The sequence below is a fragment of the Bacteroides ihuae genome, from assembly GCF_900104585.1.
GTDB lineage: Bacteria > Bacteroidota > Bacteroidia > Bacteroidales > Bacteroidaceae > Bacteroides > Bacteroides ihuae.
Map to the genome: position 1 here is coordinate 1,206,399 of NZ_FNVX01000005.1, position 57,671 is coordinate 1,264,069.

At 38.8% G+C, this 57,671-nt stretch carries 47 protein-coding genes, 1 CRISPR repeat array and 1 riboswitch (2 of these 49 cut by a window edge); of the genes, 24 read left to right on the top strand and 23 right to left on the bottom strand.

Annotated elements, in window-relative coordinates; translation table 11 throughout:
* A protein-coding gene (locus BQ5338_RS10600) for a winged helix-turn-helix domain-containing protein (protein WP_071146744.1) crosses the window boundary here: on the bottom strand, positions 1-199 show its 5' portion. 158 nt of this gene lie to the left of the window's left edge; the window shows 199 of its 357 coding nt (coding positions 1-199); its start codon is at positions 197-199; its stop codon lies off the left edge, out of view.
* 303 nt (positions 200-502) lie between these two features.
* Here BQ5338_RS10600 and BQ5338_RS10605 point away from each other — a divergent pair, with 303 nt between their 5' ends.
* From BQ5338_RS10605 to BQ5338_RS10615, 3 genes are read left to right on the top strand one after another with little or no spacing between them, the layout of a single operon-like run.
* Positions 503-2,077 (top strand): sigma-54 interaction domain-containing protein, encoded by a 1,575-nt coding sequence (locus tag BQ5338_RS10605; RefSeq protein ID WP_235816406.1) that lies wholly within the window; start codon positions 503-505, stop codon positions 2,075-2,077.
* On the top strand, positions 2,061-2,543 hold the full coding sequence (locus BQ5338_RS10610) for a GNAT family N-acetyltransferase (RefSeq protein ID WP_071146745.1): 483 nt from the start codon (positions 2,061-2,063) through the stop codon (positions 2,541-2,543). The genes BQ5338_RS10605 and BQ5338_RS10610 overlap by 17 nt, the downstream gene beginning before the upstream one ends.
* 12 nt (positions 2,544-2,555) lie before the next feature.
* Complete coding sequence (locus tag BQ5338_RS10615) at positions 2,556-2,972, top strand: hypothetical protein (RefSeq protein ID WP_071146746.1); 417 nt, start codon at positions 2,556-2,558, stop codon at positions 2,970-2,972.
* Positions 2,973-3,170: 198 nt separating this feature from the next.
* Here the strand turns inward: BQ5338_RS10615 and BQ5338_RS10620 are convergent, their stop codons facing one another.
* From BQ5338_RS10620 to BQ5338_RS10645, 6 genes are all read right to left on the bottom strand, one after another.
* On the bottom strand, positions 3,171-3,377 hold the full coding sequence (locus BQ5338_RS10620; protein WP_071146896.1) for a TOBE domain-containing protein: 207 nt from the start codon (positions 3,375-3,377) through the stop codon (positions 3,171-3,173).
* A 168-nt stretch (positions 3,378-3,545) separates the two neighbouring features.
* Positions 3,546-4,520 (bottom strand): adenosylcobinamide-phosphate synthase CbiB, encoded by a 975-nt coding sequence (cbiB, locus tag BQ5338_RS10625; RefSeq protein ID WP_071146747.1) that lies wholly within the window; start codon positions 4,518-4,520, stop codon positions 3,546-3,548.
* Positions 4,521-4,608: 88 nt separating this feature from the next.
* Complete coding sequence (locus tag BQ5338_RS10630) at positions 4,609-5,628, bottom strand: threonine-phosphate decarboxylase (protein ID WP_071146748.1); 1,020 nt, start codon at positions 5,626-5,628, stop codon at positions 4,609-4,611.
* The gene (locus tag BQ5338_RS10635; protein ID WP_071146749.1) at positions 5,621-7,114 is read right to left on the bottom strand and encodes a cobyric acid synthase; all 1,494 of its coding nucleotides are present in this window, start codon (positions 7,112-7,114) and stop codon (positions 5,621-5,623) included. Before BQ5338_RS10635 ends, BQ5338_RS10630 begins: the two co-directional genes overlap by 8 nt.
* A 119-nt stretch (positions 7,115-7,233) precedes the next feature.
* Positions 7,234-8,031, bottom strand: a complete 798-nt coding sequence (locus BQ5338_RS10640) for an alpha/beta hydrolase (protein ID WP_071146750.1) — start codon at positions 8,029-8,031, stop codon at positions 7,234-7,236.
* Complete coding sequence (locus BQ5338_RS10645; protein WP_071146751.1) at positions 8,028-8,750, bottom strand: GNAT family N-acetyltransferase; 723 nt, start codon at positions 8,748-8,750, stop codon at positions 8,028-8,030. The genes BQ5338_RS10640 and BQ5338_RS10645 overlap by 4 nt, the downstream gene beginning before the upstream one ends.
* A gap of 169 nt (positions 8,751-8,919) precedes the next feature.
* On the opposite strand from BQ5338_RS10645, the gene BQ5338_RS10650 reads away from it, so the two are divergent.
* The gene (locus BQ5338_RS10650; RefSeq protein WP_071146752.1) at positions 8,920-9,504 is read left to right on the top strand and encodes a Crp/Fnr family transcriptional regulator; all 585 of its coding nucleotides are present in this window, start codon (positions 8,920-8,922) and stop codon (positions 9,502-9,504) included.
* Between the two features lie 63 nt (positions 9,505-9,567).
* A complete protein-coding gene (locus tag BQ5338_RS10655; RefSeq protein WP_071146753.1) occupies positions 9,568-10,428 on the top strand; it encodes an SDR family oxidoreductase in 861 nt (286 codons plus the stop codon).
* 28 nt (positions 10,429-10,456) lie between these two features.
* Here the strand turns inward: BQ5338_RS10655 and BQ5338_RS10660 are convergent, their stop codons facing one another.
* The gene (locus tag BQ5338_RS10660) at positions 10,457-11,059 is read right to left on the bottom strand and encodes a Crp/Fnr family transcriptional regulator (protein ID WP_071146754.1); all 603 of its coding nucleotides are present in this window, start codon (positions 11,057-11,059) and stop codon (positions 10,457-10,459) included.
* 146 nt (positions 11,060-11,205) lie between these two features.
* Between BQ5338_RS10660 and BQ5338_RS10665 the strand changes: the two genes are divergently transcribed.
* The 11 genes from BQ5338_RS10665 (at position 11,206) to cas2 (ending at position 21,204) form a co-directional block, all read left to right on the top strand.
* Complete coding sequence (locus BQ5338_RS10665; RefSeq protein ID WP_071146897.1) at positions 11,206-11,895, top strand: HAD family hydrolase; 690 nt, start codon at positions 11,206-11,208, stop codon at positions 11,893-11,895.
* Positions 11,892-12,518, top strand: a complete 627-nt coding sequence (locus BQ5338_RS10670) for a chloramphenicol acetyltransferase (RefSeq protein ID WP_071146755.1) — start codon at positions 11,892-11,894, stop codon at positions 12,516-12,518. Before BQ5338_RS10665 ends, BQ5338_RS10670 begins: the two co-directional genes overlap by 4 nt.
* 339 nt (positions 12,519-12,857) lie before the next feature.
* A complete protein-coding gene (gene cas6, locus BQ5338_RS10675; protein WP_071146756.1) occupies positions 12,858-13,646 on the top strand; it encodes a CRISPR-associated endoribonuclease Cas6 in 789 nt (262 codons plus the stop codon).
* A gap of 21 nt (positions 13,647-13,667) precedes the next feature.
* Positions 13,668-14,327: a CRISPR-associated endoribonuclease Cas6 gene (gene cas6, locus BQ5338_RS10680; protein WP_071146757.1), complete on the top strand. Its 660-nt coding sequence runs from the start codon at positions 13,668-13,670 to the stop codon at positions 14,325-14,327.
* Positions 14,328-14,335: 8 nt separating this feature from the next.
* Positions 14,336-14,884 (top strand): hypothetical protein, encoded by a 549-nt coding sequence (locus BQ5338_RS10685; RefSeq protein ID WP_071146898.1) that lies wholly within the window; start codon positions 14,336-14,338, stop codon positions 14,882-14,884.
* Positions 14,884-17,025 carry a CRISPR-associated helicase/endonuclease Cas3 gene (locus tag BQ5338_RS10690; RefSeq protein ID WP_071146758.1) on the top strand — a complete coding sequence of 714 codons (2,142 nt, stop codon included), beginning with the start codon at positions 14,884-14,886 and terminating at the stop codon, positions 17,023-17,025. Before BQ5338_RS10685 ends, BQ5338_RS10690 begins: the two co-directional genes overlap by 1 nt.
* A 12-nt stretch (positions 17,026-17,037) precedes the next feature.
* On the top strand, positions 17,038-18,336 hold the full coding sequence (locus tag BQ5338_RS10695; protein ID WP_071146759.1) for a hypothetical protein: 1,299 nt from the start codon (positions 17,038-17,040) through the stop codon (positions 18,334-18,336).
* Between the two features lie 11 nt (positions 18,337-18,347).
* Entirely contained in the window at positions 18,348-19,400 is a 1,053-nt protein-coding gene (locus BQ5338_RS10700; protein ID WP_071146760.1) for a CRISPR-associated protein Cas7, read from the top strand.
* A 10-nt stretch (positions 19,401-19,410) separates the two neighbouring features.
* Positions 19,411-19,923: a CRISPR-associated protein Cas4 gene (gene cas4, locus BQ5338_RS10705; RefSeq protein WP_071146761.1), complete on the top strand. Its 513-nt coding sequence runs from the start codon at positions 19,411-19,413 to the stop codon at positions 19,921-19,923.
* A complete protein-coding gene (gene cas1b, locus BQ5338_RS10710; protein WP_071146762.1) occupies positions 19,920-20,936 on the top strand; it encodes a type I-B CRISPR-associated endonuclease Cas1b in 1,017 nt (338 codons plus the stop codon). The genes cas4 and cas1b overlap by 4 nt, the downstream gene beginning before the upstream one ends.
* Before the next feature lie 4 nt (positions 20,937-20,940).
* Complete coding sequence (gene cas2, locus BQ5338_RS10715; protein ID WP_071146763.1) at positions 20,941-21,204, top strand: CRISPR-associated endonuclease Cas2; 264 nt, start codon at positions 20,941-20,943, stop codon at positions 21,202-21,204.
* A 212-nt stretch (positions 21,205-21,416) separates the two neighbouring features.
* A CRISPR array of direct repeats spans positions 21,417-24,958; the repeat unit is 29 nt; unit sequence CCTTTAATTGTACCTTATGGAATTGAAAC.
* Positions 24,959-25,098: 140 nt separating this feature from the next.
* Here cas2 and BQ5338_RS10720 read toward each other — a convergent pair.
* Together BQ5338_RS10720 and BQ5338_RS10725 are read right to left on the bottom strand one after the other, a co-directional pair.
* The gene (locus tag BQ5338_RS10720; protein ID WP_071146764.1) at positions 25,099-26,076 is read right to left on the bottom strand and encodes a uroporphyrinogen decarboxylase/cobalamine-independent methonine synthase family protein; all 978 of its coding nucleotides are present in this window, start codon (positions 26,074-26,076) and stop codon (positions 25,099-25,101) included.
* A 54-nt stretch (positions 26,077-26,130) separates the two neighbouring features.
* A riboswitch (cobalamin riboswitch) is annotated at positions 26,131-26,334 on the bottom strand.
* 83 nt (positions 26,335-26,417) lie between these two features.
* Positions 26,418-27,347: a cation diffusion facilitator family transporter gene (locus BQ5338_RS10725; protein WP_071146765.1), complete on the bottom strand. Its 930-nt coding sequence runs from the start codon at positions 27,345-27,347 to the stop codon at positions 26,418-26,420.
* 129 nt (positions 27,348-27,476) lie between these two features.
* On the opposite strand from BQ5338_RS10725, the gene BQ5338_RS10730 reads away from it, so the two are divergent.
* A complete protein-coding gene (locus BQ5338_RS10730) occupies positions 27,477-28,250 on the top strand; it encodes a threonine/serine exporter family protein (RefSeq protein ID WP_071146766.1) in 774 nt (257 codons plus the stop codon).
* On the top strand, positions 28,247-28,768 hold the full coding sequence (locus tag BQ5338_RS10735) for a threonine/serine exporter family protein (RefSeq protein ID WP_071146767.1): 522 nt from the start codon (positions 28,247-28,249) through the stop codon (positions 28,766-28,768). The genes BQ5338_RS10730 and BQ5338_RS10735 overlap by 4 nt, the downstream gene beginning before the upstream one ends.
* 189 nt (positions 28,769-28,957) lie before the next feature.
* On the opposite strand, the gene BQ5338_RS10740 is transcribed toward BQ5338_RS10735, so the two are convergent.
* Both BQ5338_RS10740 and BQ5338_RS10745 read right to left on the bottom strand, forming a co-directional pair.
* Entirely contained in the window at positions 28,958-29,629 is a 672-nt protein-coding gene (locus BQ5338_RS10740; protein WP_071146768.1) for a bifunctional 4-hydroxy-2-oxoglutarate aldolase/2-dehydro-3-deoxy-phosphogluconate aldolase, read from the bottom strand.
* Positions 29,630-29,663: 34 nt separating this feature from the next.
* Positions 29,664-30,707: a sugar kinase gene (locus tag BQ5338_RS10745; protein ID WP_071146769.1), complete on the bottom strand. Its 1,044-nt coding sequence runs from the start codon at positions 30,705-30,707 to the stop codon at positions 29,664-29,666.
* A 250-nt stretch (positions 30,708-30,957) separates the two neighbouring features.
* Here BQ5338_RS10745 and BQ5338_RS10750 point away from each other — a divergent pair, with 250 nt between their 5' ends.
* From BQ5338_RS10750 to BQ5338_RS10775, 6 genes are all read left to right on the top strand, one after another.
* The gene (locus tag BQ5338_RS10750; protein ID WP_071146770.1) at positions 30,958-32,025 is read left to right on the top strand and encodes a LacI family DNA-binding transcriptional regulator; all 1,068 of its coding nucleotides are present in this window, start codon (positions 30,958-30,960) and stop codon (positions 32,023-32,025) included.
* A 29-nt stretch (positions 32,026-32,054) separates the two neighbouring features.
* Positions 32,055-33,545 carry a UxaA family hydrolase gene (locus BQ5338_RS10755; protein ID WP_071146771.1) on the top strand — a complete coding sequence of 497 codons (1,491 nt, stop codon included), beginning with the start codon at positions 32,055-32,057 and terminating at the stop codon, positions 33,543-33,545.
* A gap of 94 nt (positions 33,546-33,639) precedes the next feature.
* On the top strand, positions 33,640-34,938 hold the full coding sequence (locus BQ5338_RS10760; protein WP_071146772.1) for a Na+/H+ antiporter NhaC family protein: 1,299 nt from the start codon (positions 33,640-33,642) through the stop codon (positions 34,936-34,938).
* Positions 34,939-35,058: 120 nt separating this feature from the next.
* Positions 35,059-35,682, top strand: coding sequence for a 30S ribosomal protein S16 (locus BQ5338_RS10765; protein ID WP_071146773.1), 624 nt, complete (start codon positions 35,059-35,061; stop codon positions 35,680-35,682).
* Positions 35,683-35,851: 169 nt separating this feature from the next.
* Positions 35,852-36,439 carry a Crp/Fnr family transcriptional regulator gene (locus BQ5338_RS10770; RefSeq protein WP_071146774.1) on the top strand — a complete coding sequence of 196 codons (588 nt, stop codon included), beginning with the start codon at positions 35,852-35,854 and terminating at the stop codon, positions 36,437-36,439.
* A 77-nt stretch (positions 36,440-36,516) separates the two neighbouring features.
* Positions 36,517-37,104, top strand: a complete 588-nt coding sequence (locus tag BQ5338_RS10775; protein ID WP_071146775.1) for a hypothetical protein — start codon at positions 36,517-36,519, stop codon at positions 37,102-37,104.
* 167 nt (positions 37,105-37,271) lie between these two features.
* Here BQ5338_RS10775 and BQ5338_RS10780 read toward each other — a convergent pair whose 3' ends face one another.
* From BQ5338_RS10780 to BQ5338_RS10830, 11 genes are all read right to left on the bottom strand, one after another.
* Positions 37,272-38,090: a penicillin-binding transpeptidase domain-containing protein gene (locus BQ5338_RS10780; RefSeq protein WP_071146776.1), complete on the bottom strand. Its 819-nt coding sequence runs from the start codon at positions 38,088-38,090 to the stop codon at positions 37,272-37,274.
* 703 nt (positions 38,091-38,793) lie between these two features.
* Complete coding sequence (galB, locus tag BQ5338_RS10785; RefSeq protein ID WP_071146777.1) at positions 38,794-41,259, bottom strand: beta-galactosidase GalB; 2,466 nt, start codon at positions 41,257-41,259, stop codon at positions 38,794-38,796.
* 27 nt (positions 41,260-41,286) lie between these two features.
* On the bottom strand, positions 41,287-42,321 hold the full coding sequence (locus tag BQ5338_RS10790) for a glycoside hydrolase family 53 protein (protein ID WP_071146778.1): 1,035 nt from the start codon (positions 42,319-42,321) through the stop codon (positions 41,287-41,289).
* 18 nt (positions 42,322-42,339) lie between these two features.
* Positions 42,340-43,392, bottom strand: a complete 1,053-nt coding sequence (locus BQ5338_RS10795) for a DUF5111 domain-containing protein (RefSeq protein ID WP_071146779.1) — start codon at positions 43,390-43,392, stop codon at positions 42,340-42,342.
* 24 nt (positions 43,393-43,416) lie between these two features.
* Positions 43,417-45,003 carry a RagB/SusD family nutrient uptake outer membrane protein gene (locus tag BQ5338_RS10800; protein ID WP_071146780.1) on the bottom strand — a complete coding sequence of 529 codons (1,587 nt, stop codon included), beginning with the start codon at positions 45,001-45,003 and terminating at the stop codon, positions 43,417-43,419.
* Between the two features lie 23 nt (positions 45,004-45,026).
* Positions 45,027-47,999: a SusC/RagA family TonB-linked outer membrane protein gene (locus BQ5338_RS10805; protein WP_071146781.1), complete on the bottom strand. Its 2,973-nt coding sequence runs from the start codon at positions 47,997-47,999 to the stop codon at positions 45,027-45,029.
* Between the two features lie 58 nt (positions 48,000-48,057).
* A complete protein-coding gene (locus tag BQ5338_RS10810; protein ID WP_071146782.1) occupies positions 48,058-50,616 on the bottom strand; it encodes a cellulase family glycosylhydrolase in 2,559 nt (852 codons plus the stop codon).
* Positions 50,617-50,780: 164 nt separating this feature from the next.
* Entirely contained in the window at positions 50,781-54,701 is a 3,921-nt protein-coding gene (locus BQ5338_RS10815; RefSeq protein WP_071146783.1) for a hybrid sensor histidine kinase/response regulator transcription factor, read from the bottom strand.
* 127 nt (positions 54,702-54,828) lie between these two features.
* Positions 54,829-56,154, bottom strand: coding sequence for an ABC transporter substrate-binding protein (locus BQ5338_RS10820; RefSeq protein ID WP_071146784.1), 1,326 nt, complete (start codon positions 56,152-56,154; stop codon positions 54,829-54,831).
* 72 nt (positions 56,155-56,226) lie between these two features.
* Positions 56,227-57,021, bottom strand: coding sequence for an ABC transporter permease (locus tag BQ5338_RS10825; RefSeq protein WP_071146785.1), 795 nt, complete (start codon positions 57,019-57,021; stop codon positions 56,227-56,229).
* A protein-coding gene (locus tag BQ5338_RS10830) for an ABC transporter permease (protein WP_071146786.1) crosses the window boundary here: on the bottom strand, positions 57,015-57,671 show its 3' portion. Its footprint extends 144 nt past the window's final position; only the last 657 of its 801 coding nucleotides appear in the window; its start codon lies beyond the right edge, outside the window — the gene reads right to left on this strand; the stop codon is at positions 57,015-57,017. Before BQ5338_RS10830 ends, BQ5338_RS10825 begins: the two co-directional genes overlap by 7 nt.

A 57,671-nucleotide genomic window follows, 5' to 3' on the forward strand; every position in this document is an offset into this window, starting at 1 on the left:
TAGGCGACAAACGATTCATCGTGTCAGCCACCGTCCATGCTTGTTGATAAGATATTTTACACCTTTTTGCAGCTGCATTGATGGAACCCTCTGTAATTAAAGCTTTTAGCAACAGATATTGCGTGTGTCCAAAAAACAACTCATCGTCTTTATAAATTGCAAATGCTCCTTTTATGTCGAATGTTTGTTTATCCCTCATAAGCTGTCTCTGAATATTTTTACCACAAGCTGACGCTACAGACTATCAATGAGTGTGCCAGAAACATAAAGCATTGATTTATAGATATTTGAATATGTTCTGACAATATTGAATCTTACAATTATGTATTTTCAATACGTTTTCATTACTTTTATGTTACGTAGCTGTACACACAATGATCACCATAAAGCATTATTTTAATCAAAAAAGTTATTATACTAACATTATAGTATCTATTTAATGCAATAATAAAAAATAAACGTTATATTTGCGCAGTTACTGTAATGTAAAAAACTTAATGTTATGGCTATGCTTCGAACATGCCCGATGTGCGAACAAGATTGCGAAGCTAAACAGGAGTTGGATTTCCTTATGCAAATAGGAAATGAACTATCAAAAGGCAGTATAGATCTTAACAGTACGATCAGGCTTCTCAAAAGACAATTAAATGCAACCTGCGTTATCCTTACTCTAATTAATCATAATACAAACAAATTGTTTGTAGAAGAATCTTATGGACCTCTCGATCAAGACTTCAGTAAATTGACGTATGAACTTGGCGAAGGGATTATCGGACGCGTTGTGCAGAGTGGCGAACCGAAAGTGATCCGCAGTATAGCTGAATCGAAAGAATTCCTCAATAAACTTCATTTTCCGCTGAAGGCTAATGATAAAGATATCTCTTTTATCTGCATTCCGGTTAAAGAGAAAGGAAAAGTCATTGGTGCTCTGAGTGTACACAAAGTCTATTTTGGTGCACCCGACTTTAAAAACAATGTCCAATTGCTTACTATCATTAGTTCAATGATAGCGCGCACAGCACGCAGAAGATATGAATCGCGTGAAGAAATAGACTCTCTTAAAAAGGAAAACAGCCAATTGAGAAAAGCGATCAGCGAGCAATCTTACCCTAACATCGAAGGAAACTCGAGTAAACTGAAAGAGGTCTTCTCGCTCATTCAGAGTGTTTCACCGACTAACACCACAGTGTTAATTCGTGGAGAAAGTGGTGTAGGTAAAGAACTGATTGCCGACGCTATACATTATAATAGTACGCGCAAAGGCAAAGCGTATATCAAAGTAAACTGTGCCGCTTTGCCCGAAGGTCTTATTGAAAGTGAACTTTTCGGTCATGAGAGAGGAGCCTTTACCGGTGCCGACTCTCAACGGATAGGTCGTTTTGAGGCTGCTCATGGCGGCACTATCTTCCTTGATGAGTTTGGTGATATACCGGCCAATGTACAAGTGAAGTTACTCAGAGTTATTCAGCAACGGGAAATAGAGCGACTGGGAAGTACCAGGCCGATTAAGATTGACGTGAGAATAATTTGTGCTACTAATAAAAATCTCGAAAAACTAATTGAGGATGCGAAGTTCCGCGAAGACCTATACTATCGCATCAATGTATTCCCCGTTTATATACCGCCACTACGCGAACGCTTACACGACATACCAGCTTTGGCCGATCATTTCATCGCCAAGTTCAATGAGAAAAACGGGCGAAACGTAAAACGACTCACTGCATCGGCCATCGATTGCCTCATGGTTTATCACTGGCCGGGAAACATTCGTGAGCTAGAGAATTGCATAGAGCGAGCTTGCATCTTGAGTACGGACGATGTGGTTCACACCAACAATCTACCGCCTAGCCTGCAAAATGCCATATCAAGCCAAACAAAGTCGCACGGCACGCTGGATACTATTCTTGATAAAATAGAGAAACAAGTAATACAAGATACATTACTCTCTACGAACGGGAATCTAGTGAAAGCTGCCACGCAACTAGGCATAACTGAAAGAATAATGGGACTTAGAATACGCAAGTATGACATTGATCCTAAACGATTTAAATATAATAATAATGCAAGTCAAGATTGAACAACCTGATTTAGAAATATGCGATTTCACTGACCCGAAGCATTGTGCTGCTTTGTGCGATCTTATCAATGAATATATAGCCGATCCTATGGGTGGTGGCACTCCGATCACAGAGAAGCAAAAGCTTTATTTGCTAGATGGCTTGGAATCACATCCTACTGCCATAGTGCTGTTTGTATTAAGCGAAGGTTGCATTGCCGGAGTGATAAATGCCTTTATGAACTTTTCTACTTTCAAGTGCAAACCGATGATTAATATTCATGATGTTTTCGTAAGCAAAGATCATAGAGGGAAAGGTTTGGGGAGAAAATTAATACAAGGTATAGCCGAAATAGCTCGTAACAATGGTTGTGGAAAGATGACTCTCGAAGTGCGCAAAGATAATGATGCAGCTCAGAGCCTTTACCATTCCGAAGGTTTCGAGGAAGGAGACACACCGATGTTTTTTTGGACAAAACAACTTTAAATAAGTAAACGTATGAATGATTCTTATTGGGAAGACCACGCCAGAGGTATTTTTGCTGAAGCAAAAGGGTTTATGAAACCCTTAAAAGGGCATTTAATAAAAAAGAGCCGGTTTGATAATGTCCTACTCTTTAATCTCTCTGTTTTAAGTTTCGAGAAGATGTTTGTAGCCTTATTGGCTTATTATGAAATTGAAGCATTGAATCATACTCCGTTGGCATTGTTTAAAGAAGCTCGCGATATAGATAATGGGCTTACAGATGAGATGAAACTGACAGCCAGACTCATTGCATCACACGAATCCATTTGTTCGTTAGATGACAAAGGGTACATCACTCCTACCGACGAAGAACTATGTGAAATAATTAAAGGACTTGTGTTGATGTCTGATTTCATCGCCGGAAGAATTGAAGCGAAGGAAACAGTATAACGATATTTACTTTGAATCTATTGAATAATCTCTAAAAAAACGTGAATTAAATGACCATAAGCTATCTAGCATGCCATGTGACTAATTAAGCAAAAACACAATAGCTTATCGTAGAAAAAGAAAGAGGACTACCAAAATAGATGTAACATCTATAAGGTAAGTCCTCTTTTTAACTATAAAAGGGTGAAAGAATGATCTTTAAATAGCAATCATAACTTCGGTAGATTTTATGACAGCAAATGCATCATCACCTACCTTCAAATCCAATTCTTTAATACTGTCCATAGTAATCACAGAAACGATCTCATTTCCTCCTCCAATATCCAACCGAACTTTTGCAGTAACAATACCGGAAGTTATATCCACTATTTTACCTTTCAAACAGTTTCTTGCACTAATTTTCATATTTCCTCCTACTTTTAAGTATTTAACAACGCTCATTGTAATACAAAAGACATGCCAATAACATTGCAAGCTGATTATCAATTAGTTGTCAATTTACCATAGAGTAAATCATTCATTTATGTAAGCACAGATGAGTAAATAAACAAATATATAGGATTTATTCAGGGCTTATCGAAAGGTATAAAGAATAAGGATTTGTACAATGAGAACCATTAACAATTCAGATAAATGATTGATGAGCACGGCTTTCTTCATATCAACTGTAGTAAGAGGGCGATCATTAGTACCTATATGAGGTTTGTACACTAACTTTCCGAAATAGTAATGCGAACCACCAAAACGACAATCGAGTATGCCTGCCAGAGCAGCTTCCGGATAGCCTGAGTTTGGACTGGCATGACTTGCTCCGTGTTGCTTTACAAATGCCAATAACGGTAATATCGGAAAATGTCCACTCATCAAAATCATCAGGAAAGCTGTGATGCGAGCGGGAATGTAATTGGCTACATCGTCCATACGCGCAGCTATCCGACCAAACTGTAGATATCGTTCATCCTTGTATCCAATCATCGAATCGAGCGTATTTATCATTTTATAGGCAAACATGCCTGGTACTCCCAACAATAAATACCAAAAGAGTGGAGCTATCACGCCGTCACTCAGATTTTCAGCCAGAGTTTCGAGCGCAGCGGTACGCACTTCCTGTTCAGTCAGCTCCTCTGTATTGCGCCCTACAATACGGGCAACTTGCTTTCTGCCTTCATCCAATGAATGATCTAATGCCACGAACACCATTCTGACCTCTTTAATAAGCGTAGTACCTGCCAAACAATAGAATACTGATACGGCAGCTACGCCCCATGCCAAATATGCATTAATGCTCATCGCCACCTTCATGAGTAGATAAGCAAGGAAATAAGTAAGAAGAAGCAATGTTATAGCTAACACAGCCCCTTTTAATATCCGACGACGACCTTTGTTGAAGTTTCTTTCTCCCCAAGCTATCAGTTTGCCAAAAGCCACTACCGGATGAGGTAAAAAGCCAGGGTCGCCCAGTAACTTATCGAGAATCCACCCTGTGGAAACGGCAAACAAGCTTCCCCATGAGGCATATAAGAAAAGATAAAATGCAGAAGGTTCCATTTCTTTTATTTTTTTGTGTTGTTCAATCTAAGAGTTTACTTAAAGGTACTACCTTTTCTAGAAATACACAGATATTTTATGCCATTTATCAAACGATCACCGCAAACCATTGTTCAATAGCTCTGACCAATGCATCATTCTCCTCCGGTGTTTGCGCGGCAATACGGAAAAAGCCATCATTCAATCCTTCAAAGTTTGAAGCATCACGTATCAATATTCCATGCTCGTTGGCCAGATAATCTTTCAGTGCAGCAGCTTTGCCTATGCGAAGCCGAACCAACATATAATGCGTATGGGTAGGCCATACATCGAGACAGCCCAGTGAACTGAGTGCTGTAGCAAGCCGTGCTGTCTCGGTCAGATAAGCAGAAATATCCATTGCATGCTCAGTATCGTGTTGCAACAGATAACTACCCGCCTCTATTGCCAAAGCATTCACAGACCAAGGCATACGTTGTGCTTTGATATTGGCCAGAAAATCGGCCGAAGCAGTGATATACCCCAATCTCAGTCCGGGTATGGAGAAACGTTTGGTCATGGAGTGCAGCAAAATCACATTTGGAAAAGCCACAGCTTCGGCAGCAGTGAAGAGTGGTTGAAGAGTAAAATCCTCATACGATTGATCTATGACGAAACAAACCTGAGGATGTTGCAGAATCAACTTCGATAGCTTCTCTTTGTTGTGCACCTCTCCTGTAGGATTGTTAGGATTACACAACCATATCAATTGCAAAGTGTCATCCCATTGCTCCAACTCATAAAGAGAGGAAATGCGGTGGCTGTGCATTCTACATGCGTCGGCATATTCGCTAAATGTAGGCATCCGTATTCCCGATCGGCAACCGGAAAAAGCTTGTGCGATGAGATAGATGGCCTCCGTAGCACCGTTAGTAACACAAACTTCATCAGCTTGCAAATCGTAAATCTTTGCCAACAAAGCTTCCAAAGAGCGTGGCTCCGGCTCCGGATACGAAGAAATAACCCCCAACCGATGGAATAAGTAAGTCTTTAGGCCCGATAAATCGATCCCATAATAAGTGTTCGAACTGAAATTGCTCACAATCTCCCGTTCATAGCTGAACGAATCATCGCCGTGCCCGTTAATCATTTCCTTGCATTATTTGATAAATAAGCGGCAGGTTGACATACTTGCGTACGTGGTCGGCCAACTTATCATATTGTTCTTCTTTAAATGCCTGATAATCAAAAGCCGATTTTTCCATTTTAGAAGCAAAAGGTTGCAATAAGAAATCGATGAAAGCACCATTATCGAGTATACCATGAATGTAAGTGCCCATGCATGTCGAATTCATATAATAGCCATCCGTCCTTCCATCCGAAAGAAAGTTCAGAGGTGATATTTGTTCACCCTTCACTACAGAAGTAAAACCCATATGAATCTCATATCCCCGGCAAATGTCGCTCCCGTCCTTGAAAGTAAACTCTACCTGTTTCGTCACCTTCTCTCCATGCATACTGGTAGAAACAGGCAACAGTCCCAAACCCGGAAGTCGTTCTATGTCACCTTCCACATGTTCCGGATCGCACACCTCCTGTCCCATTATCTGATACCCTCCGCAGATACCCATCACCGTAGCACCTTCGCGGTGTGCCCTTACGATAGCCTGAGCTGCCCCATTGCGGCGCAACTCATACAAGTCGGCCAACGTGCTTTTACTACCGGGAATCAGAATGATATCAGCTTTCATAATCTCATCCGTGTTATTGGTATAAAACAGATGCACCCGAAGATCCCGTTCCAACACATTGAAATCGGTAAAGTTAGACAGATGGCGTAGTAACACCACCGCCACATTCACCTTACCTTGCTCAGCCTGCATGCTCTTTGTCTGCAATGCAACAGAGTCTTCCTCTTCAATGTGAATATCTTTATAATAAGGTACTACCCCAACTACAGGAATATTACACAACTCTTCGAGCATCTTTATTCCCGGTTCAAACAATCGAATATCTCCCCTGAACTTATTGATAAGAATTCCTTTGATATGTTTTTTTTCTTCCTCACGTTGTAGCATGATAGAACCATACACACTAGCAAAGACTCCCCCACGGTCAATGTCCGCTACCAAAATCACATCTGCTCCGGCATGTATCGCCATAGGGAGATTGACCAGATCACTATCACGCAAATTTATTTCCGAGATGCTCCCTGCCCCCTCCATTACGATGGGATTATAGTCTTGAGACAGTCGGTCGAAAGCTCCGCAAACCTCCTTTCGTAGTTCTTCCCGTCCCTCTTTCCGAAAATACTCATAAGCGCTCTGGTTACCAATCGGTTTACCATGCAACACCACCTGAGAAGTATGATCTGATGACGGTTTTAATAATAACGGATTCATATCTGTCCGGCACTCAATCCCCGCTGCTTCAGCCTGTACCGCCTGTGCCCGCCCTATCTCCAATCCTTCCGGAGTAGCATACGAGTTTAAAGCCATATTCTGCGCCTTGAACGGAGCCGGATGATAACCATCCTGACGAAAAATACGGCAGAAGGCAGCAGCAATAATGCTTTTGCCCACATCGCTACCTGTTCCGGCAAACATGACGGGGTGTAATCTTCTATTTGGGATCATTCGCTTCTAGATTGATTTGAAGCAACAAAATTAGCAAAAAAAACAAAGCAGCTTATATATTAATGATTAGTCTCGCATAATTTGTTGCTACTGTCCCAACAGATAAAAGGTTCTTTAGATTATTCGTTATGCGAAAAGAATTGATTTAAATGAAACAATTGAGTAATTGCTACTTTAGACCAATATGCAGCATTATGTTCACCCGGTCTCTCTTCATAAATATGCGGTATGTTTAATGCTATTAGCTGTCGATGCAATTCTCTGTTTTGCTCAATAAATAGATCATCGACTCCGCAGCTAATAAGAATTCTCTGTTTTGATATCTTTAGTTTTCCTATTTGAGACATAGCCGTGTAATGACTCCAATCCTCACTATTCGTTCCAAGTAATTTGGGCACGCCATAATTTTTCCCGTAAGAGGTAAAGTCTACAGCAGCACATATACTTCCAATAGCTTTAAAAATGTCTTGATGTCTGGCTCCAATATATAAGGCACCATGTCCACCCATACTCCAGCCCATAATTGCAGTCTTTAATTGGTCAGAAGCATAATTCTGTTGAATGTACTTAACTAACTCATCAGCAATAAATGTTTCATATTTTGAATTTTCAATTTCACTGTCAATATACCAACTATCATAATTCCCATCAGGCAAAACAAAGAGCATATTCATTTCTTCACTAAGTGATAATAAAGCAGGAATATCTTGAATCAATGTTCTTTCCGGATAGCCACTGTAACCATGTAAAACATAAACTGTCGATAATCTTTTTTCTGTCTTCAATGATGGGTGAACCACCAATGTCTTGACACATTTGTGCATTGAAGGACTATATATATTTAATGTATCAACCTGTTGAGCTAAGCTTTGAAAGCCTATGCATAAAACAGATAAAGTAATTAGCAGTATTCTCATTTTGTTTTAATTTTATAGGTTTCCAGTTTTCCATATCCAACGAATCCCAGTTTGTTATAGATTGGCTCCCCCATAGCAGAAGCCATAAGAACAGCAAGTTCTTTCTTACTATTAACCGCTTCCGACAAAAGTTTTTTAGTCATCCGTGTTCCTATTCCAAGACCTCTGCCATTTGGAACTGTCCCAATCATGTGCAGACCTGCATTACCAAGAGAATCAAAATAAATCAAGCCACAGCCCAAGTATTCCTCATTCTTCCTATAATTAAACATACGTACTTTTGAAGCATCCTGACTTATTTGGAAAACGATCTCAGCATCGACTTTATATCCGAATGATATTGTTGCCGTATTAGCAAAATTCAAAGCATCGGCTTTTGATCTAACCTGAGAGATATTCTCATCTAAATCAAAAGTACCATCTACGGTTTTCAAATCAATCGCCATATTCTTCTGCGATAAAGAGATTTCCAAATTTGGATTACCCTTTAACTCATTCGGACTGAGAATTGTAATCCTGTCCGGCAGAACTCCAATGCCACTCAATTTTATAATCTCAGCAATCAAACCGGCTTTGTCCGCAATAGCAAATACTCGCTTGGGCCAATCCGAGTTTAAAACAGATACAGCCTTGTAGTCTTCTGTATCAATTAACAATCCCATTGTTTCACCTATATAAGTCCAAAACTCATATAAATTATTTACGATTTTTTTATCCATGCTGCAAATGTATGCAATAGAAATTATACCCACATTTACATATGTTGATTTAGGAGATAATTAAAAACAGACTAGAGCAATAAATATTAGGAGAAAATCTATAAACTGTTTGGATACCAAGTTCAAAAAGGATACATTCGCTTAAAGAATATTCTAACGAAAAAGGAGAATGGTAGAAAATTTAGTAGAATATATAGCACACTATACCTCTTTGAATGACAGCGAAGTGGCTGCCCTTGAACGTTTCGTCAAAAAGCAACACTTCGAAAAGAATGAAATCATTTTCACAGAAGGTAAAGTTTCAAATGAAATCTATTTTGTAACAAAAGGTTGTGTACGCTTGTTTTACAATGTGGAAGGGAGAGATCGAACTGCCTTCTTCTATACCGAAGGACAGTTCATCTGTGCCGGAGAGAGCTTCACCTTCCATGTTCCCGCTAAAGAGAGTTACCAGGCAATAGAAGGAACTGAGCTCTATGTATTTAGTAAACCGAGTATTGATAAATTATTAGAGATTTCTTCTACGTTTGAACTAATTGCCCGTATTGCAGTGGAGAATGAACTGATCGTTTGCCAGAACATAATCGCTTCCTTTGTTACAAAGTCGGCCGAAGAAAGATATGTTGAACTATTGGAAACAAACGGCGAATTGTTTCAACGGGTACCGCAACAATATATTGCCTCTTTTTTAGGCGTCTCGCCCGAAACTTTGAGCAGAATAAAGAAAAGGGTCTTTACCAAAAAGGATTCTTGACGATCGTCAAGAGTAATAAGATTCAATAGATTTATCTTTGTACAAAAACAAAAAGAATTAATTATGAGTAAGCAAAAGGTTTTAGTGGCAGGGGCAACCGGCTATCTTGGAGGATATATCACGCAAGAATTAGCATCCTTGGAAGATTTCAATACAAAAATCATTGTCCGCAACAGATACAAGGTAAAATCGAACGATCCGAACATTGAAGTCGTTGAAGCAGAAGTGACGAAGGCAGAGACTCTCACGCATCTGTTCGACGGGGTTGATGTGGTTATCAGCAGCGTGGGCATTACCCGTCAAAAAGATGGGCTGACTTATATGGATGTTGATTATCAGGCAAACGTAAATTTAATCAATGAGGCTAAGGCAAGCGGGGTAAAGAAGTTTATCTACGTCTCGGTTTTGAATGGCGACAAGTTGCGTGGGTTGAAAATCTGCGAAGCAAAGGAAAAATTGGTTGACTATCTCAAAGCATCGGGACTCGACTATTGTATCATTCGCCCTAATGGGTTCTTTTCGGACATGGGTGATTTCCTCAAAATGGCTAAGAGCGGTACTGTTTACCTCTTTGGCGATGGCAAGCTAATCCTAAACCCTATCCATGGAGAAGATTTAGCACAAGTATGTATTGATGCTATTAATTCGGATAAGAAGGAAATAAATGTAGGCGGCCCTGATTTGTTATCTCAGAATGCGATTGCAGAACTGGCCTTTAAAGCTTATTCGAAGCCAGCAAAGATTATACATTTGTCAGATTGGATTAGAAAATCCGTACTTTGGATGGCTAGAACATTTACCAGCTCGAAGACTTATGGTCCCATTGAATTCTTTATGACAACCATGGTTATGGACATGCAAGCGCCTCAATATGGGACACACAAACTGGAAGACTTTTTTAATGGCCAGACAAAGAAACACTAATATCTTAGCCACATTTACATCTATTGGTTTAGGTATTATCTTTTAAACTTTTTCTGATTCTACTTAACTGAGTGGGAGTAATTCCCAAGTGAGAAGCAATGTGTTGTTGAGATATTCTTTTGTCAATATTAGGATGAGCTAAACGGAGCTTTAAATATCTCTCAGTTGCATTCTCTATTACTAGAGAAACCTCAATTGGCTCCTTTTCAATTACCCAGTTTTTTTCAAGGTATGCAATATAGAAGTCTTTTATATCCATACATTGATTAGCTAGTTGACGAAATTTCTTATAATTAAATGAAATTAAAACCGTATATTCTAAAGCCTCAAGCGTAAACTCGGACGGCCTCTCAAGAATGGAAGATACTACAGATCCTGCAAGATCATTTTCAAGAAAAAGATTTTTAGTGTACACATTCCCGGTACTATCTGTGAAATAGGCCCTAAGTGCTCCTTCGCAAACAAAATGCAGGCTTTTAGAATAATCCCCATTTCTAACTAAAAATTCGTTTCTCTCTAAAGTCTGAAATCTTAATATTGATTCTAATAGCATCCATGATTCTTGGCTGATCGGTGAATACGATTCAAGTTTCTTTCTTAATGCAATAATATATTTTTCCTGATCTATCATGCTTGTTTAATTTCCTTTATATTGCCCGATCTACTTAATTGATAAACGTTGGCAAGTTATATAAAAAGGATAAAACCACTACAAATAATTCACTATATTTGCATCTTAAGTATGAAGCAAAAGCTTTTAAAGATAAATTTATAATCATGCTAGATGGAATTAAAGTCATTGCATTCGATGCTGACGACACACTGTGGGTGAATGAGCCCTTCTTTCAAGAAATAGAAAAAAACTTTTGCGAACTGCTGCAAGAGTACAACACACACAAGGAAATATCTAAAGAGCTGTTTCGTACAGAAATGCAGAACCTTGAAATCTATGGATATGGTGCCAAAGGTTTTACACTTTCATTGCTAGAGACAGCTTTAAGAATAAGCAAGAACACCATACCTACTGATAAAATTGCTCAAATCATTGAAATGGGTAAATCATTACTGACTATCCCTATCCAGTTGCTCGATGGTGTAGAGCCACTCCTTAAATCCTTGAATGGTAAGTTTGAAGTGATTATGGCCACAAAAGGAGATCTACTCGATCAGCAGAGTAAGTTAAAGCGATCGGGCTTGGAAGAGTATTTCAGCCATGTAGAAATTATGAGTGATAAGACAGAAGATGACTACATGAAACTGCTCTCAAAACTAGAGGTTATGCCCAATGAGTTTTTAATGATTGGCAATTCTCTGAAATCAGATATACAACCGGTGCTTAATATCGGTGGATATGGTGCCTACATCCCTTTTCATACCGTCTGGCAGCATGAAAAGATTGAAGAGATTGCTCACACAAGAATGATAAAACCATCTTCCTTTGAAGAATTAAAAGAGATCTTGAAATGAAACAGATAATAGACGTAGAGCATTGGAATAGAAAAGAGCATTTTGAGTTCTTTAGTAAGTTTGATGATCCCTTCTTTGGCATAACAGTCAATGTAGATTGCACAGCAACCAATCAACAGTCAAAAGAAGAAGGTGTTTCATTCTTCTTGTTATTGTTGCACAAGGTGATGAATGCAGTCAATGCCACCGAACCGTTTCGTTACAGAATAGAAGAGGACGCTGTGGTGTGTTATGATGTGATCCATGTATCTTCTACCGTAGGACGAAGTGATGGCACTTTTGGTTTTAGTTTTTTCCCGTATGATCCTTCTTTAGACACCTTTGTAGCAAGTGCCACCACAGAAATAGCTTTTCTTAAAGAAACCAGCGGGCTAAATTTTAATGACGCAGCTCGGAGAACAGATGTGATTCATTTCTCGTCTGTGCCATGGATAAGTTTCACTGATCTGAAGCATGCCACTAGTTTTGGTATCAATGATTGTGTGCCTAAGATTTCCGTCGGCAAATACTACACAGCCGAAGGGCGTATGCTACTTCCCCTATCCGTTACCGTTCATCATGCATTGATGGATGGTTATCACGTTGGACAATTTATTGAGAGATTACAGCAATCAATTCTTTGATCAGATAGAGCGATTTTTGCAGCTTAAATGTAAATATTACAGATCACCCTCTACAGACCTTCTGAGAGGGGTTTGGTTAACTAACTAGTTCACCGTGGTGAATTAACTAGTTCACCGCGGTTAAGTAGTTAATTCACCACGGTGAACTTATATGATATCTAAAGATAAGTTCGTTTGTAAATTATAATAAATTCCAAAGAACCTTGACATAGGTTGAATTAGATGAAAGCATATAAAGTTGGTTAGAATATATATTTAACACATATTTCCTGTCACTATTTGATGATAAATCAAATCTTATTTTATAATTTTAGCGAAATTATAAAAGACAAATAACCTGTGAGATTTAAAATTATACTAAACATCGAAAAATACGCCTTAGGCAATGCCCTACCGCTAAATCATCAATATGAGCAATCGGCAGTTATATATAAAATCTTGTCTTATGCAAATACCGACTATGCAACATGGCTACACGACAATGGTTTTACAGCTGACTCTAAACAATTCAAACTTTTCACCTACTCCAGGCTATTTATCCCCCAATATACCATCGACAAGCAACATGCCCTTCTCCTTATAAATAGTGATACGGTAGAATGGTATGTTTCTTTCCTTCCCGAAGAGTCAACCGAGAAGTTTATTCAAGGCGTTTTCATGAATCAAACCTTTCAGTTGGGTAATCAAAGAAACAGAGTACAATTTCGTGTACAGAGCATTGAAGTGCTTCCTTCACCACACTTTGAAGAAGAGATGACGTTTGAAACACTCTCTCCTATCTGCATCGCATTACGTAATTCAGATGGCCGTACAGATTATCTATCGCCTGAAGACGAACGTTCTAAAGAGTCACTCCTTTTCAGCTTATTAAATAGGTATGAAGCATTCTACGGTAAACCCTACGCAGGCACAGTCGACTTTAACTTTGAAGTGCTGAATGCTCCCAAGCCTGTACTGATAACTTTTAAAGCCGGCACTCCTGAAGAATCAAGAGTAAAAGGCTATATGTGTCGGTTCAAGATTAAAGTAAATGGAGAATTGATGAAGATCATGTATGAAAGTGGCATCGGGATGAAGGGGTCGCTGGGATGGGGAATGGTCAAGATTTGTAAGAAAATAAAAGATTAATATAGCATTAAAATACGTTTTATGAGAATCTATTTAAGTACTACGCCAAACACAGAGAGCGTCCCGTTTAATTATCAACAAAAAATGATCGGGGTTCTGCATAAATGGTTAGGAGCAAATGAACTCCATGATTTGATATCTTTATACTCTTTCTCTTGGTTAATGAATGGGAAAATGAGAAATTCCGGTTTTTCATTTGAGAAAGGTGCAAGATGGTTTATTAGCTTTTACGATGACAAATATGTAAAAGAAATAATTAAGACGATATTGAATGATCCGGAAATGTTCTCTGGCTTAGTTGTTACTGATATCAATATTCAAGAAACAGCCAATCTGGAAGGAGTAGATCACTTTAGATTAGCAAGCCCAATTTTTATTAAAAGAAAAGTTGGGAACAATATTAAGTTTTACACTTTTGACGATGTGGAAGCCAATAATCTTTTAGTAGAAACAGTAAAACACAAAATGGAATTGGCTGGTTTACCAGCTGATGAAACCTTGAAGCTTTCTTTTGATTTAGCCTACTTAAATAGGAAAATAAAAAAAGTCAAGATTCATAACATTGATAATAAATGTAGTATGTGCCCTGTGATAATAGAAGGAAAAGAGTCTACGAAGAATTTTATTTGGAGTGTGGGCTTAGGAAATTCTACAGGATCAGGTTTTGGAGCAATATTTTAAAAATAAAGATTATGTATTATGTAATAAGATATTCAGGTCCTTTTGGGTTTATTAAGCCGTGGACAGCCGTAAGAGATAGTAAAACGTTCAGCCAACAGTTTCTAACCCCATCTATTGTTGAAGGCATCAGACAAAAATTGGAAGTGAGCTCTATTCTTAGGCATAAATTAAAATACTCTTCAATAAGCATTCAACAAGAACAGACGCAACCCCGTGGATGGGAAAAGAAAACGAAATCAAAAGAAATGATTCGTAGCCTTTCAATATTAGAAAGAGGTGTAATGATTGAGCCTCAACTTTATTTAGCCTTTGAGACGGAAGAGGATGCTGAAAAAGCTAGTAAACAACATATCTGTTTATGCAGAAATGAAGATGTTCTACTACCTGACACCGAATTATTGAGAATGGAAGAATCTGATTTTAATGATCTAAACGGATTTGAATTACACTTTGAAGAGAATGAGAAATCTTTTTTAGTAGGATTCAATCGGTTTGATAATGCAAAGCCTATGTATGGCTGGCTTGAAGTAACAGGTAAGCCTGTGCTAGGTTTATAATGATGAATGACAATCACATATTAGCAAAAAGTGCAAAGAATGGAGGAACGCCCCTCATTCAGCATTTATTTGAAGTAGCGCAATTAGCCGAGATTGTTGCTCGCAATTTAGGATTGAATGTTAGCATTGCTCGTAAAGGAGCAATATTACATGATATAGGAAAAGTAAGCCCCCATTTTCAAGAGACTTTAAATGCAAAATATCAACGCCCGCCAGGATTTGTTTTCAGGCATGAAATAGCCTCCTTATTCTTTATATCCTTATTACCGGAGAACGAAAGAAAACCCATCATAGAAATGATTGTTGCGCATCATAAATCAGTTTACCAAGATGCGGGTGGCAAAGGACTTTTAGATTTATTGGAGAATGATGAGGATTGTCTGACTACACATATGCAGGACTTTGATTCTTGGAGCGTAGATGCGTTGGGAATCTTAGAGATTATGGGTTTTAAAACAGAGGCTATCACGAGCGAACAGGCAGAAAAGAACTTCTATGAAGCCGTAGATTATTGCGAATCAAAAAAATACGGATATTCACAGTGGAAAGGAGTTTTAATAGCAGCAGACCACTTAGCCTCAGCACTTGAAGGACAGTTGGATACATTTTCAAACAGATTATATATTCAACCGGATTTAAGTTATTATCACGCCAGAAAAAGCGAACTATATCCCCTATCTCTGATCTCAACAAACGATAGTAGACTGCATACATTAGTGACTGCACCTACTGGAGCAGGAAAAACAGATTTTCTCATTCGTCGTTGCAAAGGAAGAGTATTTTACACACTACCATTTCAAGCTTCCATCAATGCTATGTATGAGCGAATAAAAGATGATTTGAAAAACACAAACGCTGATGTACGACTACTCCATGCCTCCTCTAGCATTAAAATAGAAAGTGGTAATATTGAAGAGAAGATATTGCAGCGACACATTGGTGCCTCCGTTAAAGTCTTGACTCCACACCAGATGGCCTCACTTGTATTCGGTACTAAAGGATATGAAGCCATGATCGTAGATCTGAAAGGATGTGATGTAATATTGGACGAAATACATACCTATTCAGGCACAATGCAAGCCATTGTGCTAAAGATAGTTGAAATATTATGTGATTTAGGTTGCCGCATACACATTGGTACAGCTACGATGCCAACCGTTTTATATAATCGTATAGTGGAAGCTTTAGGAGGTAAGGAAAATATTTATGAAGTCCAATTACCCAATGATATTTTGGACACATTCGACAGGCATACAGTCTATAAGTCAGATTCATTGGATTCTTTGACAGAAATAATAGATCAGGCAATAGAGAGTAAACAGAAGATTCTACTCGTATGCAATCAAGTGAAAAGATCTCAAGACTTATTCGAACGATTATCAATAGACTATCCGGAAGTAAAGAAGATGTTGGTGCATAGCCGATTTAAAAGAGGCCAACGTAGCCAACTTGAAGGTCAATTACGAAATATATACAATGTAAGCACGGAAGCCTGTATTGTCGTTTCAACTCAAGTAGTAGAAGTCAGCCTTGACATTAGCTTTGACATCATGATAACAGAGTGTGCACCTATCGATGCTCTGATACAAAGATTCGGCAGAATTAATCGTAAAAGAACAAAAGAGACGATAGGGCACTTTAAGCCTATTTATGTTTTGCAACCTCCTACAAAAAAAGGAGAAGCGCTACCTTACGACTTAGAGGTATTGCAAAGTACATTTGATATATTACCTAATGGGGAATTGATTAGAGAAAGAAACATGCAAATATTGATCGACTCAGTTTATCCAACGGCTCAATTCATAGATATTGACTGGAATTCCGTCTTCTATGATGGAGCGTGGAAAATAAGAGAATTGTGGCATCGTCCCAAATCAGCCCTTTTAGAAACTCTTGACATCGATTCTGTAACGTGCATAGAGGAAACTGATCAAGAGCTTTATGAAGCAAGCAACTTTGAAGACAGAACGAAAATGGAAATTCCTGTTTCTTATCGTTCTGTGGGTTATAACAAATTGGATAAGTCAAAAATCGGCTCACATCCATTTATTATTCCAAGTAAAGCCTACGATAATGATTTGGGACTTTTAATTAATTATGCGAAGCCTGAATTTAGTGACCCAACATTACGTTTTTTATAAAACTTATAAATTATGATAGCAGCAAATATTGGAAAAGTATTTCTAGAAGCTTACAACGAAAAGCATAAAAGTAACTATTCTGCTAAAGAGTTTTTTGTAGAAAAGTATTTCCATCTATTTTTTGATGAAGAAAAGTATATGCAATGGGTAACAAATTCTCCTTTTGTACAAGGAATAAAGAAAGGAGTTGCTCCTACCCCAACTGAGCGTAAATTAAAATTAGAAGTATTAATAGATAAAATAGCAAATAATGAGGCAGATGCCAGTATTGCTATTGGTTTCCCTTCACTTGATATTACCGCAACAACATCCGGACAAATCACGAACATGGCACTTCCTTTAAGGGAAGAAGAAGTCTACTTATCATGGATTGGTAGTGGTTTTGGTATTGGTGTGCAGAGTGGTTTGTCTATGTTTTTTGACAACAAACAAATTTTGCTAGATCTATATGATGGATGGACTTTCTATAGAGGTTTTTTGAACAAAATACCTCTATTAAGAGGCAACCAAATAAATACTTGGAATGGTCAATGGTTGGCACACAGGTACAATAAGGTTACTTATGATGAATTGAACCCAACAGCGTCCTTTGATCCATTCGCAACGATGAAAAATGAAGGAATGGAAATTACGACACAGTCATGGATAGAAGTCTTAATTGGAATAGCTTACAATTACCCGAACTCGACCATGACCGCCTATGTGTATAGTCTGGGGCAAACAAATATAACAATAGGCTTTATACCTTTTGAATTGCCAAAAATAAGGTCACCTTTTGAATTATTTAGAAAGTACTTCAGTTCAACGAAAAACGATATTGTTAGGACTCTATTTGGTACAGCAATAGGATTTACAAAAGCCTGCCAGATGGGTGCCATTGGAGTAAATGCATTGGAGCCTAAGGGTTTTAGAGAGTGTTTAGAAAGAGGTACTTTGCCGAAGTACAACAACACGGATGAAGAGAAAAAAATAAGTTTTAATACATATCAAATTTGGTTATTATCTATGTTAAACAATGAACAATTATGGGATGAGTCTCTAAAAATAGCGGCTACCCTCAGTATGTACTCTGCAAGTGACAAGAATGCAAAGAAGACAAAAAGTCAAGAAGTAACAAACTTGTTAGTATCTGTAAATAAGAAACAATTTATTGAGGGGCTAACTTCAATAGTCAAGAGCATTCAAGATCCAGCTTCATTACTTTTATTTTCAAACATAGCATCATTATTACATACTATGCCAATTGATAATGTTCCTTACTTTCTTACATTAATCAGATTTCAATACGCAGTAGTAAATAAACAATCTTAAAATATACAGATATGAATCCTTACATTTATCTTAGAGTACTTAAACATGCTGAACACACAGTGTTCTGTGTACAAGACGGTCAGAAATCTTATTATGACCCACTTTTCAATAAATCCGTAGCTTACTCCAGTGGACAACAAGTTAAACGTTCTATTCTTGATGCCTTGACATCAAATTTGAATGTGCAAATGGCCCCTATTACATTTAACTATAATGTAACAGCGAAAAAAGAATTAGAAAATAAAGAACCTTGGTCTCCCTGCGATCCTAGTTATATTGACCAATTGCTTGGTGGATGGATGCGTGCCGGAGATGGAGTAACAGTTAAAAGAAGAAGTCCATTGTCTATTTCGGCTATGCGTCCACTACACCCGTTGCTGGCAAGTACCGACAAAGAGAATCTAACTTTTGACCGCAGTGATAAACCAGATCGTAACCCCGTAAATGTAAGGTATGGCGAAAAATTACTAGATGAAGAAGAAATTGAAGAATTTCTAGCTACTAACAATAGAACGCTTCCTCGTCGAAATTGGATTCCTGATAATGTAAGAACAAGTGGTTTATTCGTTTATGATATAGCATTAGATCTTAGAACCTTATTTTCTGTATCCACCAATCAACACGAGCCTGAGTTATCTAAAGAAAAAATAGAAGAGCTCAAAGCCAAAGGATGGATTGAAAGTGAAAATATTTTCGGTAAATGTATCGTATTGCCTAAAGAAGAACAGAAAAAGATTATTCCCGCTCTAGCAAATGCTTTATTAAATTGGAGGATCACTTCCAATCAAGCACGTACATTTAGCTTAATGGAAACTTTAGCTATTGCTATCAGCGACAATGCTAATACACTTGCAGGGTCTATTCGCGCAAAGTTAATTGACGATGGAGAAAGACCTAAAGCAAAGCCTATTATAGACGAAACAGCTGGAGCAGATATATTTGTAACCCTTCCCTGCTCAAATTATATTGTTACTGTAAATGAGAGCGCAGACGCCATAGAGAAAGCTCAACAAAAACTGATAGAATTAATGGAAGCTTTTGATTATGTAAATCAAGAAGGATAATTAAACCGCCATGCAAACAACAGGCACTCATTTCAATTATTATCAAGTATGCAAACGAAAGCTTTGGCTATTTGCTAACGGGATAAGTATGGAGCATACCTCCGATCTTGTTTATGAGGGAAATTTGATTCACGAGGAATCTTATCCACAACGCTCTTCGAAATATGAAGAAGTGGAATTGGATGGAATCAAGGTGGACTTCTATGACGCAAGGAAGAAGGTGATTCATGAAATAAAGAAATCAGATAAGATGGAGAGGGCGCATGAATGGCAATTGAAATATTACCTGTATGTCTTCGAAAAGAATGGTATTGTAGGCGTCACAGGCATATTGGAGTATCCGGTTTTGAGGAAAACGGATGCAATAGTACTATCTGATATTGATAGAGAAACGATTAGGACAATGGAAACGGAGATACAAGCCATCATTGAAAATGAGGAGTGCCCTCTCCTAGAGAAGAAACGCATCTGTAAGAATTGTAGTTATTATGATTTTTGTTATAGCACGGAGGAAGAAGAATGAAGAAGACGTACTATTTATTTAACCCCGGTTCGCTGGAGAGACGAGACAATACTTTGAAGTTTACTCCCATATCCGATTCGGAAGCGGAGCACCCGGTTCAGGGAAGTCCACGTTATCTACCGGTAGAAGATATCAATGAATTTTATGTTTTTGGCTCACTAACAGCCAATAGCGCACTGTTTAACTTCCTTGGTCAGAAGGACATCGCAGTGCACTTCTTTGACTATTATGAAAATTACACTGGATCGTTTATGCCTCGAGACGGCCTTTTATCGGGTAGAATGCTCTTGGCTCAAACAGCTGCTTATCAGGACAAAAAGAAACGGATCATTATTGCCCAGAAGTTTATTGAAGGTGCTGTATTCAACATGTTGAAGAATCTGCAATATTACAATCGCAGGGGAAAAGATATGGAAGATATTATGGAGATCATGAAGTTACTTGCTTTGAAGATTCCTGAATCGAAAACGGTAGAAGAGTTGATGGGTGTAGAAGGAATGATTCGCCAGACTTACTATGATGCTTTCAACTTAATATTGAATGATTTCGAAATGGGCAACCGTTCTAAACAACCTCCTCGCAATGAAGTGAATGCCCTGATCTCCTTTGGCAACATGATTTGTTACACTCTTTGTTTGCGCGCTATCAATCAGACGCAACTCAACCCAACGATTAGCTTTCTGCATACTCCTGGTGAAAGACGATATTCGTTGGCACTGGACGTGGCAGAAATTTTTAAACCGATAATCGTGGACCGTGTGATCTTTAAAGTGCTGAATAAAAAAGAGATTCAAGAAAAGCATTTCGACAAGAAAATGAACAAATGCTTGTTAAACTCAGAAGGAAAAAAGATCTTTGTAAAGGCATTGGAAGATCGACTTCAAGAAACCATTCAGCATCGTAGTTTGAAACGCAATGTCAGTTATCGGCATTTAATAAAACTAGAATGCTATAAACTGACAAAACATTTGCTAAAGATAGAAGAATATAAACCATTTAAAATGTATTGGTAACTCTATGTATGTGATTCTAGTTTACGATTTCGGAGAGAAGCGTGTGGCGAAAATGTTGAAACTTTGCCGCAAGTATTTGAATTGGATTCAAAACTCCGTCTTTGAAGGTGAGATTTCGGAAGTTCGCTTGCATGAGTTACTCATTTCTGCCAAAAAATTTATGAAAGAAGAGAGTGATAGCATTATCATTTTCAAAGGTAGAGACGTCAGGTGGACTGAAAAGCAAATCGTAGGAAAAGAGCGTAGTAGTATAGATATTTTCTTATAGCAAGTTGTCAATGTATCTATAATGCTCTTACATTACGCACAAAATAAGCAATGCTCGCTCTTTGACTTATTGAAAATCAGCTATTTGCAATAGATGTCGATCATCAGGTGTTTTTATATAACTGGTGATCGACATTTTTTAGAAAGAAAATAACTATCTTTGTTTCCGCTAACCAATTGATATACAGGGATTCCCTGTTTTGATTTTGGAGGCCTTTAATTGTACCTTATGGAATTGAAACAACTCCTAATAAGTTTTTTTACAATTTCCGTAACTCCTTTAATTGTACCTTATGGAATTGAAACTCGTAATAGATGTAGCGTTCGATGTATTACCGTCAACCTTTAATTGTACCTTATGGAATTGAAACATACATCAAGAAACTCAGAATAAAATTCAGTAAATCCTTTAATTGTACCTTATGGAATTGAAACCTTAAAAATGCTCTGGGCGAAATAAAGAAGGTGTAAGCCTTTAATTGTACCTTATGGAATTGAAACATAAATAAACATACCCTCTCAATATAGCTTTTCCGGGCCTTTAATTGTACCTTATGGAATTGAAACGAGATGGTTGGATTCTTGGTTCTTGGAGGGATAATAACCTTTAATTGTACCTTATGGAATTGAAACAAATCTTCGTTAGCCTTTATTCGTTGCGCCATTGACCCTTTAATTGTACCTTATGGAATTGAAACGAACTCCCAATAAGTTTTTTTACAATTTCCGTTACCGCCTTTAATTGTACCTTATGGAATTGAAACTAACATTTTGGGCACTTTTAAATAATAATAGGCCGCCCTTTAATTGTACCTTATGGAATTGAAACAACTACAACGGCATTTGAAAAGATTTGCAATCTGACCCTTTAATTGTACCTTATGGAATTGAAACGTTAGTTTTGATTTATATTGATAACTTCGGCTCTATTCCTTTAATTGTACCTTATGGAATTGAAACGCCAGTCTTCGTTAGTGAGGCTGTTTGCATCGGCTTTCCTTTAATTGTACCTTATGGAATTGAAACGTCCTTCTCTCGTATCGTATTGCGTATAAAGCGGTTCCTTTAATTGTACCTTATGGAATTGAAACTAAATATATACGCTTCTTGTGAGTTGCACGCCTTTCCTTTAATTGTACCTTATGGAATTGAAACACAATACGGAGAGCGATCTTAATATTGCATGCCCTTCCTTTAATTGTACCTTATGGAATTGAAACTACGAATACTGGGAAGCTGAAAACGTAGAAACTGGGCCTTTAATTGTACCTTATGGAATTGAAACCAAAAGACTTATTCGATAAGTTTTGCGAAGACAATCCCTTTAATTGTACCTTATGGAATTGAAACAAAAATCGGGGGCTAACATAGATTTGATAAATCAAACCTTTAATTGTACCTTATGGAATTGAAACGATTGCGAACTCGGTATTTGATTCTGTAATGGTGGACCTTTAATTGTACCTTATGGAATTGAAACTACCCACAACGAAAGAGGAGCCACGCCCGGCAAACACCTTTAATTGTACCTTATGGAATTGAAACCAACAATCATAGCGTCAACGAGCGCAATCACATTAGCCCTTTAATTGTACCTTATGGAATTGAAACGTCTATTTGTTCAGGATTAGCATTTTTATCACACCACCTTTAATTGTACCTTATGGAATTGAAACCCGAAATGGGGCACTTAAAGACTTTATTTCTATTTTCCTTTAATTGTACCTTATGGAATTGAAACACGGATTAGATATTCCTTTCCGTAGTGCGGCTTCTCCTTTAATTGTACCTTATGGAATTGAAACTTAGGAGTTTTTATTCTCTTAAAAGCTCTCACTGAACCTTTAATTGTACCTTATGGAATTGAAACATATTTTATTTATTCTGTCATATTCGTTATTTGAATCCTTTAATTGTACCTTATGGAATTGAAACAAAGTTATTGAGATATGTCGATTTGAGAATAACCATGCCTTTAATTGTACCTTATGGAATTGAAACTGATTTTGTTTCTATTTCTACGATTCGAGAATTGAATCCTTTAATTGTACCTTATGGAATTGAAACTCTGTGGTATTGTCTATGGATCTACTTTGCAAATACCTTTAATTGTACCTTATGGAATTGAAACTCCTTGCGGATGTGAAGCTTTTGCCGGGATGACTTCCTTTAATTGTACCTTATGGAATTGAAACCTTAAAAACAGAATTATGAAAGCAATTATCATTATCCCTTTAATTGTACCTTATGGAATTGAAACGAGAAGTTAATGCACGTAATAAGAAAGAAGCAATATCCTTTAATTGTACCTTATGGAATTGAAACTCGAATACATTTCATACGAAAGAGGGTTTATCTCTCCTTTAATTGTACCTTATGGAATTGAAACAAGCCTTTGTATTCTGGTACGTGCTTATAGGCCGTACCTTTAATTGTACCTTATGGAATTGAAACTAGTTCAATATTTAAAGCAGTAGGATAAACCTCTACCTTTAATTGTACCTTATGGAATTGAAACTCAACTGGCAAAGTTTTAGCAGTGTACACTGAAATAACCTTTAATTGTACCTTATGGAATTGAAACTTGTTAATCAAATACAAAAATTCAGGAGCTCGATCTCCCTTTAATTGTACCTTATGGAATTGAAACTGCAACTGGCAAAGTTTTAGCAGTGTACACTGAAATACCTTTAATTGTACCTTATGGAATTGAAACATCTTTTTGGATTCCCAAACAAGTAGTTCTTTTCAAACCTTTAATTGTACCTTATGGAATTGAAACTCAACATCGATAAGTCTTTGTTTTGGAAATGAAACCCTTTAATTGTACCTTATGGAATTGAAACCATTCTTTTATAACTTCAAAACATCTTCCCTTGCTGTCCTTTAATTGTACCTTATGGAATTGAAACATAAAAGAAGAGGACGTAGACAATATTCGCTTTAAACCTTTAATTGTACCTTATGGAATTGAAACGAACTTCCGGCGTGGGTTATAATCCATTATTGTAAATCCTTTAATTGTACCTTATGGAATTGAAACATGTACACGCCTTTTGCTATTACAATACCGTCCGATACCTTTAATTGTACCTTATGGAATTGAAACATTACCCTTGTTAGTTAGCACTAAAGCCGTCTTAACCTTTAATTGTACCTTATGGAATTGAAACAAGAAAGGTGGTATGAACCCGTATGCGGGGCTATATCCTTTAATTGTACCTTATGGAATTGAAACTAATTAGACAATGTTTGTTCTTCATCTTTCAACAAAGCCTTTAATTGTACCTTATGGAATTGAAACGTGCTACATTGTCAACCGTCCGGCTCCGCCACTCCCTTTAATTGTACCTTATGGAATTGAAACAGAGGTGTACATTTGAATACAAGGACTTGTAAATATCCTTTAATTGTACCTTATGGAATTGAAACCTTCAAGTAAATACCAGAACATTTTTTTACTTTATCCTTTAATTGTACCTTATGGAATTGAAACCTACTATTCCGTGCTCAATTCCTAAATACACAAATCCTTTAATTGTACCTTATGGAATTGAAACCTCGAATCAGGATACACAACAATAACACGGCTAAACCCTTTAATTGTACCTTATGGAATTGAAACACAAATAACGAGGGCCGCTGTTTTATTCCTTCATCCTCCTTTAATTGTACCTTATGGAATTGAAACAGGAACATCAAGATTACTTCTAAAGAAGCTATATTCCTTTAATTGTATCTCATAGAATTTAAATGTAAAAATTGTTTTCTAAAATTCACAGAGAAGATTCTGTCCCTGACAACAATAAATAAAACCCGGTCGAATCACTTCGCCCGGGCCTCCATAAATAAACTTGGCAGAGTTTATTTTGAAAATATACTAGTTATAAAGAAATCATTTATTATCAGACCAAAGAGCCTTTGCCGCTATCATAGCCATATCCAAAGTGCTCCACTGTTTCATTAAAGCTGTATCATAGTCTTCATTGGGCAATACTTGCGCATTAGGAACACAAAGACTAAGACGTTCCAACGAAATATAAGGCGTCACCTCATCTATAGCTTCGTATATTTCATCTAGTTCACTTGGCAATGGATAGTGAGACGGAATGAAACCAAACGTAGCTTTCTGTTCGCGAATAAACCACAAAAGAGAGCTTTTGCCACAACTTTCATCATCATAATCAAGTAAAAAGGAATTAACTCCTTCAACAGAGTAAAGCATTTCTGCAGATGCATGAAAAGCGATAAAAAGATCTTCAGGATGCCCCTCTAACGACAGGTTATTTACTTGAATAGCATTCGAAGTTAGCACTCGGGTAACATCATCAAACTGTAGATACCGACAACCGGATTCATACAACTCTTGAATCAACTTTTGATAGGTTAAGGCTATATCTGTTAGCAATTCTTCTTCGTCAGGATAAATAGTTGATAACTGATCACTGTTACCATCTTTCAATAATTCACTCAGTAGCAGAGACGGTGCCGGCAATACTTGCTTGGCAATCACATCACCTCCCGTCACTCCGGTTAGGTACATGAAATCATCTAAGACAGGATGATGATGAAAATCTACTCTTCCTATAAGTTCAATGCCGCTCTTATGATCACCTCGAGACTGTATGCCTTCTAAGTTACACATAAAATCTAATGGCCAGGAAATATTACGAAAACCTCCATCGGTTACTACTCTTAATCCTACTGCTTTCAGCCGATCTACTAAATTACGAATTTCCGTATCTTCTATGGCACGCAAAGCTACCCTACTAATCTGTTCATTACGATATTGAGCTTGTGCATCTCTTAATTCTTGAGGAAGAAGAAAGGCACCAGCGACATCTATCCTAAACGGAGGTCCGACATATTCCATACGCTACTAATTTAGATGATTTTATCTTGTACATTATTCCCAATCCACGAGGAATAAAGACGTAAAAAGATGGCAGGTCTTCTGACTTAGCTTCCATTTCGAATACCTTCCCGGCCAAGGCCAGTGGTTAAAGGAGTATTTCATCGAAATGTTTGTGTTAGAGCTTTACAGCAGCGGGACTGTCCGGGATTTACACCCGATTCCCTTTTAATTATCACACCTGAAGAGTTGTGATAAACCATTCTTGAATGCAAATATAATAAAAGGTGTGAATAATCAAATAAATCCAAGGCGAATTAACACTCTTTTTTTGAAACAGGGCACTTCTTTATATCTAAAACCTAATCTACGTTACCAAAGTTCTGGCAACCAACATCACCGCAACAATCACTATTATGCTCAAATTCGAGTGTAGCATGCTGAACTCCGGCCTCTAGTAGGACATGTTTCACCTCTCGTTTTACATTCTCGAGTTGAGATAGATCATTGATGACGAGATGTGCTGTCAAAGCTGTTTCAGTAGTGCTTATTGCCCAGATGTGAAGATGATGACAATTTATAACTTTAGGTACGGAGAGGATAATCTCTTCTATTTGCTTACTATCGGTTCCTGTAGGCACACCATCAAGCGAAAGGCGAATGCTATCGTGCAAAAGTCCCCATGTAGAATAGATAATTACACAAGCTATAAGCAAACCTAGAATAGGATCTATCACCGACCAGCCGGTATAAGAGATAACAATACCCGAAATGACCACACCTACAGACACCAATGCATCGGCAGCCATATGCAAATAAGCTCCTTTAACATTCAAATCTTTCTCCTTATCCTTCATAAACAACCAAGCCGTAAGCCCATTAACAAAAACCCCTACCCCAGCTGTCCAAGCTATAGCGTCCCCTTCCACAGGAGAGGGATGAAATAATTTGTCTATACTTTCAGCAAAGATAACACCCACAGCTATCAGCAAAATGATAGAATTAAGCAGAGAAACTAATATTGTACTCTTTTTATAGCCATACGTATACTTAGAAGTGGCAGACACTCGAGCCAAACGAAAAGCTAGCATAGCCAATATTAGACTAGCTACATCACCCAAATTGTGCCCGGCATCTGAGATTAACCCCAATGAATTATAATAGAAACCAATTCCAAATTCTGTAACAACAAATATTATATTCAACCCGATACCAATAATAAATGATCTATTCAACCCCGTAATTTGAGGTGCATGATGATGATCGTGGTGGTGGTGTTTTGAAACTTCCATTCTATCCATATTTTGTTGAACACACAAAGATAAGTCTATATTTGCAGTAATCAAATAGATACAACAATGTTCTTTTTACTATTTTTTTTTATACCTTTGCGCTAAAAATAGAGATTTTAAGCTAACCTTATGGATATTCATCAAGAACTCAAAGAATTATCTAAATTCCTGTCCGATTATTCTACCAGTTTAATGGCTGTAGGTGTGCAAACATCCCGTATCGTACGTAACACATCTCGCATTGCCGAATCTTATGGTTTCTATCTGGACATGACCATCTTCCAAAAGACGATCATTATGACGTTGAGAGATTCCGACAACTCTCATTCGTATAGTACTGTAAACAAAATTAAGCCACAAGGTTTAAACTTTGCCATTAATTCTAAACTAAGTACGCTCAGTTGGGAAGCTTATGACGAGCATATCCCTTTGGAGGAATTAAAAGCAAGATACAACGAGATTGTCAGTAAGCCTCGAGAAAGCAAGTGGCTAGTATTATTTCTGGTAGCATGCGCCAATGCTGCTTTCTGTCGATTATTTCAAGGAGACCTTGCATCAATGGGTATTGTATTTGTAGCCACTCTTGGAGGCTTCTTTGTCCGTCAGTATCTCATGGAAAGGCATTGGAATCACTTGGCTATATTTATCATATCCTCTTTTGTGGCATCACTCATAGGAAGCACGGGCTATCTGTTTCATTGGGGAAACACGCCTGACATGGCACTAGGTACCAGCGTTCTATACCTCATTCCGGGAGTACCTCTTATTAATTCCATTATGGATATTATTGACGGACATGTATTAGCCGGGACCTCTCGTTTGATCAATGCGTGTCTACTTATTATATGTATAGCAATGGGACTTTCGATAACGCTTTTAATAACAGGAATTAGTACGCTATGATAAACTACGAATTTGTTCAAGCGATCATTTATGATGGATTATTTGCTGCTGTAGCAGCGATAGGATTTGCGATCATTTCAAATCCTCCTCGAAAGGCACTTGCTATTGCGGCATTCTTAGCTGCCGTAGGGCACGGATTTCGCTATTATCTTTTGCACACAGAATTATTCACTCTAGATATTGCCACAGCTTCTTTTTTTGCTGCTATATCTATAGGTTTGCTGTCTGTGCCTTTTGCCAAGTACGTTCATTGTCCGGCAGAGGTTTTTTCTTTTCCGGCTTTGCTGCCTATGATCCCGGGGATGTTTGCCTATAAAAGCATTCTATTTCTTACGAAATTCATGCAAAGTAAAGACCAAACGGCCTCTTTCCAGTACATTGAACAGTTCTTTAGGAATGGAATCACAAGCATTTTTGTGCTATTTGCGCTAGTAGTAGGCGTTGCCATACCAATATTTCTTTTTCATCGACAATCATTTAGCTCTACCCGTCTATTGAAGAAGATTATAAATAAATAAAAACAAGCCACCGAAATGATCCACTAACAAAAATCATTCCGATGGCTGTCCCTTAAAACACCTTTAAACAAAATGAGAGAATATGCCTCGTATTTAAACTAACTAACCCTTTTTAGAGACATATCCTATTGACTAGGCGACTATTGACATTGAATAATTCAATAAAAATGAGTCGCCTAATTAATATCTTTATTTTCTAGCTTCTGAAATATATCCGAAAGCTTCTTTACACTTAGCAACAATCCAAGCCCAATCCTGAGCGGCAACTACGTCACTTGGGAAAAGATTAGAACCCATTCCTACACAAGTAACGCCAGCTTTTATCCATGCAGTAAGGTTTTCCTTAGTTGGCTCTACGCCTCCTGTTACCATTAACATAGACCAAGGCATCGGAGCTTTTACGTTCTTCACAAATGAAGGTCCACCTACGTTTCCGGCAGGGAACACTTTGCAAAGATCACATCCTACTTCTTGAGCAAAACCAATTTCAGAAACTGATCCACAACCTGGAGTATAAGGAATCAAGCGACGATTGCAAATCTTAGCAATCTCGGGGTTAAACAATGGACCAACAATGAAGTTAGCACCCAATTGGATGTACATAGCTGCAGTGGCCGGATCAACAATTGAACCGATACCCATAATCATTTCAGGGCATTCTTTAGCAGCCCATTTCACCAATTCAGCAAATACATCCTGAGCAAAATCACCACGGTTGGTAAATTCAAATGCGCGAACACCACCATCATAGCATGCTTTCACTACATTCTTAGCAACCTCTACATCTTTGTTATAGAAAACGGGAACCATCCCTGTGCTTGCCATAGCATTGAGCACTTGTATCTTATTAAATTTTGCCATTTCTTTTTTCAATTAATATAATAACGAAACCTACTTATCTGCTTACACGGCCCGAACCGTCACCTTTCATCAAGTTCTCTACCTCAGCAACAGTAACCAAGTTAAAGTCACCATAGATAGTGTGTTTCAGGCATGAAGCAGCAACAGCAAACTCAAGTGCCTTCTGGTCATCAGACGGATAGCTGATTAAACCATAAATAAGTCCGCCCATGAATGAGTCACCACCACCTACACGGTCTACGATGTGGGTAATGTCATATCTATTAGAGATCTTCAATGAACCTTCAGAGTAAAGAACGCCTCCCCAAGTATTATGGTTTGCATTAATAGCACCACGAAGAGTCACAATCATTTTTTTGCAACGTGGGAATTTCTTCATCATTTGAGTACATACTGATTCAAATTCAGCAGAGTTAACTTCTCCATTAGTAGCAGTTACATCGAAGCCTTCTGGTTTGATACCAAATACCTTTTCACAGTCTTCTTCGTTACCAAGAATTACATCGCAACCTTCAACTAAAGCAGGCATTACTTCATCAGCTGTTTTGCCATATTTCCAAAGATTTTTGCGGAAGTTAATGTCACAAGAAACTGTAACACCCATTTCATTAGCCACTTTGATTGCTTCCAAACAAGCATCAGCAGCACCTTGAGACAAAGCTGGAGTAATACCGGTCCAATGAAACCATTGAGCGTCCTTGAAAACTTCTTTCCAGTTTACCATTCCCGGTTCGACAGTAGAAATAGAAGAATTTGCACGGTCGTAAACAACTTTTGAAGCACGAGCCACAGCACCAGTTTCTAAGAAATAGATACCTACACGGTCACCACCAAAAATAATTTCTTTTGTACCCACATTGTGCGCACGAAGATCCATGATGCAAGATTGAGCTATGTCATTTTTAGGAAGACGAGTTACGAATTCTGTATCTAAGCCATAGTTAGCCAATGACACAGCAACGTTTGCTTCGCCACCACCAAATGTAGCCGTGAATTCTTTAGCTTGTGAAAATCTCAGGTAACCCGGAGTAGCCAAACGAAGCATTATTTCCCCAAAAGTAACAACTTTCTTTCCCATAATTCTGTTTTTAATCTAATAAGTTATTAATATCGTTAAGTTTCAAATTATCATTGTATGCACGGAGCACCTATAAACAGAGGGATTTACATCTATATTTCTGTCAATAAAAGCTTCTTATATCACCTCCGTGTGCGGGCACAAAGATACAATAATTTTCGTAATTACAAAAATTGTTATATATTTGTGTCGAAAATAACAAGATTATTATTGTGCACGAGCACAATACAAAAACAACAAGCGATCTAAGATGAATAAGCTGCCAGATAGAATCAGAATTAAAGATATTGCTCGCCTAGCGGATGTGTCGGTTGGTACCGTAGACCGTGTTATTCATGGTCGAAGTGGTGTGTCGGAATCCAGTCGCCAACGCGTAGAAGAAATACTAAAACAATTGGATTATCAACCCAACATGTATGCCAGCGCACTTGCGTCCAATAAAAAATACTCCTTCTACTGTCTACTGCCGCAACATTTTAAAGGTGAATATTGGACAGCTGTGGAAGCAGGAATAAATGAAGCTTTGGCCAATTACTCAGATTTCAACATTTCGGCACATATATCTTATTACGATCCCTATAATTATCATTCATTTGTAGATGCCGGAAAAACTATTTTAGAAGCACAGCCAGACGGAGTCTTGCTTGCTCCTACTGCACCGCAATATACCAAGGAGCTCGCAAATGCACTCACCGAACACAATACACCTTATATATATATAGATTCGTATATAAAAGAGATTCCTCCTTTGGCGTTCTTCGGACAGCATTCTCATCAAAGCGGATATTTTGCTGCACGCATGCTAATGTTGCTGGCTGGCAATGAGAAGGAGATCGTTATTTTCCGGAAGATAAATGAAGGTATAGTGGGTTCTAATCAACAAGAAAATCGTGAAGTCGGTTTTATGAAATATATGAAGGAACATCATCCTACATGCAACATCCTTGAACTTAACTTGCATGCTAACAAGCCGAATGAAGACAACACAATGCTTGATAATTTCTTTCACCAGCATTCCACCGTACGCAATGGTATCACTTTTAATTCAAAGGCTTATATCATAGGCGAATACCTACAAAGCAGGAACTCATCCTTTAACTTAGTAGGCTACGACTTATTAGAGCGAAATGTATCATGCTTGAAACAAAATAGTATTGCATTCCTTATAGCTCAGCAACCTGATTTACAGGGACTAAACGGAATTAAAGCATTATGTGATCATCTTATCTTTAAAAAAGAGATACCTTGTGTCAACTATATGCCAATTGATCTTTTAACTGTAGAAACTATCGATTTCTACTTGAAGTTACCTAGATAAAAACAACTTTTAAAACAAAAAAGAATAGAATGGAAACAAAGTACTTACAGATTAATCCAGCCGACAATGTGGCTGTTGCAATCGTTAATTTATCGGCAGGAGAAACCCTTTCGATAAATGGAACGCAAGTAACCTTACATGAAGACATTCCCGCCGGACATAAATTTGCCTTGAAAGATTTTGCTGAAGGAGAAGATATAATTAAATATGGCTACCCCATTGGACATGCTATTACGGCAAAAAAACTGGGTGACTGGATGAATGAGAATAGCATTAAAACCAATCTTGCCGGATTGTTGGATTATACCTATAACCCAGCACAAGTTTCGCTTGACATCCCCAAGAAGGAACTTACTTTTAAAGGATATCGCCGTAAAAACGGTGATGTAGGTATTCGCAACGAGATATGGATTATCCCTACTGTTGGTTGTGTAAACGGTATCATTGCTCAGCTTGCTGAAAGTATGCGTCGTGAAACGGAAGGCAAAGGAGTGGACGCCATCGTGGCCTACCCACACAATTATGGTTGTTCACAATTGGGAGACGATCACGAAAACACTAGAAAAATCTTGCGCGATATGGTGTTACACCCCAATGCAGGTGCAGTGCTAGTGGTAGGTTTAGGATGTGAGAATAATCAACCGGATGCTTTCCGCGAGTTTCTTGGAGATTATGACACGGACAGAGTATCATTCCTAGTTACACAAAAAGTAGGTGATGAATACGAAGAAGGCATGAAAATACTTCGTGAATTATACGCTAAAGCATCTACAGACAGACGTGTAGAGGTTCCTTTATCAGAACTGCGTGTAGGATTGAAATGTGGTGGTTCAGACGGATTCTCCGGCATCACAGCGAATCCATTGTTGGGCATGTTCTCCGACTTCCTTATTGCGCAAGGAGGAACAAGCGTGTTGACTGAAGTTCCTGAAATGTTTGGTGCCGAAACGATCCTGATGAATCGTTGCGAAAACAAAGACTTATTCAACCAGACAGTCCACCTTATTAATGATTTCAAAGAATACTTCCTTTCGCATGGCGAACCGGTAGGAGAAAATCCTTCTCCGGGCAACAAGGCGGGAGGTATCTCTACACTGGAAGAGAAGGCATTGGGCTGTACACAAAAATGCGGAAAGAGCTATGTATCAGGAGTATTACCTTATGGCGAGCGTCTTAAAGTGAAAGGCCTTACACTGCTTTCAGCACCCGGCAATGACTTAGTAGCCTCTACTGCCCTAGCCTCTTGCGGTTGCCACATGGTACTATTCACTACCGGACGTGGTACGCCATTCGGTACTTATGTACCTACAATGAAGATATCTACCAACACCGGCCTATCACAAAGAAAACCGGGATGGATCGACTTCAATGCAGGGGTCATCGTTGATAGCGAACCTATGGAAAAAACTTGTGAACGCTTCATTGATTACATTGTCAATGTAGCCAGCGGCGAATTAGTAAATAATGAGAAAAAAGGGTTCCGTGAAATAGCAATCTTCAAAACAGGGGTTACACTATAAAAGCCTTTGTTACACTCATATTTGGGACATAGATAAATATAATCTGTGTCCCTTTTTTATTTATCTTTGCCCTCAGAATAGCAACATGTAAAGTATGAGTGAAGAAAAAAAAGCGCAACGTATATCTGGTTTATGGGCTCTAAGCCCGTTATTTGTCTTTCTGTGTCTTTACTTAGTCACATCCATCATAGTAAACGACTTCTATAAAGTCCCCATTACAGTTGCTTTTTTGGCTTCATCCTGCTATGCCATTGCTATCACCCGAGGACTGAATCTAGAACATCGCATCTATCAATTTTCTGTTGGCGCATCCAATAAGAATATCATGCTCATGGTGTGGATATTCGTTCTTGCGGGAGCTTTTGCTCAAAGCGCCAAGCAGATGGGTGCCATTGACGCAACTGTAAACCTAACGCTGCATATACTGCCGGACAATCTGTTATTGGCTGGCATTTTCATCGCATCATGTTTCATCTCTCTATCCATTGGAACCAGCGTAGGCACCATTGTTGCACTTACACCTGTGGCCATTGGACTAGCGGAAAAAACAGGTATTGACCTTCCTTTTATAGTGGCTATCGTTGTGGGTGGCTCCTTCTTTGGCGATAATCTTTCATTTATTTCCGACACTACCATTGCAGCAACCAAAACTCAAGAATGTGTGATGCGTGATAAGTTTCGCGTCAACTCTATGATCGTTGTTCCGGCTGCTATGATCGTTTTAGGTATTTATGTTTTTCAAGGTCTATCCATAACTGCACCTCCACAAATTCAGAGTATAGAATGGTTAAAAGTATTACCTTACCTCATCGTGCTAGGCACAGCCATAGCTGGAATGAACGTAATGTTAGTACTCCTCATCGGTATCATTTCTACAGGCATCGTAGGCTTAAGTACTGGTAGTTTCGGCTTTTTCGATTGGTTTGGTTCTATGGGAAACGGCATTATCGGTATGGGTGAATTGATTATTGTCACCTTACTAGCAGGTGGCATGCTCGAGACCATTCGTTATAACGGAGGGATAGATTATATCATTAGCGCACTAACCAAACATGTAAAAGGTAAACGCGGTGCTGAGTTCAGCATTGCCGCATTAGTGAGCATCGCCAATTTATGTACTGCCAACAATACCATTGCAATTATCACCACAGGACCTATTGCTAAAGATATCGCCATAAAATTTCACCTCGATCGCCGCAAAACGGCTAGCATACTCGATACCTTTTCCTGCTTTATTCAAGGAATAATCCCTTATGGCGCACAAATGCTTATTGCCGCCGGATTGGCAAATATCTCCCCTATCAGCATTATCGGTAATTTGTATTACCCTTTCACTATGGGACTATTCGCTATTCTAGCTATCTTATTCCGCTATCCCAAACGATATTCGTAATAAATATAGCAACTAAAAGAATAGAACTTTTTGTCAATCAAAATAAAACATCTATCTTTGCAGCCGCTATTACGAGATAATAGCATTATTCAAATCATTAATTAATAACATTTATTTAAGATGGCAACTAAGATCAGATTGCAAAGACACGGACGTAAAAGTTACGCGTTCTATTCAATTGTAATTGCAGACAGCAGAGCACCACGTGATGGTAAATTTACAGAGAAGCTTGGTATATACAACCCAAACACCAATCCTGCTACAGTAGATTTGAATTTCGACAGTGCATTATCATGGGTTTTGAAAGGTGCACAACCTACGGATACAGTTCGTACTATTCTTTCTAACGAAGGAATTTACATGAAAAAACACCTCCTTGGTGGTGTTGCTAAAGGCGCATTTGGTGAAGCAGAAGCAGAAGCTAAATTTGAAGCATGGAAAGCTAACAAGCAAACAGGCTTGGCTGCTTTGAAAGCTAAACAAGAAGCTGATGCAAAAGCTGATGCAAAAGCACGCTTTGAAGCAGAAAAGAAAGTAAACGAAGCTAAAGCAAAAATTCTTGCAGATAAAAAAGCTGCAGAAGAAGCTGCTAACGCTCCTGCTCCTGTAGTTGAAGAAGCTCCAGTTGCGGAAGTTGTTGCTGAAGAGGCTGCTCCAGTTGCAGAAGTTGCTGCTGAAGAGGCTGCTCCAGTTGCGGAAGTTGCTGCTGAAGAAGCACCTGCTGCTGAAGCTAAAGCTGAATAATCTGGCTTTTCGGGTTATTCTCGATAAAGAAAAAGGATTAAAACTTATAAAATCCTCTCCGATTACCGGGGAGGATTTTTTATTTCTTCTTATTGAAAATAGATAATGCCAACTAATGTAAAACAGCGCAAATCTCTTATCTTTGTGTTCTACCATAAAATAGAAACTATTGGCCAACCTGGAAAAAATACAAGAGAATATTGGTTCAATCATAAATCTTAATCAAGAAGAATGGTTGGCAGTAGCGGCTGTATTAGAAAAAAAACTCATCAAGAAGAATGACTTCTTCTTGCAAGAAGGTCAAGTTTCTACATCCATTGCTTTTGTAGATGAAGGAGTGTTGATTTATTATAAAACTCTGGAGAACGCAAACGAAGTCACTACTGATTTTGCTTTTGAGAATGAATGGGTTACAAATAATCATAGCCGCTTAAATGCCACTCCATCCTTACTCAATATTAAAGCGATTGAAGATTCCATACTTTTAGTGATACAACAAAAAGACTTATTAAACCTTTACGATAAAATTCCGCGACTAGAACGCTTTGGCCGTCTCCTGATGGAACAAGCATACATAAAACTAGTCGAATTAAGTGTTGACCTGCAAACACTGTCCGCAACAGACAGGTATAACAAGCTAGTAGAAAACTATCCTGAAATATTCCAAAGAGTTCCACTCCATCACATTGCAAATTATTTAGGCGTTGCACCCAAATCTTTAAGTCGCATTCGCAATACTATTTTCTCTAAAAAATGATTTGGTAACAAATGCGGAGCAATTGAATGATCATCTATTCTGATATTTGCACTCATATTAATCAAACAAGTATCAGAATGAATAAAAATTTAATTTATTGCATTTTTGCACTCTTCTTATCGATACCTAACTTGTATGCACAAGAGACCTCCCAAAAGGAACATAGTTATGATGTTAAGCAAGCGTTAGAAGTAGAAAGTTTATTTCCAATGTTTATCACAGGAGGGTTTCATGCAGCCTTAGGATATCGGTATGGTAAGTTTAGAGTAAGAGTTAGCGTAATCAATGGAGGTAAATATAACGCAGAAGGAGCCGGAATAAACAACTCTTCGTCAGACTTCAAACGTTATTACAAAACCTCGCCAGGCATATTTCTGGGTTATAATGTATGGAAAAACCTTGAAGTATACGCTTATACCGAGTTTCACACATTTGAGATAGAGCAAAAAGCCACAGGTCTAAAGAAAGATTTGCATAGCACTGATGTAGGAGGTGGCATTGGATATCAATTCTTTATTGGTAAAGCATTTTATATTCAACCCGCATTTCATGTGTACTATCGCAAGAGCAAATCATTAGATTTTGATGGAGCTAGATATAACATTCCAAACGTTGACCTATCTCCTGTAATTCGTATAGGATACCGTTTCTGGAAAAAGTCTTGAAATTAGTTACATCCGTCTTCTTAAATATATTTTAATTTCGATTAAAGAAACGCAACAAACTAGCTAGCTATAGTTTCAGAAAAAGCATAACAACAAGGCCCTGTCTTGTTGTTATGCTTTTTCTTGTATTAACTCCTCTATCAAACCAGCTCCTTCTTCATCTGCACTTACTCTATTATCTTCAACTCCTTTAATACATTCTTGGTCAGCTCAATTCGCATGTTATTCTTCAGATCACCGAAGTTATTAACGATGATATTCATCGCAAATATCTTCGTCCCTGATTTTGTCTCTACAAAGCCAACATACCAACCAATCGTTTTATCATTCAAACAACCGCCGGTTCCAGTCTTTCCATACAGCTTATATGTTGGTGTAGATTCAGAAAGCATCATGCCCTTTACAGCATCCATATTTTTATCTGAAAATCCTACCAGTTTATGCAAGTAGAGTTTCTTTAAAAATTCGATTTGCTCGTCTATTGAAACCTGAATAGAGCCACATAGCCAAAAGTCATCTAGTCCGCTTGATATATCGTTATTGCCATAATTTAAAGCATCAACTTTCTCTTTCATACGCTCCTGTCCCACTCTTCTTGCTAATTCTTGGTAATACCAGACACATGAATATTTAAAAGCACTTTTAAAAGATAAGTCTTCATACCAATGTTTGAATGGCTCATTTGCTAAGTAGAATGCTTCTTTGGGATGAAGCACGCTATCATATTTGATAACAAAGGCAGTATCAGCAATCACGCCAGTCTCCAATCCGATCAATGAATTGGGTATTTTAAAGGTAGAGCAGGGAGAGAAGCGTTTTTCACAATGCTCTATGTTGTACTTTGTATAAGTGTCTGTTTTCAAGTCATAAAGACTGAATCCACCAACAAAGTCTCCAAAATATGATTTAAGATTAATAGTCTCAACTCTCTGGCCGAATAGATTGGTAGTAAAGAAAATCAGACTAAATAAAACGATCCTTTTCATTGAATAATATTTTAAGTGATAAATACAAGTAACAGCGGCCAAATAGCCACTGGGAACAAAAGTAATAAAATAGATTGTTTTGCAGAGAACTTCCGCACCATTTTAATTCATGCTTATTACAGTATTTACTATAATTGCTTCATTAAATTTCCGCTGAAACACTTGACTTTGGCAAGTAAATGTATTACTTTTGTAAGTGTAATCATAAAATATATTCAGATTAAACTACAGTAAACGGGGGAAGTAATAACTTTTCTCGTTTTTTTATTGTTACGCCATATATTTCCTCAAAAGAATAGTGCAAATCGACAAAAAGGACGGTTGAGTTGCTCCAAAAGGACGGTTGAGTTCGGTCAACTTCACGGTTGTGTTTCTTGAAAAGACGGTTTTACTTTACTCGTTTCATCATTTGTGATTGAAATAGCTCATAATGAGAATTGCTTTTCTTCTATTATTACATCAATTGCCATATATCGTTAATAAGTCATAAAGGTGCTATTGACAAAAATAAGTTCAAAAACGCTAATCGTAAACATTACAGACAATCACTTAAATGTTAATATCTCATCTTTAAAAAGCCTTTATAGCAACGCAATCAATCAAGTTATGCCAACAAAAAAAACGTGCACGCAGTCCGTAGACTTTATGCACGTTTTATACACGTTCTGTGTACGAAAAGCAGGAGCTTTTACTAGACAATCTTCTACTTATCTCCTTTAACTGTTAGCAGCAACTTCCCGCTCTTCAATCCTTTTGCTTTTGCCTCAAATAAGATTTGTCCTTCTTTCTCGGATGTTTGCACAATGGCGGTAAGTTGCCCGCTAAAGGCATGCATCCGGGGTAAATGGAACAATTCAAGACAAGTGGGGTCTCCATTGGCTACTGCACGAAACGTACCGCTACCTTGCACGGAGAAGTTGATTAATCGATCGTCCATTGGACAAAGATTACCATCCTTATCGACTACTTTAACATTGATGTATGCCAGATCTTTTCCATCGGCAGTTAGGTGAGAACGATCGGCCGACAGCTCTAAATGATGCGGCTTGCCCGCTGTACGTACTGTCTCTTCAGCAACGGCTTTGCCCGCAGCATCATAAGCTACAACTTTCACCTCACCCGGTTCATATAGCACATTCATCCACATCAACCGATAACGATTTTGCAGGGAGGTATTGTTTTTGCTCTGTCTGCCGTAGCTCTTTCCATTGACAAATAGTTCTGCCGAAGGATAATTGGTATAGGCAAACACGGGCGTAACTTCTCCTTCACGCCCCTTCCAATTCCAATGCGGAAGGATATGAAGCGTATTTTCAGTCTTATTCCAAACGCTTCTATACAGATAATAACGATCCTTCGGAATACTAGCCAAATCAATAATACCAAACAGTGAGCTATGATTGGGCCATGCGTCAGTATCATAAGGAGATGGCTCGCCAAGATAATCGAAGCCGGTCCAGACGAACTGCCCCATCGTCCAATGATGATCATCGGCCAATGCAAAGTCTTCATCGGGTACGTTAGACCATGAGCAATATTCCAAATCATACGATGAGGATTGATGATCACTATATGTAGCATCGGCCTTTTTTTCTACCGGAAACTTATATACGCCTCGTGAGCTAACCGTAGAAGAGGTTTCTGAACCCAACACAATTCCCTGAGGTAGCTTACTGTAAGCTTCTTGGTAGCGGTGCACTCTGTAGTTGAATCCGGGCACATCGAGGAGTGCAGCAAAGCCATTGCCAAGTACACAACTCACCTGGTCCATGCCACAGGTTACAGGACGCGTAGGATCTTCTCTATGACAAATATCTTGCAGGAAAGAGGCTACTCGATAACCATCGGGACTACACTGTGTCGGAACTTCGTTGCCAATGCTCCACATCACCACACTCGCATTATTGCGATAGTTGTGAAGCATATTGACCATATCCTTCTCTGCCCATTCGTTGAAGAAACGATGATAACCATTCTCGCACTTAGCCTTGTCCCACTCGTCAAAAGGTTCTATCATCACCATAAATCCCATTTCGTCGCACAAAGCAACCAGCTCGGGTGCAGGCATATTATGTGACGTACGTATAGCGTCGCAACCCATATCCTTTAGCATCGTGAGTTGACGCCTCAGCGCAGCGGTGTTTACAGCTGCGCCCAGCGGACCTAAGTCGTGATGATTGCATACGCCTTGAAACTTGCGAAGCTTCCCATTCAGAAAGAAACCTTTGTCTGCAATGACCTGTACCGAACGAATGCCAAACCGTGTGGTATATTCATCTACTAAACGGTCACGAACAAAGATTTTCGATACGGCTTTGTACAAGACAGGTGTTTCGGGCGACCATAATGAAGGATGATCAACGATGAAATTTTGCTCAAAAGCTTGTCCTTTCATCACTTTACGCATCTCGTCCTTCTGTGCCACTGTCTCTCCTTGTGCATTGTGTATGACGGTCTGTATTCTTACATTTTCATCTGCCAGATTCTCAATTGTTGTTTTCAAACGCACGGCAGCGTATTCATCTGAAACAAAAGGAGTGGTGAGGTATGTACCCCAAACAGGAACATGTACCTCATCAGTAACGATGAGATGCACATTTCTATAAAGTCCTGCTCCTGAATACCAGCGCGATGACTGAGGTTTGTTTTCCAGACGAACAGCCAACAAATTATCTCCCGAATGAATAAAGTCGGTAACATCGCAATGAAAAGAGTTATATCCCCAAGGCCAAAAGGCAACCTCCTTGCCATTGACGTACACATGGGCTTCGCTCATCGCTCCATCAAACAGCAAAGTAACACGCTTGGTTCCTTTTTCAAAACTGTCAACAGAGAAAGTCTTCCGATACCACCCTACCCCTACATATGGCAGTCCACCCGTACGTCCGGTTTTCACAGAAGCCTTGGTCTCCAGATTCTGCGTCACTGCAACGTTTTGCAAATCATTATCTCTGCTGAATGGACCGTAAATGGCCCAATCATGGGGAATAGACACTTGCTGCCATTTCCCATCGTTGTAGTCTACAGTAGCGGCCTCAGCAACATCTCCTTTTGTAAATCGCCATCCCTTATCAAGCAAACGTTCACTTCTTACCGATTGAACTTGTGCTTGCGCAACAACGAGAGAACAGCATGTCAACGCAATCAGCGTCAGGCATTTCAAATTCATAATCTACCTATTTAATTTCATTATCAATTACTTAAATGCATCCAGTGCTACAGTAGGTTTACCACTATCGTCGAATGCTCCAAGTGTATATCCATTCCAGCTACCGTATGCCTGAGGTTCCCAATAGAATATCCCCAAACATTTTTCGCCTTCTATCGTTTTTGCTTTCGTCATCAGATCGGTAAGAAAAGATTTTGCCGTTTCGGGAGCATCCCATTGCATACCGACCTCACAAAGCATCACTTCCTTGCCGTATCGACTTATCATATCATTCATATTCGCAATGCAACTCGTGTTCATCGCTTCCCAGTTATCCACTGTAGGATAAAGAGACATACCGATTACATCCCATTTGGCTCCATTACTCTTCAATCCGTCGAAGATCCATCTGAACAAACTATTATCATTTCCACTTTGCACATGCACAATTACTTTTGCATCAGCAAAGACCGACTTCACTGCATCATAACCTGCATTGGTCAACGCTGCATAATTTGCCATATTCTCAGAAGCTTTTCCATCTTCCCAAAGCATGCCATTGCCTGTTTCATTTCCCACTTGCACCCATTCAGGAGTGATGCCTGAAGCTTTAAGCGTACTTAGCACATCAATAGTATGAGCAGACACAGCAGCCTTCAGTTCGTCGAAGGTAAGATTCGACCAAGCGGCCGGTTTCGTTTGTTTTGAAGGATCGGCCCAAGTATCGCTATAATGAAAGTCAATCATCACACGCATGCCCAAGTTCTTAGCTCTCCAAGCCTTCACCAATACATCTTCTTTATTGCACCATCCATCTGTAGGATTGACCCAAACACGCAGACGTACAGAATTCACCCCCAGACTACTGAGTAACTTAAGACAGTCCATCTGAGCACCAGCGGCATTATAAAAAGTTTTGCCCGAAGCCTCCATTTGGGTTAGCCAACTAACATCGGCTCCCTTAGCAAAGGTGGAAGTATTTTCTACCACCACAGCAGGGTCATTATCATCACTACACGAAGCACATGGCACAAAGAAAAGTGCCGCAAGCAAAGTAAAGAAAATATTTATTATTCGTTTCATACAACTTCTATTTTTATCTTAGTTCTTGGTTATAGTATACGTGTATTTTACTGGGTCACTTAAGTCCATCGTGATGGTGTATGTCCCTGTTTCACTAACAGGAATAGATTCTCCGGAAGTGAGTTCGCCATTGCCGTCAGTATCTCCATATTTAAAACTCCAGTTTTGATTACCAATAATCTGTATGCCATAGAGCACATTAGAGATATTACACGTCACACTCCACTTTTTAGTAGTAGAATCATAGGTCATCACATCAGAAGTAAGACTCCACGCATTAAACTCTCCCGTTATGCTAAAAGAAGTGATAGCTGTTTTGCTCCAAGTCTCTGTATTTGTACTAGCTTTAATCAAAAAATAACCTCCTTCATCAAACCAGATATTCCACATTGCATCGCTTGAATCGAGTATGTAAAGTCCACTGGCACTTGAGCCATAAACTGTTCCTGTAGTCATATTCGCTTCTGTAGAGAACTTAAAGTTATCCCACTGCGAGGCTTGCACGTATCCTTCGTATTCACCATCACCCTCTCGTGAACACAATTTGTTTGAGAAGTCGGTGTAACTGTCGGCCTTAGGCATATATAGGTAGAATACTTTTTCATAAGGTGTGACCTTAACGGACACCACATTACTATACAACGGATCTTCGTTGGCACCGATTGATGATTTTAGACGTGCATAAATAGTAGTGGCTTCTCCTGCTTTTCCTCCCAAGCTTAAAGCCAAGGTATTCAACACCGAACCGGTAAACGACTTAGAGTAGTTTGTTTCCGTATACTCTTTACTACTTGAGAAACTACTCTCAGTAGAGAGTTGCAATGTATTGACTAACAAACCTGCTGACGTTCCATACTTATCACTCTGAGTGACCGAAAGTTCGCTTGCATTCCAAGCAAAAGCAAGAACTAAGTTGCCACTCTGCCCACTAGTCAACACTACATCTGTAACTGTAGCCTTCAATTCTCCGGCTTCGAATCCTGATAAAGTTACTGTATCTCCGTCGTTATTGCACGAAGCAACCAACATTAACGACAGCATAACCATTATATATTGATAGATAGTTTTCATTGAATTATAGTTTTATAAAGTTGATCAAAAGCCGGTATTTTGTACCAAATTGGGGTTAGCAGCCAAGTCGGCAGCCGGAATAGGATAAAGATTATATTTATCACTTACGGTTATACCATCTTTCACACCACCTTTCCATTGCCAAATATAAGAAGAACCGGTAAACTTACCAAAGCGAATGAGGTCTGTACGCCGGGTACATTCCCAATAAAGTTCGCGCGCTCTTTCGGCCAGAATAAAGTCCAGAGTCAGATTGCCTTCACCTACATTTCCCGAATCATTTCCGTAAGCTCTACCACGCAATAAATTGATATAAGTTGTGGCCTGGCTTTTAGTACCTCCGGCTCCACCTCTGACCACAGCCTCAGCATACATCAGATAAACATCTGCCAAACGCATCATCGGGAAATCAGTATCCACCAAACCTTCACTTGCATTCGATCCATTTTCTCCAGTCGATGTCTTGTTGGTATACTTCACAATAGCATATCCTTGCAACTCGTCGGTAAGATCATCAATATCCAAAGTTTGTCCATTAGTGAAAAAAGAAGCTCTTTTATCAGTCGATCCCGTTGCATCGGCAAACTGACCGACAAAATCCGGTCTTGTACGTAGACTTCCCCAACCCGATTGTACTCCATAATCAGCCGCTGTCATTGAACTGGTAATGGCTCCACAAACGAGGTACGTTGTACCACCCCAAGTAGTAGTTTTCAACCCGTCGGTTGCTATCGGATAAATAATTTCATTGGTACGAAGGTTATTATCGGCATTGAATAAGTTACGATAAGTACCTTCCAGACTATATCCACCTGAAATGATTTTGTTGCAATAAGTAATGCAATCGGTGTTACGTTGTGTACCAGTATATACCTCTGCATTGAGATATAACTTAGCTAGCAGAAACCATGGAGCAGCACGGCTCACCCTTGCATACTCGTTTTGTAAAGGCAGAGGAAGTATCTCTTCAATATCTTTCAATTCTGATTCAATATAACTGAATAGTTCTGTTCGGGTGTAGCGCGGAGGAAAGAATGCACCAACAGGATCGTTTTCTGTAACAAACGGCACATTACCAAACAGATCTAACGCATGCGAATAAACCAATGCTCTCAAGAAGCGTGCCTCGGCACGATATATTTTTATATCCGCAATTTCGCTCTCTGTGAATTTGGCTATATTATCATCAGTTGCATTGCGCAAGAACTCGTTACATATAGCCACCGTATAATAGATGCGATAATACATTGCAGAACTCCATTCGTCAGTTGAGTTCCAGTTAATAGCTTGTACATTGGTCATTGCATCACCTCCAGCCCATGTATAAACAGCCTCATCGGTAGGAACTTCTTGCAAGTTGAAATAGATACGCAGATATCCCCAATAGGTTTTGCCGCCCAAATCTGTATCTTCATCACCTTTTTCCTGACCGGCGATGGCCAGAGAAGCATATAATTTGGCCAAAACAGATTTATAACCGTCGACAGTTGAATACACTGCAGCTGAAGTTGTTTCTATAGTGGGAGACTGATTCAAATCATCGAGACAGGAAGAGAAAAGTCCTGCTATCATAAGTATCGCAAATAAATAGATTGATCTTACTTTTTTCATTGTACGTAGTATTTATGATTTGGTTAAAAATCGAGGTTTACAGACAAAGAGAAGGTTCTGGGACGAGGATAGAATTGACTATCAAAGCCTTCAGATACTTCCGGATCTACTCCCGAATAGTTGGTAATGGTAAACACATTTTGTACTAAAGCACCGACCCTGATGTTGGCGAACTTAAGTACTCTACCAAAATCATACCCCAAGGAGATGTTATCCATCTTCAAGAAAGAAGCATTTTCTACATAGTAATCAGAGTAATACTGACGAGTCTGAAAACCAGTCTTCAAATAGTTAGTTGACAAGTTATTAATAGCCGACGAAACATACTGCATCGTTTCCCAAGCTCCCAAATTCATATTCATGTTGTTATATACATAGTTGCCAATGCTGGCTCTCAAGGCGAAGCCAAGGCTCCAGTTCTTATATGCCAACTGTGTGTTGAATCCCAATAGATAATCGGGCATTGGCGAATGATAGCGATACAAATCCTTATCATTAATAACCTTATCATCGTTTAAATCTGCATAAGCTCCTTCAATAGGCTTACCTGCCTCGTCATAAATCTGTTTATAAACAAAGAACATATAAGGTGTATATCCTTCAGTCATAATTTGCAAATTACGTGAACCCACTGATGGTCCGGCATAAGTACCGGGTGAAGAAGCATCTTTCACCAAAGAAAGGTTTGTAATCTTTACTTTTTGATACGTTGCATTAAAACCCATGTTCCAAGTAAAGTCTTTGGTTTGAATGGGGATGGCATTCAATGAGAATTCTAATCCATGACTTTTAATATTTCCGATGTTCGTTGTGGCTTTGTCAGAGAAGTTTGTACCGGCAGCTACTGATACGGTAGCCAACAGATCTTTCGTTTTACGGGTATAGTAGTCAAAACTTCCCGAAATGCGATTCTTAAGGAAACCAAAATCAAAACCGGCATTATAAGAATTAGTTGTTTCCCATTTCAAATCGGACACATAAGTTTCCGGACGATAAGTCTTATAATAAGTATTCCCTAAAGGATACTGAGCATATTCATCACTCAAGGTATAAATAGGCATATAAGAATAATTACCAATACCTTCTTGTTGAGCTGTCACTCCATAACTCAAGCGTAATTTCAAATTGCTCAATACATTGCTATTCTTCAAAAAGTCCTCTTCTGAAACTCTCCATGCCAAAGCCACTGAAGGGAATGTACCCCATCTGTTATTTTTATTGAAGCGAGAAGTTCCATCCTTACGAACCGTTGCAGTAAGCATATACTTAGAGAACAAAGAGTAATTCAATCTTCCGTAGAAAGAGATCAAGACGTGCTTTTGATCTTGAGCTGCGGTAGTAGACTGTGCGACTCCTGCTACATTGTTGACAACATATAGTGGACTTTTCTCGTGCCAATATTGGTAATCATAACCCACTGTTGCATCTACATTACTACTGATTGCATCGAACATTTTCGTATAATTCAGGTAGGTGGTCAACAATTTATTCATCTTTGTTTGACTGTAGTCGTATACAGTACCTCCCGTACTATAAGCGTAAGCAGCCGTTTCAGGAACATATCTGCTTCCTTCTCCCTTAGCATAATCATACCCCAATGTAACGTGTGCTTTCAGCTCGGGCAGGAAATGCAGTTTATAGTCTACATCAAGATTAGTAATCATACGTTTAACCGTACTTGTATTATCATCTTGTTTGAGTAGTCCAACAGGATTTAGTATAGCTCCGGTAGCAGGTATTCCTTCAGTATTGAGACTTTCATAATAGCCTCCAAAGGCTGTATTACCGGAATAAACTGGCTGAGTTGGATTAAAAGCTGCCGCATTCCAAATAGATGTGGTATTGGCAAAAGAGTTATTGTTATAAGATCCTTTTACATTAAAGTTCACTTTCAGGTGGTTCTCAAAGAAAGAGGGTGTGAGCGATATACTTTCTGTAAAACGCTCTGCATTATCTGTTTTAAGTAACCCATCTTGACTGTAATATCCTGTGGATACTCTGAAAGGAAGGAACTTCCCTATTTTACCTGATATACTTAGGTTATTATCGGTACCAAATGCTGAGTGAAAAATCTCATCGTTCCAAACCGTAGATGCATCACCAAGCAAGGCCTTCTGAGCAGTGGTTCCTTTTTCATTAATCAAGTTTCTAAACTGATCAGGACTCAACACAGAGATCAATTTTGTTTTAGTCTGAATGGATTGCGTTGAGCTATAGCTCACCTTTATCTTATCACTCGAGCCTTTTTTCGTGGTGATAATTATCACTCCATTAGACGCTCTCGATCCATAGATAGCAGTAGAAGAGGCATCTTTCAACACCGTCATGCTTTCAATATCGTTAGGATTTATCAAGCTTAAGAAGTTACCACTGTTTCCACTGATGCCGCCGCTTTCCAAAGGAACACCATCGAGCACAATCAATGGATCGTTGCTTGCATTCAGTGAAGCACCGCCACGAATACGGATAGTACTTCCCGATGTTGGTGATCCGCTATTGGACATGATCTGAACGCCGGCCACTTTTCCGTTAATCAGTTGCTCGGGAGAACTGATTAAACCGCCATTGAAATCTTTACTGTTAAGGTCAGACACAGAGCCTGTTAAATCACTCTTTTTCTGACTTCCATATCCAATAACAACCACATCAGAAAGCGCCTGAGCTTGTGGTTGCAATTTCACCTTCAGAATATTATTGGCCGGAATCTGCAATGATTGCGTTTCATAGCCTATAAACGAAAACTGCAATACTGTTTTGCCATTAGGCACAACCAGTGAAAAGTTTCCATCTAAATCGCTAACAGTTCCTATGGTAGTACCCGATACGGTGATGTTAACACCAATCATCGCTTCCCGAGTCTCATCAAGAACTTTTCCTGAGACTTTTCTCTCACCCCCCTTTTGCTGTGCAAATATAGGAGCAGTGATTCCTAACAGTGCTATGCATAGAGTAAAAAACACTGCAAGAAATCGAAGATCAGAGATTTTACTATTCATAATAATAGATTTAAAAATGTTTTAGTTATTGTTTTGAATGATATTAGTTGCTGAATTTTTATTCTAACCACACACTACCCAATTCCAAAGTAGAAGTTTTTCCATCAGCCGGAATCAAGGTTAACTCCACCGACTCTATATCTTTAATATTAAAAGGTATCTTAGTTACAGGTTTAAAATATTTTTTCAGAAAAACGGGATACGGACAGGGAAGCAAAGCTGTTTCTACTTGCACCAAATTTGATAAGGGTATTCGAATAATACCTTTTGATTGGCCAACCTGTGCTTTGTACGTATATCCAACAGTGGAAATAAAACCAGCCGCAAGCGTATCTGCCTCATTTTTGATCACGTTAATGCAAAGATATTTACAGGTAGATAAACGTTTCTCTCTCACCATTAGATCATTCCGTATCCATTTTCTGATAAAGAGCTTTCCTCCTCTATCTTGTGCTTTAACGTAAAACTTCACTGTACTCTCTTTTGTTGGGTCATTGAGTAGCAAATCCCGACTTATTGGAGCCCATTCGGGCATCGAATAGGTATCTATGTCATTATATTCAGCCTCAGGGGTGATTAACCGGATGGGACTATCCATTGCTACGACATCACTCTCCCAATAGCTGTTCTGGTAATAATCCCAGTCCAGAGGAGATCCCACTACTCCGGCAGGGAAAGTATACAAGCTATCATTATGACAAGCTGTGATGGTATATCTGAATTTGCCACCAACTAAATCATCTGCCGGAATCACCGCTTCATAGCGATAGCCTCCCACATTCTTCATTGTATAATAAGTATTACGAGGATTCCAGAATGAAATCTTATCTGAGTATACAATCACTGAATCGGGCTTTTGAGGACCAATAACTGTTGCTTCAATGCGCATTTGAGTACCTTGCACAACAGTTTTAGGGGCTGTATGAATCACTTGATAAGATGAAAGACTTGCTTTCGGAGCAACAAACTCACCCAAACGGATATTCTGCCAACGAGTATCTTTCTTCCAAGCAACGGAAGGGGCATAGCCCTCTCGTTGCAATAAGTAGACTCCGGGACGCAAAGCTATATTTCCGTTTGATGATTGTTGACGAAAAGCATTCCCCTCGTTCAAACCTGTCACTGAGAAGTTTTTACCCAAACCGGGCAAAGTGACTTTCATGTTCCATGCATTCCACAAGATAGAGACTACCTCTTTCTTGAGAGAAGGTTTCTCAAACGGGTCCTTCACCTGAACGGCATCGGGCATGACTTCCAAGCGCCAAAGTCCATCTTCTAACTTATCCGCAAAATAGGCACCAGTTCCTTCATAAGTAATAACAGAGGAAGTGCCACACCCGGCCACGGATTGCAATTTGTTGACAGCAACCGGTTGGGTAGTCGTGCTATTAGAATAGTAAAACTTATCCGAAGAGTTCATCACGCTCAGGTCTTCTTGATAGCTAACTCGAAATGCATCAAAAACAGTATCACTGGGATAGACCCCGTAAGACTTATTCAGAGGAACGTTATAAGCTACTTCAGCAGCTATTTTCATGCTGATAGCCTTTGAAGGAGTATAAGCCAGATTCAGAAAATGCGTCTGATACTCTGTATTTGCCCATGCCATATCAATAGGATCGTAAGCAAATTGAGTGATCCATTGAAAACCTGCACCACGAAAAGTACGTGTCATAGCCGGATACATATAAGAATAGGTTATGTCGGCCGGATCAAACTCATATACAAGTTTGGCTTTAGAATGGAAACCTTTCACTTGATCAAAAGGAATGTCATAGGAATCTACATAAGGAAGGAAATTCCCTTTGCGGGTATGTCCGGCAACCAATCCAATGGGATACCATTGATAGGTAGTTCCCTGAATATTTGTAGAATAATAAGCCTCAACTTGCTGCCTGTTATGACTTACATTATAGAATACGGGCTTTTTATTACCTGCTCTTTTAATTGCTTTCAGCATTCGGTCTATATACTGTTTCGTTTGTGCGAGTGTACCGCTGTGACAAGGTTCATTATTGATTTCAAAACCTACAATGCTCGCATCATCTTTATATGCTTTTTGCGTATATGGGTTGATATGCTTTATCAAATGATAGATATAATTCTCCTGGGCTGCAATAGCCTGATTATTAGCATGCACATCACATTTATCATAATCGTAAGAAAAGCCTCCCGTCTGCTCATTCTTTTCCGGATAACCATTACCAAAGTCCGTTTGAGCAGTAAGCACTACACTGATGCCACGCTCCTTGAGCTTAGATATAAGGTAATCCAGTAAATCAAGATGGTCGTTCTCAAGCAGGTTTCCATTCTTATCAGACACCTCCACATCCCATATATGAATGCGATAGGCATTGAAACCCAAGCGGGCAAAATGATATGCGTCTCTGTCAATAGCTTCTTTGCGGTCTATGCCCAGATAGCCCATTGCACGATAAGCATGTGCAAAAGGCAACGTATAGTTCACACCAAAAAAGGAAGTTTCCTGATGAGTATCCGACCAGCGCATTACGCCTTTGCCATCCACATAAACTGAAGGAGATGATTGAGCTTTTTTCTGCCCCATCACATATAGAGAAAAGAGACAGCAAACAACTGTGAATATGTATTTCTTCATGAATATCAATTTTAGGTCTTAATTCTGTATATGCAAAAATAGGAGCAACCAGTAAGTTGCACAAGCAGATTTTGGACATAAAAGGATATAAAAAGGACATAATAAGATGAGACCTCTCAGACATTCTGATTAGACGATCAAAATGCCAGAAGAGGTTAAAGATCTTATTGTTGCTCCATAAATTGACGGGGTGTTTTATCAAATTCAGCCTGGAAGCATTTTGAGAAATAAGAATGATTGGAGAAGCCTACCATATACATCACTTCTGCCACAGAGAATTTCTTTTGAGCCAGAAGCATCGCTGCCTTTTTCATGCGAATGGATTTGATGTACTCTACAGGAGTGAGCGCAGTAAGCTGTTTTATTTTACGATAGATTTGTTTGTTATTGATGCCCGATAATTCGCTAAGCGCATTTACATTTAATTCGGGCTCGGATATATGATCTTCAATAATCTTTGTGATATTAAATAAGAACTTCTCATCAATAGAGGTGGCCTCTATCGCTTTAGGAGTGGCAATGACCTCAATACGTGCCTTTACCTCTATCTTTTTGCGAGTTCGCAGCAACTGTTCTATTCTCGATAATAGAATGTCGGCTTCAAATGGTTTAGGTAAGAACACGTCAATGTTCATATTAAAACTTTCAAGCTGTGTCTCTTTATCATCTTTGGCAGTAAGCAGAATAATAGGAATGGTAGAGGTTGGTATGTTTTTCTTTATCTGCTGACACATCTCCAATCCACTCATCACAGGCATCATAATGTCGCTGATAATTAAGTTGGGCATATAATGAAAGCAGAGCTCTGCTCCCTCCTTTCCGTTGGTAGCAATCAAACAGCGATACTTAGTACGCAGTATATCTTGTATAAAGTTTGTAATTTCTTGATTGTCATCAACAATCAAGATCAAAGGTTGGCTATTATTTTCCACCTGAACAGTACTTTCTGCTTCAGTAGCATTGTCTGCAACTGCAGACAATGGCAGAGTAATGCTGATTGTTGTACCTTGGTTTTCTTGCGATTTGAGAAAGAGCGTTCCGCCATGAAGTTCCACGTAAGCCTTTACCAAATACAAACCGATACCGGTTCCTTCTTTCTCCTTAGCTGTCTTTGAAGATTGAAAGAAACGCTGGAAAACATACGGAATATCTTTTTCAGGAATACCGATGCCGGTATCGGACAAGTTTATCTGGAGTAATCTTTGTTCTTCCAGATAATTCAGCGCCAGTTCTATCCTGCCCTTCTTAGTATATTTCACTGCATTCGACAGGATGTTATTCAAGATAGATTCTAATTTCAATAGATCCACATCCATATAGAGCTTCTCCACATTGGTTTGAAAAAGAAACTCCAGTTGTTTATCCTCCTGCTTTTCCTCTTCATAAATAGAAAACAGACTTTTAGAGAAAGTCACAAGTTCTATTCTCGAAAGAATAAGTAATGAACCAATAGCAGCATCTACTCTATTAAAGTCGAGTACTTGGTGAATCAGAGAGTTCAGTTTCATTGCATTTCTCTGCACCAATTGCAACTGTTTCTTCACCTCTTGGTTCTTTATTTCCAATAGCAAACGACTCACAGGGGCAATGATCATGCTAAGAGGTGTTTTAAAGTCATGAGATACATTGGTGAAGAAATCTATTTTCAACTTAGATTGCTCCAGAATCTTTTCTTTCTCAATGCGAGCAATCTTCAATTTATTCTTTACCCTGAAGAAGTTTATAGTCCAGAGGATGAGGCTGACGAACAGAATAAAATAGATACTCTTTGCCCAGAATGTATAGTACCAAGGCGGCTGGATATTCACATCCAACATATAAGCATCTTCTGAAGGTTTACCATCAACATTCAAGCAAGTAACAACGAGCTTGTACTTTCCATAAGGAAGATTGCTGTAAGATATGCGATTTGTGTTCGGCTTAAGAAGACTCCACTCCTCATCAACCCCCTCAAGCTTATATACAAACTTATTTTTCTCTTCTTGAGAATAGGGGAAGTCAGAAAACTCAAAAGTAAGATGATTCTGTCGGTAATTCAAATCAAGCTGTTTCACATAACGAATGCTCCGGCTATTGTCTGATGAGCCCGGAGAAAATAGCTGATTATTTATATAGAAACCTGTTAAAATAACAGGGCGATTACGTGTGTTGACGTTGATAATCTCGGGTGAGCAAATGGCATAGCCATCGACAGAACCCAGATAGATACGATTATTCTCCTTATCGAAGTACATGCTGGTAAAGATTTTATCCATCACATTAAACCGTTGTGTATTCATCGTTTTCTTATCAACAATCCAAAATCCATCGGCAGTGGATATCCAAATATGATGGTTTACCTCCATCATGGAGAAGACCTCGCTGGTGTTGAAAGCATCGAACTTGATTACTCGCGAACTATTATCTTTGGGATTTATGCGCATTATTCCCCCTCTGAAACCAACCCAGATAATCCCTGCATCATCGCAAAGAATATAGCTCGGACTCTTCTCGCCATTCAATCCTTTAAGTTGTATCTTGGTAACCTTTTTGGTTTTCGTATCAATTTTGTCAATACCATTATTATAGAGTAATACCCAAACATTGCCCTCATGATCAGGAATTATTTGGTTGATGAACATACCTGAGAGTCCGTTGCGAGTTGAATAGTTTTCTTCGGCTATATAATAGCTCGCAGTGGAGTGCATCAATTTATCTTTGTCGACTACAAAAATACCGCCCAGACAAGTAGCAACCCAGAGCTTGCCTTTATCATCTTCAAAAAGGTGATACACCCAGTTACTATTATAAGTACGTGTGCTATCTATTATATTATAATGTATAAATTGCTGTGATTTGTAATCGTATCGATTGACACTTCCATCCGTTGCTATCCACAAATAATGATCTTTATCCTCGTAGATTTCTCTTATTCTGTTGTGCGACAAAGGATACTTCCTATCGCCCATCTTATACCATATCGAATTATTTGGATAGCCTGATGAGCGTTCCGAACAAATTAAACCATTGGTTCCACCAAACCAATAATAATTTCGCGAATCTTTGAAAATGGAATAGAAGTGGTTGCCATCTCCTATCCCAGTTATCTGGGCAATGGGAATAAACTGGAAAGCACTGTTATAGCGAGACATAGAGATGCCATAATCGGTTCCCAGCCAAATATTCTTGTCGTGATCAGAAAAAATATTCCAGACAATGTTGTTTGATAAAGACTGAATGTTGCGCGAATCGTGTACAACATGTTGCATTTCGTTGGTTTCATGATACACGTATAATCCATTATCAGTACCTACTAATAAATGCTGACTTCCGTCTAATGCCAATGATTTGATAGAGTTATCCCGGAATAGTTCAATCTTTTCTGCACGATGTTCAGAGGGAATATATTTGAAAAGGCTTCCTTCTGTACCGACCCACACGCAATGGCGAACAGTGTCTTCGAGCAGAGAATTAATGAATTGATTATTTTTTGTTTTATCAATAGGAAGAGCTATTCTTTCGAAATTGTCGGTTTTAGGCACATAGCGGCAAAAGCCATTGTAGGTACCCACATAGATTGTTTTGTCCGTAGTAGCTATGATGGAATAAATAGTGGGGTGAGGAAGTCCGGAATGTTTCTTTTGACTATAGTTCTTCAAACGTTTTTTTAAAAGATCATAAGTGTACAATCCATTTAATGTTCCAATCCATAAAGTATTTGCTTGCAATGCAATTGTCCTTACATCCGATGGGAAATGAACCTCAGCTTCCTCGTATTGATCGGTTTTGTAGTTATAGATTAGAACTCCATTGTCGGCACCTAAATATAGATAAGTGTCATTGACAATAACCCCACAATAGATGCGAGTGTTGCTCTTTGAGCCAAACGTAAAGTGTTGTTGTGCGGAATATCCATCGTAACTAAACAGTCCTTTGTTCGATCCTACCCAGACTAAGCCTTCAGAATCTTGAAGAAAGCAACTGATTACAGATGCTTCGGGACTTAAATTTATATTTTCAAATATCTGATAACTCATCTTTTGCCCGCAGATATGACCTGTCCAAAGACAAAAAAATAATAAAAGATAGGCTATTTTTGTTTGCATGGCGTAATCAAAGGTATAATTGAACTAGATTGCCTCTATAAACAAGGCAACACTACTATAAGTTACAAATATATCCAAATCTACCAACAATGCACAAAGCAGCATGATGAAAATGAGATTTATAGCACTATTTTCGCCTACGACTTCTTCTTCGTTGCATTTTATTTCGCTTATAACGTAACCAACGTTTATAAATCATCCATCCGCTCATAAGTGCCACGACAACAAATATAAGGATCGTTATGCCGACACCCAGATTATCTCCTTTAATTCTTGACCATATTTCGAGCACCGCTTCCGTCTTATCTCCAAAATCACGAATCATGGCACACCGCTCTATTACTTTACGGTCGGGATATTGAATTCGGTTAACCTGCACACTGTCGGCCCCGGGACCAAAAAAGTAGCTTAAATCAGAATGATAATCGAGGGTGGTGTCTATCTTTGCTTCTAATATTTCAGAGGTTGCGATTGAACTGACATAACCGGTGGCATCCATATTCCGAAGTGCCACATCGGGGCGGCACATATAGTTGATGAAGTAACTAGCTGCCTTAGCATTACCTGCATATTTAGGTATTACCCATCCATCGTACCAGATGTTGCTACCTTCCTGCGGAACCACATAGTCGAGTTCTACCCCAACCGAAGCAGCTTCCTCTATAGCCCAGATGGCATCACCACTCCATGTCAGATTGAGCCATGCTTTGTTTTTCGTCATCATTTCTTTCCCAAAGTCCGACTCCCATCCAGCAATCAATGGTTTCATTGCTTTTAGATATTTCTCAACTACGATCATTGCCTCAGGTGAATAGTCATTCATCAAATCTTCGACCTTAAGTTTACCCTCACGCAGTTCTTTGGCATGAGCATAGATAGCTGCTGTGCCATACGCATCGCGATAGCTTTCTTTCATCAGAATCTTACCGGCATATTTGCGATTCCACAAAGTTCCCCAAGTTTCTGCGTCGGAATCAGGTACAAAAGTTTTGTTGTACAGAATGCCCGTAGTGCCCCACATATAACATACTGCATAGCGGTTGGCTTGCCTACCCGGCTGACTCAATTTATTTATCTGAGCACGAATATAAGGCGAAAGGTTATGGATGTAACTTGGAGAACCATTCAAGACAGTATCAATCGGCAGAAGCAAATTTTTCTTCAACATACGCTCAATGATGTATTCTGACGGGCAAACCACATCAAAATCTTCATGCCCTTTCTCTATTTTGGTGAGCATCACTTCATTTATGTCAAAGGTCTGGTAAACAATACGAAGATCTTCACCAGTCTGTTGTTTGTAATATGCCTGGAACTCCTCCAGCACATCTTCGTCGATATAATCTGCCCAATTATAAATCTTAAGCACATTCTCGCGAGGCTCACCCACATTATAGCAACCGGTAAGCAAGCATATACAGATAAAAGATAAAACAGATAAGAACTTCTTCATAAATACTTAGGTCTTTTTTAAAAACAATGAAGTGTTTTTTGAAAACATATAGGTGTTTTAGAGGCAGAATACTCACTCTTCCTGTTTCGCCTTTCCTGCTCTATGGTTAATGATAATAAGTAATGCCAGCACCACCACAAAAATGATTGTAGAAAGAGGACGAAGTTCGGGAGTTAACCCTCCTTTTCGTGCATCAGCATAGATATAAGTAGAGAGTGTTTCGAGTCCCTGATTACCTATTGTAAAAACGGTAACCGCAAAATCATCAATGGAAAGAGTGATGGCCAGCATAAAGCCACTAATCATCCCCGGCCTTATTTCAGGTACAATAACTTTACGCAACGCCTGCATAGGCGTGGCTCCAAGATCAAGAGCTGCTTCATAAATATTAGGATTCATCTGCTTGAGACGGGGCAAAACGCTTAACACAACATAGGGTGTGCAAAAAGTAATATGAGCAAGCACTACTGTGATATAACCTTGCGATATGCCCAATGAAACAAAAAGCAGGAATAACGAAATACCCGTAATAATGTCACCATTCAAGATAGGAATGCTATTCACAAATCCAATAGCCTTTTTAGATCGAGCTTTCAGATTATAAATACCGATAGCGGTAATACTACCTAGCAAGGTGGAGGCAGTTGCAGCAATGAAAGCAATAGTGATTGTATTCATTAAAGCATTCATCAATGAATGATGGGTGCTGGTAGCAAGAAGTGATGAATAGAGCTTAGTAGAAAACCCCGTCCAGTTACCCAAGACTTTTGCTTCGGTGAAAGAATAGATCACAATAATAATGATTGGAGCATAGAGCAATAACAACAACACCCACAAATATGTCTGCGCAAAAATCTTCTTTACCATAGTCCGCCTCCTTCATTAGCATTGTCTTTATCATCGCTACCAAAAAGTGAAGTAGCTGCAATAAGCAACAACATGATGAGAGACAAAGCTGCCCCATAGTTCCACATACTATTATTGATATTCTCTTGAATCGTAGTTCCAAAAAGCTTGATATTATTCATCGTTAGTAGTTCTGCTATAGCAAAAGTAGAGATAGTTGGCATAAAGACCATCATCACACCGCTCATCACTCCTGACATGGAAAGCGGTAATATGGCCTTAAAGAATACTTGTACAGGATTTGCTCCCAAGTCTTGAGCTGCTTCAATATAGCTACGATCCATCTTTTGCAAAGTGTTATAGATGGGATAAATCATGAATGGAATGAAATTATAGACCATTCCGAAAATAAGAGCTCCTTCACCAAGTGGAATATTAAAGAAGTCGAATAGAGCAACGGTGGCCAATGTACGCACCAAAATATTAACCCACATAGGTAGGATGAAGAGTACTACCAAAGTACGCGATTTATTGAGTTTACTATTACTCAATATCCATGCTGCCGGATAGCCAAGAAGAATACAAATGACTGTTGTGATAATAGCAATACCAATGGAATAAACAAAGGTATTAATCGCTTCAGGATGCATAAAGAACTTGGAAAAGTTCGA

Coding starts and splice junctions, on each gene's coding strand:
- BQ5338_RS10605 (WP_235816406.1), top strand. CDS start 503: ATGGCTATGCTTCGAACATGCCCGATGTGCGAACAAGATTGCGAAGCT.
- BQ5338_RS10610 (WP_071146745.1), top strand. CDS start 2,061: ATGCAAGTCAAGATTGAACAACCTGATTTAGAAATATGCGATTTCACT.
- BQ5338_RS10615 (WP_071146746.1), top strand. CDS start 2,556: ATGAATGATTCTTATTGGGAAGACCACGCCAGAGGTATTTTTGCTGAA.
- BQ5338_RS10620 (WP_071146896.1), bottom strand. CDS start 3,377: ATGAAAATTAGTGCAAGAAACTGTTTGAAAGGTAAAATAGTGGATATA.
- cbiB (WP_071146747.1), bottom strand. CDS start 4,520: ATGGAACCTTCTGCATTTTATCTTTTCTTATATGCCTCATGGGGAAGC.
- BQ5338_RS10630 (WP_071146748.1), bottom strand. CDS start 5,628: ATGATTAACGGGCACGGCGATGATTCGTTCAGCTATGAACGGGAGATT.
- BQ5338_RS10635 (WP_071146749.1), bottom strand. CDS start 7,114: ATGATCCCAAATAGAAGATTACACCCCGTCATGTTTGCCGGAACAGGT.
- BQ5338_RS10640 (WP_071146750.1), bottom strand. CDS start 8,031: ATGAGAATACTGCTAATTACTTTATCTGTTTTATGCATAGGCTTTCAA.
- BQ5338_RS10645 (WP_071146751.1), bottom strand. CDS start 8,750: ATGGATAAAAAAATCGTAAATAATTTATATGAGTTTTGGACTTATATA.
- BQ5338_RS10650 (WP_071146752.1), top strand. CDS start 8,920: ATGGTAGAAAATTTAGTAGAATATATAGCACACTATACCTCTTTGAAT.
- BQ5338_RS10655 (WP_071146753.1), top strand. CDS start 9,568: ATGAGTAAGCAAAAGGTTTTAGTGGCAGGGGCAACCGGCTATCTTGGA.
- BQ5338_RS10660 (WP_071146754.1), bottom strand. CDS start 11,059: ATGATAGATCAGGAAAAATATATTATTGCATTAAGAAAGAAACTTGAA.
- BQ5338_RS10665 (WP_071146897.1), top strand. CDS start 11,206: ATGCTAGATGGAATTAAAGTCATTGCATTCGATGCTGACGACACACTG.
- BQ5338_RS10670 (WP_071146755.1), top strand. CDS start 11,892: ATGAAACAGATAATAGACGTAGAGCATTGGAATAGAAAAGAGCATTTT.
- cas6 (WP_071146757.1), top strand. CDS start 13,668: ATGAGAATCTATTTAAGTACTACGCCAAACACAGAGAGCGTCCCGTTT.
- BQ5338_RS10690 (WP_071146758.1), top strand. CDS start 14,884: ATGATGAATGACAATCACATATTAGCAAAAAGTGCAAAGAATGGAGGA.
- BQ5338_RS10695 (WP_071146759.1), top strand. CDS start 17,038: ATGATAGCAGCAAATATTGGAAAAGTATTTCTAGAAGCTTACAACGAA.
- BQ5338_RS10700 (WP_071146760.1), top strand. CDS start 18,348: ATGAATCCTTACATTTATCTTAGAGTACTTAAACATGCTGAACACACA.
- cas4 (WP_071146761.1), top strand. CDS start 19,411: ATGCAAACAACAGGCACTCATTTCAATTATTATCAAGTATGCAAACGA.
- cas1b (WP_071146762.1), top strand. CDS start 19,920: ATGAAGAAGACGTACTATTTATTTAACCCCGGTTCGCTGGAGAGACGA.
- cas2 (WP_071146763.1), top strand. CDS start 20,941: ATGTATGTGATTCTAGTTTACGATTTCGGAGAGAAGCGTGTGGCGAAA.
- BQ5338_RS10720 (WP_071146764.1), bottom strand. CDS start 26,076: ATGGAATATGTCGGACCTCCGTTTAGGATAGATGTCGCTGGTGCCTTT.
- BQ5338_RS10725 (WP_071146765.1), bottom strand. CDS start 27,347: ATGGAAGTTTCAAAACACCACCACCACGATCATCATCATGCACCTCAA.
- BQ5338_RS10730 (WP_071146766.1), top strand. CDS start 27,477: ATGGATATTCATCAAGAACTCAAAGAATTATCTAAATTCCTGTCCGAT.
- BQ5338_RS10735 (WP_071146767.1), top strand. CDS start 28,247: ATGATAAACTACGAATTTGTTCAAGCGATCATTTATGATGGATTATTT.
- BQ5338_RS10740 (WP_071146768.1), bottom strand. CDS start 29,629: ATGGCAAAATTTAATAAGATACAAGTGCTCAATGCTATGGCAAGCACA.
- BQ5338_RS10745 (WP_071146769.1), bottom strand. CDS start 30,707: ATGGGAAAGAAAGTTGTTACTTTTGGGGAAATAATGCTTCGTTTGGCT.
- BQ5338_RS10750 (WP_071146770.1), top strand. CDS start 30,958: ATGAATAAGCTGCCAGATAGAATCAGAATTAAAGATATTGCTCGCCTA.
- BQ5338_RS10755 (WP_071146771.1), top strand. CDS start 32,055: ATGGAAACAAAGTACTTACAGATTAATCCAGCCGACAATGTGGCTGTT.
- BQ5338_RS10760 (WP_071146772.1), top strand. CDS start 33,640: ATGAGTGAAGAAAAAAAAGCGCAACGTATATCTGGTTTATGGGCTCTA.
- BQ5338_RS10765 (WP_071146773.1), top strand. CDS start 35,059: ATGGCAACTAAGATCAGATTGCAAAGACACGGACGTAAAAGTTACGCG.
- BQ5338_RS10775 (WP_071146775.1), top strand. CDS start 36,517: ATGAATAAAAATTTAATTTATTGCATTTTTGCACTCTTCTTATCGATA.
- BQ5338_RS10780 (WP_071146776.1), bottom strand. CDS start 38,090: ATGAAAAGGATCGTTTTATTTAGTCTGATTTTCTTTACTACCAATCTA.
- galB (WP_071146777.1), bottom strand. CDS start 41,259: ATGAATTTGAAATGCCTGACGCTGATTGCGTTGACATGCTGTTCTCTC.
- BQ5338_RS10790 (WP_071146778.1), bottom strand. CDS start 42,321: ATGAAACGAATAATAAATATTTTCTTTACTTTGCTTGCGGCACTTTTC.
- BQ5338_RS10795 (WP_071146779.1), bottom strand. CDS start 43,392: ATGAAAACTATCTATCAATATATAATGGTTATGCTGTCGTTAATGTTG.
- BQ5338_RS10800 (WP_071146780.1), bottom strand. CDS start 45,003: ATGAAAAAAGTAAGATCAATCTATTTATTTGCGATACTTATGATAGCA.
- BQ5338_RS10805 (WP_071146781.1), bottom strand. CDS start 47,999: ATGAATAGTAAAATCTCTGATCTTCGATTTCTTGCAGTGTTTTTTACT.
- BQ5338_RS10810 (WP_071146782.1), bottom strand. CDS start 50,616: ATGAAGAAATACATATTCACAGTTGTTTGCTGTCTCTTTTCTCTATAT.
- BQ5338_RS10815 (WP_071146783.1), bottom strand. CDS start 54,701: ATGCAAACAAAAATAGCCTATCTTTTATTATTTTTTTGTCTTTGGACA.
- BQ5338_RS10820 (WP_071146784.1), bottom strand. CDS start 56,154: ATGAAGAAGTTCTTATCTGTTTTATCTTTTATCTGTATATGCTTGCTT.
- BQ5338_RS10825 (WP_071146785.1), bottom strand. CDS start 57,021: ATGGTAAAGAAGATTTTTGCGCAGACATATTTGTGGGTGTTGTTGTTA.